61 protein-coding genes, 1 tRNA gene and 3 pseudogenes (1 of these 65 running past the window's edge) are annotated in these 57,671 nt (G+C 39.5%); 50 read left to right on the top strand and 15 right to left on the bottom strand.

The window, feature by feature from the left end; genetic code table 11:
* From B0184_RS10545 to B0184_RS05780, 18 genes are all read left to right on the top strand, one after another.
* Window positions 1–305: hypothetical protein (locus B0184_RS10545; protein ID WP_158077814.1), on the top strand; the 305-nt coding region annotated here is incomplete at its 5' end.
* Between the two features lie 8 nt (window positions 306–313).
* On the top strand, window positions 314–640 hold the full coding sequence (locus B0184_RS05705) for a hypothetical protein (protein WP_005708399.1): 327 nt from the start codon (window positions 314–316) through the stop codon (window positions 638–640).
* A gap of 2 nt (window positions 641–642) precedes the next feature.
* Window positions 643–1,038 (top strand): hypothetical protein, encoded by a 396-nt coding sequence (locus B0184_RS05710; RefSeq protein ID WP_039851220.1) that lies wholly within the window; start codon window positions 643–645, stop codon window positions 1,036–1,038.
* 17 nt (window positions 1,039–1,055) lie between these two features.
* A complete protein-coding gene (locus B0184_RS05715) occupies window positions 1,056–1,850 on the top strand; it encodes a hypothetical protein (protein WP_143413727.1) in 795 nt (264 codons plus the stop codon).
* 15 nt (window positions 1,851–1,865) lie between these two features.
* Window positions 1,866–2,486, top strand: a complete 621-nt coding sequence (locus B0184_RS05720; protein WP_005708401.1) for a DUF4376 domain-containing protein — start codon at window positions 1,866–1,868, stop codon at window positions 2,484–2,486.
* Window positions 2,479–2,940, top strand: a complete 462-nt coding sequence (locus B0184_RS05725; RefSeq protein ID WP_039851223.1) for a hypothetical protein — start codon at window positions 2,479–2,481, stop codon at window positions 2,938–2,940. The genes B0184_RS05720 and B0184_RS05725 overlap by 8 nt, the downstream gene beginning before the upstream one ends.
* A gap of 33 nt (window positions 2,941–2,973) precedes the next feature.
* Window positions 2,974–3,267, top strand: coding sequence for a hypothetical protein (locus tag B0184_RS05730; protein ID WP_078177647.1), 294 nt, complete (start codon window positions 2,974–2,976; stop codon window positions 3,265–3,267).
* A 79-nt stretch (window positions 3,268–3,346) separates the two neighbouring features.
* A complete protein-coding gene (locus B0184_RS05735) occupies window positions 3,347–6,292 on the top strand; it encodes a phage tail tape measure protein (protein WP_005709706.1) in 2,946 nt (981 codons plus the stop codon).
* Between the two features lie 45 nt (window positions 6,293–6,337).
* Complete coding sequence (locus B0184_RS05740) at window positions 6,338–6,670, top strand: hypothetical protein (protein ID WP_078177648.1); 333 nt, start codon at window positions 6,338–6,340, stop codon at window positions 6,668–6,670.
* Window positions 6,670–6,831, top strand: a complete 162-nt coding sequence (locus tag B0184_RS10550) for a hypothetical protein (RefSeq protein ID WP_005709049.1) — start codon at window positions 6,670–6,672, stop codon at window positions 6,829–6,831. The genes B0184_RS05740 and B0184_RS10550 overlap by 1 nt, the downstream gene beginning before the upstream one ends.
* Complete coding sequence (locus tag B0184_RS05745) at window positions 6,828–7,154, top strand: hypothetical protein (protein ID WP_078177649.1); 327 nt, start codon at window positions 6,828–6,830, stop codon at window positions 7,152–7,154. The genes B0184_RS10550 and B0184_RS05745 overlap by 4 nt, the downstream gene beginning before the upstream one ends.
* Complete coding sequence (locus B0184_RS05750) at window positions 7,154–7,813, top strand: hypothetical protein (protein ID WP_078177650.1); 660 nt, start codon at window positions 7,154–7,156, stop codon at window positions 7,811–7,813. The genes B0184_RS05745 and B0184_RS05750 overlap by 1 nt, the downstream gene beginning before the upstream one ends.
* A 287-nt stretch (window positions 7,814–8,100) precedes the next feature.
* On the top strand, window positions 8,101–9,318 hold the full coding sequence (locus tag B0184_RS05755) for a pyridoxal phosphate-dependent aminotransferase (RefSeq protein WP_005707952.1): 1,218 nt from the start codon (window positions 8,101–8,103) through the stop codon (window positions 9,316–9,318).
* A gap of 157 nt (window positions 9,319–9,475) precedes the next feature.
* Complete coding sequence (gene rarD / locus B0184_RS05760) at window positions 9,476–10,378, top strand: EamA family transporter RarD (protein WP_005707967.1); 903 nt, start codon at window positions 9,476–9,478, stop codon at window positions 10,376–10,378.
* Entirely contained in the window at window positions 10,378–11,250 is an 873-nt protein-coding gene (gene rarD / locus B0184_RS05765; RefSeq protein ID WP_005707946.1) for an EamA family transporter RarD, read from the top strand. The genes rarD (B0184_RS05760) and rarD (B0184_RS05765) overlap by 1 nt, the downstream gene beginning before the upstream one ends.
* Window positions 11,247–11,867 carry a LysE family translocator gene (locus tag B0184_RS05770; protein ID WP_005707969.1) on the top strand — a complete coding sequence of 207 codons (621 nt, stop codon included), beginning with the start codon at window positions 11,247–11,249 and terminating at the stop codon, window positions 11,865–11,867. Before rarD (B0184_RS05765) ends, B0184_RS05770 begins: the two co-directional genes overlap by 4 nt.
* Window positions 11,868–11,997: 130 nt before the next feature.
* On the top strand, window positions 11,998–12,702 hold the full coding sequence (locus B0184_RS05775) for a 3-deoxy-D-manno-octulosonic acid kinase (protein WP_005707949.1): 705 nt from the start codon (window positions 11,998–12,000) through the stop codon (window positions 12,700–12,702).
* A gap of 95 nt (window positions 12,703–12,797) precedes the next feature.
* On the top strand, window positions 12,798–13,007 hold the full coding sequence (locus B0184_RS05780; RefSeq protein WP_005707948.1) for a TOBE domain-containing protein: 210 nt from the start codon (window positions 12,798–12,800) through the stop codon (window positions 13,005–13,007).
* Between the two features lie 94 nt (window positions 13,008–13,101).
* On the opposite strand, the gene cysS is transcribed toward B0184_RS05780, so the two are convergent.
* The 4 genes from cysS to gpt all read right to left on the bottom strand — a co-directional run bounded on the left by cysS (window position 13,102) and on the right by gpt (window position 17,345).
* Window positions 13,102–14,481 (bottom strand): cysteine--tRNA ligase, encoded by a 1,380-nt coding sequence (gene cysS / locus B0184_RS05785; RefSeq protein ID WP_005707970.1) that lies wholly within the window; start codon window positions 14,479–14,481, stop codon window positions 13,102–13,104.
* A gap of 193 nt (window positions 14,482–14,674) precedes the next feature.
* Complete coding sequence (tdeA, locus tag B0184_RS05790) at window positions 14,675–16,063, bottom strand: toxin/drug exporter TdeA (RefSeq protein WP_005707959.1); 1,389 nt, start codon at window positions 16,061–16,063, stop codon at window positions 14,675–14,677.
* 103 nt (window positions 16,064–16,166) lie between these two features.
* Window positions 16,167–16,790 carry a guanylate kinase gene (gene gmk, locus B0184_RS05795; protein ID WP_005707956.1) on the bottom strand — a complete coding sequence of 208 codons (624 nt, stop codon included), beginning with the start codon at window positions 16,788–16,790 and terminating at the stop codon, window positions 16,167–16,169.
* Window positions 16,791–16,871: 81 nt separating this feature from the next.
* Window positions 16,872–17,345: a xanthine phosphoribosyltransferase gene (gene gpt, locus B0184_RS05800; protein WP_005707974.1), complete on the bottom strand. Its 474-nt coding sequence runs from the start codon at window positions 17,343–17,345 to the stop codon at window positions 16,872–16,874.
* 190 nt (window positions 17,346–17,535) lie between these two features.
* Between gpt and B0184_RS05805 the strand changes: the two genes are divergently transcribed.
* From B0184_RS05805 to B0184_RS05825, 5 genes are all read left to right on the top strand, one after another.
* Window positions 17,536–18,981 (top strand): aminoacyl-histidine dipeptidase, encoded by a 1,446-nt coding sequence (locus B0184_RS05805; RefSeq protein ID WP_005707966.1) that lies wholly within the window; start codon window positions 17,536–17,538, stop codon window positions 18,979–18,981.
* A gap of 103 nt (window positions 18,982–19,084) precedes the next feature.
* On the top strand, window positions 19,085–19,669 hold the full coding sequence (locus B0184_RS05810) for a LemA family protein (protein ID WP_005707963.1): 585 nt from the start codon (window positions 19,085–19,087) through the stop codon (window positions 19,667–19,669).
* 73 nt (window positions 19,670–19,742) lie between these two features.
* On the top strand, window positions 19,743–20,192 hold the full coding sequence (locus B0184_RS05815) for a TPM domain-containing protein (protein WP_005707965.1): 450 nt from the start codon (window positions 19,743–19,745) through the stop codon (window positions 20,190–20,192).
* On the top strand, window positions 20,189–20,992 hold the full coding sequence (locus tag B0184_RS05820) for a TPM domain-containing protein (protein ID WP_005707954.1): 804 nt from the start codon (window positions 20,189–20,191) through the stop codon (window positions 20,990–20,992). The genes B0184_RS05815 and B0184_RS05820 overlap by 4 nt, the downstream gene beginning before the upstream one ends.
* Before the next feature lie 62 nt (window positions 20,993–21,054).
* The gene (locus B0184_RS05825) at window positions 21,055–21,612 is read left to right on the top strand and encodes a YtfJ family protein (protein WP_005707962.1); all 558 of its coding nucleotides are present in this window, start codon (window positions 21,055–21,057) and stop codon (window positions 21,610–21,612) included.
* 63 nt (window positions 21,613–21,675) lie between these two features.
* Here B0184_RS05825 and B0184_RS05830 read toward each other — a convergent pair whose 3' ends face one another.
* Window positions 21,676–22,410 carry a UTRA domain-containing protein gene (locus B0184_RS05830; RefSeq protein ID WP_005707964.1) on the bottom strand — a complete coding sequence of 245 codons (735 nt, stop codon included), beginning with the start codon at window positions 22,408–22,410 and terminating at the stop codon, window positions 21,676–21,678.
* 206 nt (window positions 22,411–22,616) lie between these two features.
* On the opposite strand from B0184_RS05830, the gene glgP reads away from it, so the two are divergent.
* The 9 genes from glgP to B0184_RS05875 all read left to right on the top strand — a co-directional run bounded on the left by glgP (window position 22,617) and on the right by B0184_RS05875 (window position 31,786).
* Complete coding sequence (gene glgP / locus B0184_RS05835) at window positions 22,617–24,884, top strand: glycogen/starch/alpha-glucan family phosphorylase (RefSeq protein WP_005707951.1); 2,268 nt, start codon at window positions 22,617–22,619, stop codon at window positions 24,882–24,884.
* A gap of 6 nt (window positions 24,885–24,890) precedes the next feature.
* Complete coding sequence (locus B0184_RS05840; protein ID WP_005707971.1) at window positions 24,891–25,682, top strand: endonuclease/exonuclease/phosphatase family protein; 792 nt, start codon at window positions 24,891–24,893, stop codon at window positions 25,680–25,682.
* A gap of 9 nt (window positions 25,683–25,691) precedes the next feature.
* A complete protein-coding gene (locus tag B0184_RS05845) occupies window positions 25,692–27,356 on the top strand; it encodes a PTS transporter subunit IIBC (RefSeq protein ID WP_005707972.1) in 1,665 nt (554 codons plus the stop codon).
* A 194-nt stretch (window positions 27,357–27,550) separates the two neighbouring features.
* Window positions 27,551–28,831, top strand: a complete 1,281-nt coding sequence (waaA, locus tag B0184_RS05850) for a lipid IV(A) 3-deoxy-D-manno-octulosonic acid transferase (protein ID WP_005707950.1) — start codon at window positions 27,551–27,553, stop codon at window positions 28,829–28,831.
* A 2-nt stretch (window positions 28,832–28,833) separates the two neighbouring features.
* The gene (gene coaD / locus B0184_RS05855) at window positions 28,834–29,319 is read left to right on the top strand and encodes a pantetheine-phosphate adenylyltransferase (protein ID WP_005707947.1); all 486 of its coding nucleotides are present in this window, start codon (window positions 28,834–28,836) and stop codon (window positions 29,317–29,319) included.
* 2 nt (window positions 29,320–29,321) lie between these two features.
* Window positions 29,322–29,870 carry an oligoribonuclease gene (orn, locus tag B0184_RS05860; RefSeq protein WP_005707973.1) on the top strand — a complete coding sequence of 183 codons (549 nt, stop codon included), beginning with the start codon at window positions 29,322–29,324 and terminating at the stop codon, window positions 29,868–29,870.
* A gap of 114 nt (window positions 29,871–29,984) precedes the next feature.
* Window positions 29,985–30,060: transfer RNA gene (locus B0184_RS05865), tRNA-Gly, on the top strand.
* Between the two features lie 66 nt (window positions 30,061–30,126).
* Window positions 30,127–30,627 carry a tRNA (adenosine(37)-N6)-threonylcarbamoyltransferase complex ATPase subunit type 1 TsaE gene (tsaE, locus tag B0184_RS05870; RefSeq protein WP_005707955.1) on the top strand — a complete coding sequence of 167 codons (501 nt, stop codon included), beginning with the start codon at window positions 30,127–30,129 and terminating at the stop codon, window positions 30,625–30,627.
* 40 nt (window positions 30,628–30,667) lie between these two features.
* A complete protein-coding gene (locus B0184_RS05875; RefSeq protein WP_005707957.1) occupies window positions 30,668–31,786 on the top strand; it encodes an N-acetylmuramoyl-L-alanine amidase in 1,119 nt (372 codons plus the stop codon).
* 48 nt (window positions 31,787–31,834) lie between these two features.
* Here the strand turns inward: B0184_RS05875 and queA are convergent, their stop codons facing one another.
* The 3 genes from queA to B0184_RS05890 all read right to left on the bottom strand — a co-directional run bounded on the left by queA (window position 31,835) and on the right by B0184_RS05890 (window position 34,875).
* Window positions 31,835–32,920, bottom strand: coding sequence for a tRNA preQ1(34) S-adenosylmethionine ribosyltransferase-isomerase QueA (queA, locus tag B0184_RS05880; protein WP_005707958.1), 1,086 nt, complete (start codon window positions 32,918–32,920; stop codon window positions 31,835–31,837).
* A gap of 143 nt (window positions 32,921–33,063) precedes the next feature.
* A complete protein-coding gene (locus tag B0184_RS05885) occupies window positions 33,064–34,116 on the bottom strand; it encodes an AI-2E family transporter (RefSeq protein ID WP_005707961.1) in 1,053 nt (350 codons plus the stop codon).
* A gap of 3 nt (window positions 34,117–34,119) precedes the next feature.
* Window positions 34,120–34,875 carry a class I SAM-dependent methyltransferase gene (locus B0184_RS05890; protein WP_005707953.1) on the bottom strand — a complete coding sequence of 252 codons (756 nt, stop codon included), beginning with the start codon at window positions 34,873–34,875 and terminating at the stop codon, window positions 34,120–34,122.
* 577 nt (window positions 34,876–35,452) lie between these two features.
* Between B0184_RS05890 and B0184_RS05900 the strand changes: the two genes are divergently transcribed.
* From B0184_RS05900 to B0184_RS05920, 5 genes and pseudogenes are all read left to right on the top strand, one after another.
* A complete protein-coding gene (locus B0184_RS05900) occupies window positions 35,453–35,575 on the top strand; it encodes an integrase core domain-containing protein (RefSeq protein WP_244165761.1) in 123 nt (40 codons plus the stop codon).
* Between the two features lie 188 nt (window positions 35,576–35,763).
* Window positions 35,764–36,081, top strand: a complete 318-nt coding sequence (locus B0184_RS05905; RefSeq protein WP_005708695.1) for a hypothetical protein — start codon at window positions 35,764–35,766, stop codon at window positions 36,079–36,081.
* 13 nt (window positions 36,082–36,094) lie between these two features.
* Window positions 36,095–36,958 (top strand): hypothetical protein, encoded by an 864-nt coding sequence (locus B0184_RS10660; protein ID WP_005708798.1) that lies wholly within the window; start codon window positions 36,095–36,097, stop codon window positions 36,956–36,958.
* 654 nt (window positions 36,959–37,612) lie between these two features.
* Window positions 37,613–37,894: pseudogene (locus B0184_RS10820) on the top strand (hypothetical protein); the annotation flags it as partial.
* Between the two features lie 477 nt (window positions 37,895–38,371).
* Window positions 38,372–38,804 (top strand): annotated as a pseudogene (locus tag B0184_RS05920) (hypothetical protein); the annotation flags it as partial.
* Window positions 38,805–38,867: 63 nt separating this feature from the next.
* Here the strand turns inward: B0184_RS05920 and B0184_RS05925 are convergent.
* The 3 genes and pseudogenes from B0184_RS05925 to B0184_RS05935 all read right to left on the bottom strand — a co-directional run.
* A pseudogene (locus tag B0184_RS05925) lies at window positions 38,868–39,482 on the bottom strand (LpxL/LpxP family acyltransferase); the annotation flags it as partial.
* Between the two features lie 143 nt (window positions 39,483–39,625).
* Complete coding sequence (gene ilvN / locus B0184_RS05930; protein WP_005708858.1) at window positions 39,626–40,117, bottom strand: acetolactate synthase small subunit; 492 nt, start codon at window positions 40,115–40,117, stop codon at window positions 39,626–39,628.
* Complete coding sequence (locus B0184_RS05935; protein ID WP_005708749.1) at window positions 40,110–41,831, bottom strand: acetolactate synthase 3 large subunit; 1,722 nt, start codon at window positions 41,829–41,831, stop codon at window positions 40,110–40,112. Before B0184_RS05935 ends, ilvN begins: the two co-directional genes overlap by 8 nt.
* A gap of 393 nt (window positions 41,832–42,224) precedes the next feature.
* Here B0184_RS05935 and B0184_RS05940 point away from each other — a divergent pair, with 393 nt between their 5' ends.
* From B0184_RS05940 to B0184_RS05975, 8 genes are all read left to right on the top strand, one after another.
* Entirely contained in the window at window positions 42,225–44,129 is a 1,905-nt protein-coding gene (locus tag B0184_RS05940) for an FTR1 family iron permease (protein WP_005708765.1), read from the top strand.
* A 101-nt stretch (window positions 44,130–44,230) separates the two neighbouring features.
* Window positions 44,231–44,752 carry an iron transporter gene (locus B0184_RS05945; RefSeq protein WP_005708869.1) on the top strand — a complete coding sequence of 174 codons (522 nt, stop codon included), beginning with the start codon at window positions 44,231–44,233 and terminating at the stop codon, window positions 44,750–44,752.
* Between the two features lie 140 nt (window positions 44,753–44,892).
* Entirely contained in the window at window positions 44,893–46,305 is a 1,413-nt protein-coding gene (locus B0184_RS05950; RefSeq protein WP_005708745.1) for a Fe-S-containing protein, read from the top strand.
* Window positions 46,305–47,663, top strand: a complete 1,359-nt coding sequence (locus B0184_RS05955; RefSeq protein ID WP_005708757.1) for an ABC transporter permease — start codon at window positions 46,305–46,307, stop codon at window positions 47,661–47,663. Before B0184_RS05950 ends, B0184_RS05955 begins: the two co-directional genes overlap by 1 nt.
* A complete protein-coding gene (locus tag B0184_RS05960; RefSeq protein ID WP_005708705.1) occupies window positions 47,650–48,816 on the top strand; it encodes an ABC transporter permease in 1,167 nt (388 codons plus the stop codon). The genes B0184_RS05955 and B0184_RS05960 overlap by 14 nt, the downstream gene beginning before the upstream one ends.
* A gap of 85 nt (window positions 48,817–48,901) precedes the next feature.
* Window positions 48,902–49,567: an ABC transporter ATP-binding protein gene (locus B0184_RS05965; protein WP_005708736.1), complete on the top strand. Its 666-nt coding sequence runs from the start codon at window positions 48,902–48,904 to the stop codon at window positions 49,565–49,567.
* A gap of 1 nt (window position 49,568) precedes the next feature.
* Entirely contained in the window at window positions 49,569–50,045 is a 477-nt protein-coding gene (locus tag B0184_RS05970; RefSeq protein WP_005708876.1) for a TlpA family protein disulfide reductase, read from the top strand.
* A gap of 6 nt (window positions 50,046–50,051) precedes the next feature.
* Entirely contained in the window at window positions 50,052–50,360 is a 309-nt protein-coding gene (locus B0184_RS05975) for a c-type cytochrome (RefSeq protein WP_005708808.1), read from the top strand.
* Between the two features lie 15 nt (window positions 50,361–50,375).
* Here B0184_RS05975 and xthA read toward each other — a convergent pair whose 3' ends face one another.
* From xthA to yfbV, 4 genes are all read right to left on the bottom strand, one after another.
* Window positions 50,376–51,179, bottom strand: a complete 804-nt coding sequence (gene xthA, locus B0184_RS05980) for an exodeoxyribonuclease III (protein WP_005708903.1) — start codon at window positions 51,177–51,179, stop codon at window positions 50,376–50,378.
* A gap of 87 nt (window positions 51,180–51,266) precedes the next feature.
* The gene (locus tag B0184_RS05985) at window positions 51,267–52,640 is read right to left on the bottom strand and encodes a Na+/H+ antiporter family protein (protein ID WP_005708835.1); all 1,374 of its coding nucleotides are present in this window, start codon (window positions 52,638–52,640) and stop codon (window positions 51,267–51,269) included.
* Window positions 52,641–52,681: 41 nt separating this feature from the next.
* On the bottom strand, window positions 52,682–53,620 hold the full coding sequence (gene ttcA, locus B0184_RS05990; protein WP_005708910.1) for a tRNA 2-thiocytidine(32) synthetase TtcA: 939 nt from the start codon (window positions 53,618–53,620) through the stop codon (window positions 52,682–52,684).
* Window positions 53,621–53,696: 76 nt separating this feature from the next.
* The gene (gene yfbV / locus B0184_RS05995; RefSeq protein WP_005708743.1) at window positions 53,697–54,140 is read right to left on the bottom strand and encodes a terminus macrodomain insulation protein YfbV; all 444 of its coding nucleotides are present in this window, start codon (window positions 54,138–54,140) and stop codon (window positions 53,697–53,699) included.
* A gap of 124 nt (window positions 54,141–54,264) precedes the next feature.
* On the opposite strand from yfbV, the gene B0184_RS06000 reads away from it, so the two are divergent.
* The 5 genes from B0184_RS06000 to B0184_RS06020 all read left to right on the top strand — a co-directional run.
* A complete protein-coding gene (locus B0184_RS06000; protein WP_005708788.1) occupies window positions 54,265–54,975 on the top strand; it encodes a hypothetical protein in 711 nt (236 codons plus the stop codon).
* Window positions 54,976–54,988: 13 nt separating this feature from the next.
* Complete coding sequence (locus B0184_RS06005) at window positions 54,989–55,534, top strand: septation protein A (protein WP_005708711.1); 546 nt, start codon at window positions 54,989–54,991, stop codon at window positions 55,532–55,534.
* A gap of 3 nt (window positions 55,535–55,537) precedes the next feature.
* Window positions 55,538–56,005: an acyl-CoA thioester hydrolase YciA gene (gene yciA / locus B0184_RS06010; protein WP_005708829.1), complete on the top strand. Its 468-nt coding sequence runs from the start codon at window positions 55,538–55,540 to the stop codon at window positions 56,003–56,005.
* A gap of 26 nt (window positions 56,006–56,031) precedes the next feature.
* Window positions 56,032–56,313 (top strand): YciI family protein, encoded by a 282-nt coding sequence (locus tag B0184_RS06015; protein WP_005708877.1) that lies wholly within the window; start codon window positions 56,032–56,034, stop codon window positions 56,311–56,313.
* Window positions 56,314–56,435: 122 nt separating this feature from the next.
* Window positions 56,436–57,671 carry the 5' portion of a DNA internalization-related competence protein ComEC/Rec2 gene (locus B0184_RS06020; RefSeq protein WP_005708884.1) on the top strand. The gene runs 1,077 nt beyond the window's last position, so 1,236 of the gene's 2,313 nt are visible here — the first part of the coding sequence; it begins with the start codon at window positions 56,436–56,438; its stop codon lies beyond the right edge, outside the window.

The following is a 57,671-nucleotide window of genomic DNA, read 5'->3' on the forward strand; positions in this document are numbered from 1 at the left end:
GCAATGAGATTGTTGGTGGCACGATTGCGGGGAAACATATTGCAAGTAAGTCTATTACGGCGAAAGAGTTGAATGTGGAAAGCTTGTCGGCGATTAGTGCGGATTTAGGTGCTATCACTGGTGGCTCGCTTCAAATTGGTCGTTTAAACGGTAATTATGGCACGTTGTTCGAAGTGCAGTCTAATGGTGGTTTTAGACTGATTAGCCGAGATGCAAGTGGTGGTATTGAGTTATCCAGTGCTACAAGAGCGTTACACGTTTGGGATGGCGGAACAGAGGTTGTTAGAGTGGGTAAATTATCCTAAGGAGAGTTATGTATTACATCGATGAGCCTGTACCGATTGACAAATCGTTTACAGAAAAACCTATCTGCGCCTGGCATATTGCTGGGCGTTTGACTATTGATTACATCAATAAAAATACCACGATTGAGCTTGTAAGCTGGAAAGATAAACAAGCATTTTTAGCACGTGGAGAATCATTAGTAACCTTTTTGACTGTCAATGATTGCCCTAGATTTAGTGTTGATCCGAGTTTGTTTGCATTGCGAGCATTAACACAAGTTGAGGGCTCACCATTCTATCGTCAGCAAGTTAAATGTGATTATGATTTAGATCATATTTCGCAAGTGTGGAAATAAGTATGAGTAATTATGGACTGCGGATAAATAATAGCATATTAGATAGTTATTATTTAGAATTAGGTACTGCCCACATTATAGGGCATACCCATAGAATAAATATTCCACCTGAATATCAAATTCAATTAAATAAAGATTATATAGATCTGAATGAAAGTAAAAGATTAGAATTTGTTAGAAAGTATGGGAAAAATGCAATTTATTTAAATTATATACCATTCGTAAGAATAGAGCAGTTTCATTCAGATCATTTTTTATACCATTGCCCTAAAATTGAATGGTCTAGTTCACAAAATAAATATATTTTAGACCATATTCAATTTTCAGCAGATAGTTATTTTGATATTACTATTGGTTATGGTGTTATTATGGCAGATTTTCGGAGACTTTCTCAATGACAAATTATGGTATGTCAATGAATTATCAACATTATTCATTGCCTAATTTACAACGTAAAATGATAGCTTCGGAAATTCCTGTTAAATATTTAAGATATAAAAGATCTTATAAATGTACATTACATAGTGCTATTTTTGTAAAAAAGTTACCTGTCGACCAAAATTGTTTACTTTTTATAGAACCACAATCAAAATTTTTTCACCAAGAAATGGAAGATAATCAGCAAGATTTTCCATCAATATCGAATTTAATGATTTATCCTGATGAGAGTTTTGCTAGAAGTAGATATAAATCTAATCAAGGAAGATTTATACCAATGTCTCCTGATTGGGATTATGCAATAAATCCTAACTGTTATAATGGCGATAATCCGTTTTTTCACGTAGATTTTGGTTTTCATTTATTTGAATTTGTAGATAATACTTTAGATACAGCTAAATATGGTATTAAAGTTTTTAAAGAAGTATTGTTGAATAATAAAGTATATAAACCGTTAGAAAGTATAAAATGCGGAAATATGTTTGATAGGAGTTTTGAAAGACATAGTAATATTTATAAAGACAGACGTATTGCTTGTCTTATGCCACCTACAATATATTTTTATGATGAAAAAACAAGCAGATCTATTATAACGCCTTTAATCATTGATAATTTATCTGGAACTAAATTTAGAACAAATTTAGCAAATAGTTCAGAGAAAAACAACTTACACTATATCCCGTCTCATAGAAAAATACAAAGTGGCGAGATATATTTAGATATAATAGATGTGTCGCATTTACCATCTTTTAATGAAATTCCTAACTTATAAAATACGGAGAAACAAATGCAAGTATTTTTATTCGATCAACAACTAATTTCTGTAATTAACCGTAAAGAAGAAATTACAGAGGAAACTTGCCTTATTACAGATCAAGAGCGTGAAAAAATTGAACAGACGCTTTATGCGAAAGGTCATTTTTGGCGTATAGATAAATATACCGTGGGTTGTAGTGGCGTCAAACCAAGCGAAAATCACAAGTGGAATGACGAAAAACACGAATGGGAAATTGACAACGAGCTAATTCAACAAAATTTAGCTCAAAAACGCAATGCTTTATGGGAAATCATAAAAGAGAAACGTTTGCAAGCAACTCGTACAGGTGTAGAGGTCACTTTACCAAATGGTCAAGTTAGACATTTTCATACTGACCAAGTGGCACGCCAGGAATATGACGGTATGGGACTAACAATTGTATTAGGTACTTTTGAGCCGAGACAATGGAAAACAATCGAAAATGATTGGGTGCAATTTGATTTAGATACATTTAAAGCATTGGCACAAGCAATCAAGGGCAAAGTAGATCACGATTACCGAAACGCCGAAGTATTAAAAGCGCAAGTTGATAAATCAGATACGCCTGAAAATATCGACCTTAACCAAGGATGGAGTCAATCTTATGTCTAAAGTGGTGATTGCTTTTTATAAGCATAAACGAGAGCGGAATAGTGTTAAAAATACATTATTCCGCTTTTTTGATGATGCTATAAGATTTTTTACGCACGGGCCATATAGTCATTGTGAGATAGTAATATCTAACCCTCAGTCATCTAAGATTTACACTTGTTTTAGCGCAAGTAATCGAGATGGGGGAGTGCGTAAAAAAATAATGGAGCTACCTCCAGAGAGATGGGATTTGGTTGAACTAGAAATCTCACTAGAGGAAGTAATGGCATTTTTTGAAAAGACAAAAGGCTCGAAATATGACCTTATCGGTGCACTAGGTGTTGTCTTAAGAATTAAAGACAGTAAGACAAAATATTTTTGTTCGGAATGGTGTGCAGAATGCCTTGGAATAGATAAGCCTTACAGGTTTAGCCCAAATTCACTTTATAAACATTTAACCAATAGCCATGGATAACACCATGGCTTTTTTTAATAATAGGAGTCCTTTATGGCAACATTCAACAAAATCTTAAACCCAGTCTATTCAACCATCTCTGGTTTTACCATGAATTCAGACGGTTCAATGAACGTGACTTACGCTATCGGCACAGGCACGGAAGAGGCGGAACAAATCACTGAATTTCGACCGCTTGTAACGGAATACAAATACCTAGATAGCACACAAGCACACGCCATTATGTTCGCCCCGCTCACACAGGGTGATATTGGCAAATCGTTCCAAGATTTAATGCTCAACCGTATTTACAGCTATATGAAAGAGCAGGGAATGATTGAGGTGTAAGCCGAATAGATAAAACAAAACCCCGAAGTTTGCATCACTTCGGGGTTTTTATCAAAAAATCGCTGCTTAAGAGGTCAATATGGTTACAACAGCAACATTATCAGTAGAAGTAAATGCGAGAGGAGCACGCACCGCAAGTAATGATTTAAGCCTTCTTGCTCGCCAATCTAGCAAAGCGGAGCAAGCGGTCGATGCAGTGTCATCTCGACTAGATCGAATGACCAAATTATTAGCATTAGGCGGGCTAGCAAGTTTTGCTAAACATATCATCAATATGGCAGATACGATGCAATCACTTAACAGTCAGGTCAAACAAGTGACCAGTGGCATTGCAGAATATACTCACGCACAACGTGCTTTATTTGAAATCAGCCAAAACACGCATGCCAGTCTTGAAGCGACCACGCAAACGTTTGTCAGCACTAAACGAGCCTTAGCCGATTTAGGTGTGACCACCAATCAAACATTGAAATTCACCGAAACGCTGAATAAAGCAATGGCAGTGGGCGGTGTGAATGCCGAAAGTCAAAAATCAGCATTATTGCAACTTTCACAGGCATTAGGGTCTGGCGTGCTCCAAGGCGATGAGTTCCGTTCCATTGCTGAAAATGCCCCGATTATTTTAGATGTGGTGGCGGAATATATGGGCAAAACCCGTGCAGAAGTAAAGAAATTAGCTTCTGATGGGAAAATTACCTCTAAAGTTTTATTTGAAGCAATCAGCGGTGCAAGCGGTAAGATTTCCGCGAAGTTTGACGAAATGCCAATGACCTTCGGGCAAGCAATGCAGCAAATGGAAAATGCGTGGCTGAAATTTGTTGATGGCTTAAATAGCAGTGGGGTAATGAGTGCCTTAGCACAGTCAGTCAGTTTTCTGGCACAGCATTTTGATGTATTAGCAAAATCAATAGGTTATACGATAGTTGCTTATCTCTCTTGGGGTGCTACATCAAAATTAGCGAATATGACGCAAGGTATCAATGCTTTGGGGCTACTGAAAACAGGTTTTGTAGGATTAACTACTGCAATTCGTGGTGCAACGGTGGCAGTTCTTTCTAATCCTCTTGGTGCACTTACGGTTGTAATTACTGCTGCCGCTTTCGCTTTTGATGCCTTTTTATCAGATATGACCTTTGGGGCTTCTGAAATTGGTACCACGTGGGGTGATGTGGCAACAGGTGTTTGGCAAGATTTTACCTCATTGATGAGTAATGCGGCTAAAGCGGTTATTTCTTATTGGGACGATGCAACAAAACAAACTTCGGGCTTTTGGGAAAGTGCTCTTTCGGCTGTTATTAGTGCAGCTCATCTCATTGTAGAGGCTTGGCAACAAAGCACAAATGCAATAATTGGTTTATTTGTTGCTGGTTACAATGCCATTTCAATTATTTGGGGGGATTTACCGAATGCGTTCTCAGCAATTGGTAAATCTGCTATCAATTCGCTTATTTCAATTATCGAGCGTGGTTTAAATTATCTTGCTCAAGGATTATCGTCCTTTTTGTCGTTATTTAATTCTGCGTCTAATGCCGTCGGTTTAGGAGATTTATTCGATACTTCTGCAATGCAAGTAAAATTCCCTAAATTGGAATTAACAGAAGCTCAAAACCAAATTAAATCGGATCTTAGCCAAGCAATGAGCGATTCTTTCTCAAGAGATTATGTGGGAGAGACTATTCGTGGTGTAACAGGTTATCTGCAAAGTGCAGGCGATAGGGTCAGAAAAGAAAAACAGGAAAACGGCGATTACCAAGAAGGCGAATGGGCAGGATTAAAAAATACACCTTCATTAGATAAAAACGGCAAAGGCAACAAAAAAGCCAAAAAAGAGAAATCTTCCGAAGACTACCGCAATGAGTGGGATAAATACTACGACGATTTAGTCAATGCTAATGCCACCGCGTGGGAAAAAATCCAATACGCCCAAGATGTAGCAATGCGTGAGCTTGAAAAACACCTCTCTCACGGTGTGGTGACTCAAGAAGAAGCGGAAAAAGCCCGCACGCTGATTGGACAGCAATATGCTAAACAACGCTCAGAGTTAGTGGGGCAATATGCTCCCGAAATTGCTTATCAAAATAAACTCAAAGAGCAGTTGCAAGATATACAACAATTGGAAAAAGGTGGTGCATTAACCACCGAACAAGCTGCACGGGCACGCCAAAATTTAGGTGCAAAATACTCACCTTTAATTGCTGCAATGGAAGGGTATCGTCAGAAATTAGCTGAAATTGAGGCATTAGAAAAAGCACACATACTTACCACTGAGCAGGCAAATATCGCCCGAACCGATGCCGAATATGAAAAATGGAAAGGTACAGCCGATAAAGCCGACCCAATGAATGGGATTCGTCAAGGTTGGGAAGAATGGGCAAAAACGGCAGGTAATACGATGGAACAAGTAGCGAACATTACCACACAAGCCCTAGACGGAATGGCAGATCAACTCACCAATTTTGTGATGACAGGTAAAGCCGATTTCCGCAGCTTCACCGTTTCTATTTTGTCGGATATTTCCAAGATGATTATTAAGATGATGATCTTAAATGCAGTAAAAGCGGCATTCGGAGGCTTTTCTGGAGGTGGTTTAGTAGGTAGTACAGAAGTTAATGGTAACGCTACTTATGGCATGGGTACGTGGGCAACAGGCGGCTACACAGGCAACGGTAGCAAATATGAACCTGCAGGTATCGTCCACAAAGGCGAATATGTGATTACCAAAGAAGCCACTGCACGGCTTGGACGCGGATTTCTCGACCAACTTAACTACGGTGGTTCAACAGGCTACGCAACGGGGGGATTGGTTGGTGGCTCAAGCACTGTGCCAACATTACCGAATAACGCTCAAGCAAGCCAAAATAACACCATCACTATAACTGTAAACGTTGATCATAATGGCAACACTCACAGCCAAACCGAAGGGCAAACCTCTGAAAAAGAGGCAAAACAGCTTGGTAAAACGATTGAAGCAAAAGTATTGGAGGTGTTAGTTAAACAAAAACGAAATGGTAATTTATTAGCGTAATTTGACCGCTTGTAGCAATGCAAGCGGTTTTCTTTTGGAGAAAAAATGGAAAACGTTAATTTAGAAATGATACGCGGCGATGATGATGGCTGGACGTTTGAAGTCCTCGAAGAATCGCCAACGCTTGAGCTAACACAATGTCGCTTTGACTTACATATCAAACCCGGCAAAGGTGGCATTATCAAACTCTCAAGCGAAACAGGCGAAATTACGACCGAAGGCAACTTGATTCACGTAGTCATCACACACAGCAAAACCGAAAACGAGACTTGGGAACAAGCACAATGGGATTTGCAATGTATCGACCCAAACCAAAAAGTCACAACCCTCGTGGGGGGTGATTTCACGTTAATTCCCGATATTACGAGGAACGAATAATGCAAAAAATCGCTATCCGCATTCGTGATAAACCCCAAATTCACGTACGACTTTGGACTAAAAAGCCAATTAAAATCAAAGTAGCAAAATTGGCAATTGCACAGCCAGTTATCCCTCCTTTATCCGATTTAATTCTCAACTACAAAATAGGACGACTATGACAACACAAACTATTCAACAATTATTGACCGAATTTGCGACTTACTTAGGCGAGCAAGATAAAGCGATTTTGGCTCAAATTGATACTAAGGTCACCCAACTTAAAAATGACCTATTAGGCGGTGAGGTATCCGCCGATTTAGATACATTCCGTGAGCTAGCAGAAGAGTTACGCAAACTCAAAGCAAGTGGAAGCAGTGCCCCTGAGGCATTAACCACTAAACTGACAGAATTTAAACAGAGTTTAGATGGAGTGATTGAGCAAATTAACGCCTTAAAAGCAATGGACTTAAAGGCAGCTTATCAACGTGGGAAAAATAGCTAATGGACCTTTTACAACAACTCCCCGATGTCATAGAACAAATCGGGCGAGATATTAAAGCCATAACCGTTGTGCTTGGTGTAGGTCGACCTGACAAACCTACTACAACGAATGGCAAAATAACAGGCGATGAACCCAATGGGACTATCTATGAGTCGTCAGATGGCGGTCTAGTAGGTGCATGGAAATGGCAAAAACGGAATGGGAAATGGGTGGTTACCGATGGTGATACAGGTTTAGTTAATGCTGTAACAAAAAACCTAAAGCCTGGAGCTTATATTAAATTCCGCAGGCAAGGCAACTTTGTGACTTGTCACATGGGGGGGCTGTCTTGGGGGCTGTTTGGTTATTTAGGCAAAACAGAAAAAGGGTATCTACCAAGACAGCCAGGAAGGGTTGAAGTTATTGGTACAAGTGGGATTCCTCTTGGCTTTAGAGCTGATGAATCTTGTGGATTTAGCTTGTTTGATGATGACACAAATAGGGCTGTTGCTGGAGTCTATGTAGGTGGTGTAGGTGATTCCAATTTTATGAGATTCACCCCTTACCATATAGACCCTAAAATAAAAGGCAATGAGGCAATTCCTGATATTGGGCCAAAAAATCTAAGACCGCCAGCGATGGTATGGCCAACGTCTGACCCTTGGCCTGATAGGGTTTAAGATAACTTTATATATCTAAATTTAAACGCCAACCGCTCGCATTCTAAGTGGTTATTTTAGGGCAACCAGCACAAAAGCACACTGGTTAAAGTGAATAAAGATGAAGTGGTTAAAAAATGAGTTTCGGAAAAAATGGGAGGGTTTCGGAAATGAGATAAATTTGAGGTGTGTAAGTGTTTGATTTTATAAGTAAATTTAGAGCAAATATAATTATTCTTTATTTTCCTTAAAAATCAGAGTAAAGTTCAAAAATCCGTTTTAAATCTAAACACAACACAGGAAGCATTATGGAACGTTTTCCAAAATCAGATAAATTAGCACAGGTTCGCTACGATATTCGCGGTCCGATTCACAAAGAGGCTCTTCGCTTAGAGGAAGAGGGCAATAAAATTCTCAAACTCAACATCGGCAATCCTGCCCCATTTGGGTTTGAAGCCCCTGATGAGATTTTAGTGGACGTTATTCGTAACCTGCCAACTGCGCAAGGTTATTGTGATTCCAAAGGCTTGTATTCTGCACGTAAAGCGATAGTGCAGTATTACCAATCAAAAGGTATGCGTGGAATGGACGTGAATGATGTATATATCGGTAATGGCGTATCAGAACTGATTACGATGTCAATGCAAGCGCTCTTGAATGAAGGCGATGAGATCCTCATTCCAATGCCTGATTATCCACTTTGGACTGCGGCAGCAACGCTAGCAGGAGGGAAAGCGGTGCATTACCTTTGCGATGAAGAGAATGAGTGGTTCCCTGATATTGAAGATATCAAAGCAAAAATCAGCCCACACACCAAAGGGATTTTGATCATCAATCCAAACAACCCGACGGGGGCGGTGTATAGCCGTGCAATTTTATTAGAAATTGCTGAACTGGCTCGCCAATACGGGTTGATTATTTTTGCTGATGAAATCTACGAAAAAATCTTATATGATGGTGCAGTTCATCACCACATTGCTGCTCTTGCACCTGATGTATTGACAGTCACTTACAACGGTTTATCCAAAGCTTATCGCGTGGCAGGTTTCCGCCAAGGTTGGATGGTATTGAACGGTCCAAAAAACCAAGCGAAAGGCTTTATTGAAGGCTTGGATATGTTGGCTTCAATGCGTTTGTGTGCAAATACACCAATGCAACATGCGATCCAAACGGCACTGGGCGGCTACCAAAGTATCAATGAATTTATCCTCCCTGGTGGACGTTTGCTCGAACAACGCAACAAAGCGTGGGAGTTATTGATACAAATTCCAGGCATTACCTGTGTGAAGCCAAAAGGTGCGATGTATATGTTCCCGAAAATCGACACCGAGATGTATGGCATTAAAGACGATGCGAAATTTATCTACGATTTGCTTCAAGCAGAAAAAGTGTTGCTAGTGCAAGGTTCTGGCTTTAACTGGCATAAACCAGACCACTTCCGCGTGGTAACATTGCCTTATGTCCATCAGCTTGAAGAAGCGATTGGCAGATTGGCGAAGTTTTTGAAAACGTATAAGCAAGACTAACATTTTGTAACACAATGGTGTTGCGATTGATATAGGGGTAAATTACCTTTTCCCTTAAAGTTAATATTTTGGGGCGAATTTAATTCGCCCCTATACAAATGTAGCAAATTTGCTCTAAATTAATAAACTCCTCTCTATTTTTCATTTTCAATTCTTTATGTTAAAAGGCGTACTCTTTTCTTTAACAGCCTCTTTTTTATTTGGCTGTTTATATTATTTAGCCATTCACTTAAGACCTCTTGTAGGAGAAAGCGTGTTCGGTATTCGTATGGTTTTGACGCTGCCTTGCTTATTTTTGGCGTTATTGTTATTTAAGAAATGGAACGAGTTTAGCTTATTTCTACAACGATTAAAACGTGAGCCAAAATTATTTCTGGTGATTTTCATCACTTCTGTGATTGTCGGTGGGCAAATGTGGCTATTTTTATGGGCGCCGAATAGCGGGAAAGCGATTGAAGTTTCCATGGGCTATTTATTAATGCCTATTGTTATGGTCGCTTTTGGCAAAATCGTTTATAAAGAACCGCTTTCAAGAAATAAATGGCTGGCAATTATTTTTGCCTTTATTGGCGTGGTGAGTAACATTATTTTGGCAGGAAAACTCTCTTTAGAAAGCGTGTTTGTTTGTACGGGTTATCCGATTTATTTTTATTTACGCCGAAAATTTGGCTTAAGTCATTTACACAGTTTTATATTTGAAATTGCATTTTTAATTCCTGTGGCAATTTATTTTATTTCTAAAATTGATATGCAAGCAGTTCAACAGGTGAATCCACATATTTATATTTTTATTGCTTTATTAGGCATTATTAGTGGGGCAGCTTTAATTTCTTACACGTTGGCAAGCACTATTTTATCTTTTAATTTATTAGGCTTATTAGGTTATGTTGAACCGTGCGTGATGTTACTTATCTCATTTTTAATTGGTGAAAAATTAAATCCAGATGCTTATATTTTAATGTCTTGCTTATTAATCGCGATTTTATTATTGATATTAGATGGTATTCAGGCTGTTCGGCGTAGTCATCGGAAATATAAAGCGCAAATAAAGGTAAAATAATGTTAAAAGGTGTCTTTTTTTGTATCACAGCTAATTTTTTATTTGGCTTGGGGTATTATTTCGCTATTTTATTGCGCCCATTAAGTGGCGAAAGTATGTTTGGTTTTCGAATTATTGTATTGATTCCATTTATTTTACTAGCGATTTTATTATTTAAACAGACACCAAAATTTACACAGCTTTGGCAAAAAATAAAGAAAAATCCACCGCTTATCTTTATTTTATTATTGCTTGCACTAAATACAGGCGTGCAACTTTGGCTTTTTATGTGGGCTCCCAATAATGGTCAGGCAATTCCCGTATCTATTGGCTATTTATTGTTACCTATCGTTGCTGTTGCGTTAGGTAAAATCGTATTTAAAGAACATTTTACCTTATTGAAATGGCTTTCTTTAATCTTTGCGATTATTGGTGTGGGTACAAATCTTATTTTAACGGGGGCTTTTTCTTGGGGAACATTGGTCTCAGGCATTGGCTATCCACTTTATATTACATTACGTCGCTATTTTGATATTAATAATCTTGCTACATTTTTTATTGAGTTATTATTAGTCACTCCCTTTGCATTATATTTTATTTCTCAAACAGAGATGCAGCCAATCTTAATAGAAAATCATTATCTTTATGCGATTCTTGCTCTGTTTGGGTTGGTAAATGGTATTGCATTTATTGCTTATATCGCTTCTAGTAATTTATTGCCTGTAAATGTGTTAGGGCTATTAGGCTATATGGAACCTTTAGTGATGCTTGCCATTTCATTTATTATTGGCGAAAGTTTAGATTCGAAATCTTATATATTGATGATATGTTTAGCTCTTGCGATCACATTATTAACTATTGATAATTTCAGACAGGGAAGATTAAAACGATGAATGACATTGTAAATTATTGGGGATTTTTAACCGCTTGTATTTTATTAAATCTTACCCCTGGCTCAGATACTATTTATATTATTACCCGCACCATTGCGGAAGGCAAAAAATCGGGCATTGTTTCCGCTCTCGGCATTCAAACGGGAATGCTATTTCACGTGTTAGCGGTTTCCTTAGGTTTAGCGGGTGTTGTTGCTCACTCCACAAAGTTATTTGCCATTCTAAAATATGCTGGTGCAGTTTATTTGCTTTACTTAGGCATCAAAATGTGGTGTGAACCTTTGGTCATTGATAATCCAAATTTAGAGAAATTACCACTCTATAAAATTTATCGTCAAGGGGTGATTACTAACGTATTAAATCCTAAAGTAGTGTTATTCTTCTTGGCATTATTGCCACAATTTGTTACCTCAAACTTAGAAAATACCTTTTTACCGTTTTTATTACTGGGCTTAACTTTGCTCGGCACAAGTACCGTTTGGTGCATCATATTAGTGATAGCAGCCTCCCCATTGGGTTGTTTATTAAGAAATAATCAAACAATTGGTAGCTGGTTAAATAAAATTTGTGGCACCATTTTTGTTGGGTTATCAATGAAGATTGGACTTGAAAAGTAAGATAACAAAAAATGTATATAGTAGGTTTTTAAGGTTTATTATTTATTTTCAACTTCTGATATATTTAGGAAGTTTTCTTTGACATTAAAAAATAAATCTAAGAAATTAATTTTAGGATTCGTATTCTCGTATGTTTTACTATCATTTTAACGCAAATCTTGTACCTCAAAATCAACAAATATTGCTCGAAAAAATGTTTACTTGCAAAAATTTTAAAAAATCAGACCGCTTGCTTGGTTTTGCAAAAGGGCGAGGCATTACATGGTTTTTAAATACGCAAGCGGAATTAGGGGTAAACAGTGTCTTACGTCATTATCGAAGAGGGGGCTTATTTGGCAAGGTTATCAAAGATAGCTATCTTTTTCGTGGTATTGAACATACTCGGGCTTTTCAAGAATTTAGTTTGCTAGAAAAAATGTGCGCTTGGCGTTTGCCCGTTCCTCGTCCAATTGCCATTCAAATTGAGAAACGATTTTGCTGTTATCGTGCTGATATTATAATTGAAAAAGTGGAGAACACTCGAGACTTAAGTCAGATCTTGCAAAGTAGAATACTGACTGATGAACAATATCAGCAAATAGGAAAACTGATTCGTCAGCTGCATAATCATCAAGTTCACCATACTGATCTTAATATTCATAATATTTTGCAAGATACAAGCGGTCAATTTTGGCTTATTGATTTCGATAAGTGTTATATTCAGCCAGGTAATGGTTGGAAGCAAGGTAATTTAGACCGATTGTTAAGATCGTTTCATAAAGAACAAAATCGACTAAATATTCATTTTAGTGAGCAAAATTGGCAAGCGCTTATAAATGGGTACCAAAATAAATAACCTTAAAAGATTATACGAGTGGTGTTTTTTTGTGCTACTATGGGATTCTACCGTGTTGGTAGATTCTTTTAATCTTTTTCAAATAAGGATATTTAATGAAAATTAGTGCAAGAAATCAATTAAAAGGTAAAATCGTTTCAATCGAAACTGGTTCTGTAAATGCAATTGTACATATTGATATTGGTGGCGGTAATGTAATTACTTCAACCATTTCTATCTCAGCAGTTAAAGAATTGGGGTTAGAAGTAGGTAAGGATGCGTATGCAATCATTAAAGCAACTTCAGTAATGATTGGCGTGGAATAGTCCCATCTAAAAAGAAAACCTCGCAAACTATATAGTTTGCGAGGTTTTAGTAGGCATAATAGATAAAATAAAAAATTTTGTTTAGTATGACATTTTAGGACTTACGCCAAGTTGTGCCATTCGGCGTATCTTCAAGCACGATATTCATTGCTTTTAACTTATCACGTACCTCATCCGCTACAGCCCAATTTTTTGCTGCTTTTGCTTCATTGCGTTGTTTGATTAATGCCTCAATTTCAGCCGCTTCATCATCATTCGCATCGCCTTTTAAGAAAGTTTCTGGATCTTGCTCTAATAAACCAAGCACGCCTGCCAACTCTTTTAAGCAAACTGCTAAACCATTTGCTGTTTCGGCATCTTCTGTTTTAAGTTTATTCACTTCACGAGCGATTTCGAATAAAACGGCTAATGCACCTGGTGTGTTGAAATCATCATCCATTGCGGTTTTGAACGCTTCCACATATTGCTCTCCGCCCTTTGCAGGAACAGTTAGATCGCACCCACGCAATGCGGTGTATAAACGTTCTAGTGCTGAACGTGCTAAATTTAAGTTATCAATGCTGTAGTCAAGCAAGCTACGATAATGTGCTGTTAAGAAGAAATAACGTAAGCTTTCAGCGTCATATAAATCCAACATATAACGAATGCTAAAGAAGTTACCGAGCGATTTTGACATTTTCTCTTTATCAATCGTCAGCATTCCTGTATGGAGCCAATAATTTACATAATTACCGTGATTTGCACAGCAAGATTGGGCGATTTCGTTTTCGTGGTGTGGGAACATTAAATCTGAACCGCCGCCATGAATATCAAAATGTTCGCCAAGCTCTTTGCTATTCATTGCAGAACATTCAATATGCCAACCTGGACGACCATTTCCCCAAGGGCTTTCCCAGCTTGGTTCGTTTTCTTTCGACATTTTCCATAGCACGAAATCCATTGGGTTTTTCTTTACCGATTTGATTTCAACACGCGCACCCGCTTGTAGCTGATCTAAATTTTGACGAGAAAGAGCCCCATATTTCGGGAAAGATTCCACATCAAACATTACATCGCCATCTGCAGCAACATAAGCGTGTCCGTTGGCAATAAGCTTTTCAACCATTGCAATAATTTCAGAAATATGATGGGTTGCACGCGGTTCAACATCTGGGCGAAGAATATTTAACGCATCAAAATCTTTGTGCATTTCAGCAATCATGCGATCAACAAGCTGATCGCAAGTTTCATTATTTTCAATCGCACGTTTGATAATTTTATCATCCACATCGGTAATGTTTCGCACATAGCACAAGTTATAGCCAGAGTAGCGAAGGTAGCGTGCGATCACATCAAAAGAAACGAAAGTACGACCGTGCCCAAAATGACAAAGATCGTAAACCGTTACGCCACAGACATACATCCCAACTTGGTTGGGGTTAATCGGTTTAAATTCTTCTTTTTCACGTTTTAGCGTATTGTAAATTTTGAGCATAAGATCCTCGTTGATGAAATAAAGAAAGGATTGCAAACGGTTTGATAAAATCAACCGCTTGTAAATGAGAAGAAGTGTAGCAAATAAGCGGTAAAAATAAGAGGATTTTTTACAAATTTATTAGCATTTCATTCTTTTGAAAACGAAAAAGGTGTGCAAACTATTATTTATGCACACCTCTTATTCATTTTTATTAGCGACTATATTTTCCCGCCATCGCTTGATAGACTAAATTTTCATTCGTTAAAATCGTATATTTTTGATTTAACAAAGAAATTTGTGAACTCAGCTCGGTATTCATCGCACTAATCCAATCGCGGAATTCTGCTACACCTTGGTTGTAACGGTTTTGGTAGTAAGTGCTGATCTTACGATTTTTCTCGTAAGTTTGCTCTAATAAATCGAAACTACTACGTGACTGGTTGTAAGTGTAGTAATAGCTGTCAATTTCGTTTAATGCAGTAGTAATCGTTTGTTCGTAGTTCATACGAGCGGTAGTGTAATCTGCTTCAGAGATTTTCACGTTATTTTTCACACGATTCCAATCTAAGAATGGCAGATCAAATGAGAACATACCATTTGCAATTGGGTTATCTGCCACATTTGATGCTGAACGTGCACTACCCGAGATTGCTCCACCTAAGGTTAAAGTTGGGAACCAGCTTTTTTCGGTTGCTGTTAAGGTTTTAAACGCACTTTGTAAACGATTTAAACGCATCGCCACATCTGGACGGTTTGCAATGGCGGAAACGGGTACATTAGTATCCACGCCTTGTAATTTCACGTTAAGAATGTTTGGATAACGAGATGGAAGCGGTTGATTTGGCTGAAGATTTAGCAAATTACGCATCGTTTGTTCAGCGGTTTTTAAACTTGTTGCTAAGCCAACCACGCTATTACGAGCACTTAGGGTCGCTTGTTGAGCCTGCTCTACCGCTAATGGGTCGATTGCACCCACTTTCAATTTATTGTTTAAGATATTGCTGATTTGCTCATAGTTTTTGATGGTGCGGTTTGTTACCGCAATCGCATCTTTGAAGTAAGCAATTTGGTAATAAGTTGCCACCACAGAGTTAATCAATGAAAGGCGAGCCGCTTTTAAGTCTTCTTGTGTCGCTTTATGTTCCCACTCTGCCGCACTTGCACTGTCTGCTAAACGACGCCATAAGTCGATAGTGTAACTTAAGTTAAAGCTTGCGGTATTATTTACCGTTGAAGTGCCAACAGAATTGGTATTGTTACTTGATCCAACACCTTTTGATGCCGATGATGAAGCTGAACCGCTAAAGGTTGGTACAAGGTTTGCTCCCACTAAATTTGCATTATAAAGGGCACGATTTACTGCAATGGCACTTTTTGCAAGATCTACGTTATTTTTAATCGCTTGTTCCACTAATTCATTCAGTTGTGGATCGTTATAACCGTGCCACCATTGTTCATCAACAGAGAATTGTTTAGTAATATCTTGGTAATTTTGATAGGTTTGTTTTGCTTGGTCTAAGCTGCCATCGTTGCTCATATTTGAGCATGCAGATAATGCTAAACCGAGCGCGACGGCAAAAGTTAATTTGGATAATTTCATTCGGTTTCCTTAATTGTAGAATGGGCTTTAGCCCATTAAATAGAGCAATTGAGTAAATGATGGGCTAAAGCCCATCCTACAGATCGTATATGCTATACAATGATTACTTCGCCAAAAGCTGCTCAATCAACGCTTTATGACGAATTTCTTGAGAGGCTAATTTCAAGCGTTCGGCAGTTAAAATTGCTTTAAGTTCCGCCAAAGCCTGCTGGAAATCATCATTTACAATCACGTAATCAAACTCGTTATAATGGCTAATTTCTGATTCCGCTTCCGCCATACGTTTTGCAATGGTTTCTTCTGAATCTTGACCACGCCCCACTAAACGATTTTTTAACTCTTCACGTGAAGGTGGCAGAATGAAGATCGTTTTCACATTTGACACTTTTTGGCGAATTTGTCTTGCACCTTGCCAGTCAATGTCTAAGAACACATCCACACCTTGTTCAAGTGATTTTTCAATCATTGGCAAAGATGTGCCGTAATAGTTGCCGAATACCTCTGCCCATTCAAGGAAATGATCTTTCTCAATCAATGCCTCAAACTCAGCGTGAGTAGTGAAATAATAATGCACGCCATCTTCTTCCGCTGGGCGAGGATTACGGGTGGTGTGAGAAATCGATAAACGTACTTCGTTGCGAGGTAAATCAGCAAGTAACGCATTGATTAGAGAGGACTTTCCTGCACCGCTTGGGGCAGATAAAATATATAAATTACCTAAACTCATAACAACCTCAAGAGGAAATCAGATAAAGGGAGTAAAAAGAGAAAATGGGGAACGAATCCACTTCATTACCCATTTTGATGATTATTTTTTCGCAAGAGGTGGAACGAACTGAATGCCTAAATCCCAAGGCTGTTCAATCCAAGTTTCTTGAGGAATATCAATAACATAATCGTCTACTAACGGTGCACCTGCTGGTTTTGCGAACACAGTCACAAATTTCGCTTTTGGATACATTCTGCGAATTTCGCGAGCGGTGTTACCCGTATCAACTAAGTCATCCACAACGATGAAACCTTCGCCATCCACTTGTGCTGCGTGTAATACTTTTAACGCACCTTGGTTATCGTGATCGTAGCTTGCAATACATACAGTTTCAACGTGTCGAATGCCTAATTCACGTGCCAGCACTGCCGCTGGGAATAAACCGCCACGGCTTACGGCAATAATGCCTTTCCATTGTGAAGCAGGTAATAAACGCTCTGCCAATTTGCGTGCGTGCATATGGAACATATCCCACGTCACAACATATTTTTCATTTGTGTATTTTTCGCTCATAACTAGATCCCAAAATATAAAAAATCGACGAATTGAGGTTTCGCCGAATAAAAAAATTGCGTTATTCTAACCTAAAAATGACATTCGTGCTATTATTTCCCGCATATTCTTTCTCGCTTTTGAATATAAATATTTTACAAGCGGTAGAGTTTTCTCGATATTCAACAGAAATAAACAAATGAGGTGTTATATGTCTGAAATTGCTTCTTTAAATCCACAAGCACTTTGGCAATGGTTCGATAAAATTTGTGCTATTCCCCACCCTTCTTATCACGAAGAGCAAATCGCTAATTTCATTGTAGATTGGGCAAAATCTCAATCCCTTTTCGTTGAACGTGATGATGCAGGTAATATTTTAATTCGTAAACCTGCCACACAAGGTATGGAAAACCGCCAAACTCTCGCCCTGCAAGCACATTTAGATATGGTGCCACAAGCCAACGCAAGCACGGTGCACGATTTTTTGAAAGATCCGATCCAACCTTACCAAGATGGCGAATGGGTCAAAGCTAAAGGCACAACCCTTGGTGCGGATAATGGCATCGGTTTAGCCTCTTGCCTTGCCGTGCTTTCCTCAACCAATTTAGCTCACCCAGAAATCGAAGTGCTTCTCACAATGAGCGAAGAAGTAGGAATGGAAGGAGCATTAGGCTTGCGTCCAAACTGGCTAAAATCTAACATAATGATCAACACAGATACCGAAGATAACGGCGAAATTTATATCGGTTGTGCGGGTGGTGAAAATGTAGAAATTCACTTGCCTATTGAGTTTGAAAAAGCAGAAAGTCAAGCAGTGCAAATCACGCTGAAAGGCTTACGCGGTGGGCACTCTGGCTGCGATATTCACACCAACAGAGTGAATGCCATTAAGCTATTAACGCGTATTCTTTTAGATCTTTATCAAGCAGAAGTCTTCCAACTGGTAAATATTGCGGGCGGTTCGGTACGCAATGCGATTCCACGAGAAGCTCACGCTACCCTTTTGGTAAAAGATGTAGCAAAAATTACCGCTTGCATTGAGCAACTACAAGCACAATTCCAAGCAGAATATTACTTAGCAGAACCGAATTTAACACTGGTTGCGGAAGCTACAAATTCAGCCGAAAAAGCCTTTACTGCAAAAGCAACCCAAACCGCATTGCAGTTCTTAACGCTGTTGCCAAACGGCGTGATCCGCAATAGTGATACGGTAAAAAACGTGGTAGAAACCTCACTCAGCATTGGCGTGCTTTCACTTCAAAATGAGCAATTAGTAGGCACGATTTTATCTCGCTCATTAGTTGAACACGGCAAAGAAGAAGTGCGTTGTCGCTTAAATGCCTTAGCACAATTAACAGGAGCAACGGTCGAATATTCGGGCAACTATCCTGGTTGGGAACCTGCACCAAATTCTGAAATTACGTCTCTCACGAAAAAAATCTATGACGAAGTGTTAGGATTCGAAGCTCAAATCAAAGTCATTCACGCAGGCTTAGAGTGTGGCTTAATCAAAGAGGTATATCCAAACATGGATTTAGTCTCTATCGGCCCAACCATCCGCAATGCTCATTCGCCAGACGAAAAAGTACATATTCCAGCGGTACAAATTTATTGGGAATTGCTCACCAAATTATTGGCGAATGCACCGCAAAAATAAGACAAAAAATCACCGCTTGTAAAGCTAGGTAATTTTTGTTGTCTTTTGGGGATTGTGCTATACAATCCCCATGTTCTTAACCAACTTTTACAAGGATAACTCAATGAAGAAAATTTTATGGATCGTACTCATCGCAATCGTAGGTTTAGGCGGCTACTCTCTGACTAAATATAATGACTTAATGCGTGCCGAAGAAGATATTAACTCTGTTTGGGGTAACGTAGAATCTGCTTACCAACGCCGTGCGGATCTCATTCCAAACTTAGTCAATGCAGTAAAAGGACAAGCGAATTTTGAGAAAGAGACGCTAACCGCGGTAATGGATGCTCGCTCAAAAGCAACAGCGGTAACGATTAATCCAAACACTGCAACCGAAGATGAAATGGCAAAATTCCAAGCCGCTCAACAAGATGTAAACTCATCACTTTCACGTTTATTGGTGACGGTTGAGAAATACCCAGAATTGAAAGCTCACGAAGGTTTCTTAAACTTACAAGCTCAGCTTGAAGGCACAGAAAACCGCATCAATACTGAACGTAATAACTTCAATACGGCAGTGAAAGAATACAACAAACAAGTACGTGAAATGCCAACCAAAATTGCAGCAATGATTATGGGCTTTAAAGCCAAACCACAATTTAAAGCCGAAGCGGGTGCAGAAAAAGCACCTGTGGTGAATTTTAATTAGTTTCCATTAGCGTAGGGCGTGTGCAACACGCCCTTACAAAAACGAATGATTGCTACAATACAAGGATTTTGCCATGCCCTCAATTCCTTTCTTCTCCAAAAAACTGCCCATTAGTACCAAACAAATCGAACAAGCTATTGCCCATTTAGAAACACAGACCTCCGCTGAATTACGTGTAGTAGTTGAGAGTAAAAACACGAGCAAATTCGATGCGATTGCTCGTGCCGAACAGCTTTTTGATGAGCTAAATATGCGAGAAACGCAAGATCATAATGGTGTGCTAATCTACCTTGCTTTTAAACCACATCATTTAGCGGTGATTGGCGATCAAGGTATTGACGAAAAAGTGGGGAAAGAGTTTTGGCAAGCGGTTTATGAAGCAATGAAAAAACAACTTCAATTAGGCAATTACACCCAAGCAATTTGCGATGGCATTGCTCAAATTGAAGAACAACTCGCCCGTTATTTCCCCTATCAAGCCAATGATGTGAATGAACTCCCAAATGAGGTGGTGATTAAATGATTAGCAAATTTTCTCAACATTTCTACCGCTTGTTTGGGCTATTTTTATTGTTCTTTAGCTTAAACAGCTGGGCGGTTGATTATCCTAAAGCACCTGATCCGTTCTATTATGTGAACGATTACACCAATACACTCAGCCAGCAAGAATGGCGAACGCTGGAAAATGCGTTAATTGAAAACCGCAGCAAAACCAGCTCGCAAATTATTGTAGCGATTATTCCTACCACGCAAGGCGAAGAGATTGCGCAATATGCAACCAATTTATTCAACAAATGGGGCATTGGTCGAACCAAACATAATGAGAATAATGGTGTATTATTGCTCGTTGCCAAAAATGACCGCAAACTCTTTATTGCAACGGGACGAGGCATTGAAGGGGCGCTGCCTGATGCAACGGCTTCAACCATTATCCGCCATAATATCACGCCTTATTTCAAGCAAGAACGCTATGCGGAAGGCATTGCTAGCGGCTTATCGGCAATTATGGCAGCCATCAACGGCGAATATGCTGCTTACGACAGCTATGGCGAAGAACAACAACCATTTGATGACATTGACGGACTACTCTTTTTCTTAGGAATGGGATTGGTCATCTTCGTGATTTTCTATCCTCGTGGCAACAGCCGTTATGTTAGCCCAAGCACACTAGACCAACTCGGACGTGAAATGATGCGTGCATCTCGCAGCAATAATGGATTTGGCGGCGGATTCAGTGGTAGCTTTGGTAGCGGAAGCCGTGGTAGCGGTGACAGCTTTGGTGGCGGGTCTTCTGGCGGCGGCGGTGCTGGCGGAAGCTGGTAAATTCTCCTCTTCTTCCTCAAAGGAAGAGAGTAATAATACATTTTAACAACGAAGGAATTAATATGAAAAAATCCCTTTTCACACTTTTAACAAGTGCAATCTTATTAGATAATACTGCTTTAGCACACAATCTCAAATTAGAACAACCTTTACCGCAAGTAAGCGTTTCAGATGAAGGTGAAATCGTATTGAAAGGCAAAGAAGTCGCATTTCAACCGTGGAAATCGACCACTTTAAATGGCAAAGTTCGCATTGTGCACCACTTAGCAGGCAGAAGAGCAGCCAAAGAGAAAAACCAAGCAGTCATTGATGCAATTAAAGCAGCTCACTTTAACCCAACCCAATATCAAACCACGACGATTATCAATGCTGATGATGCTATTGTAGGCACGGGTTTATTTGTTAAAAGCAGTGCAGAAAATGGCAAAAAAGAGAACCCTCATAGCCAAGTGGTGTTAGACGATAAAAGCTCAGTTAAAAACGAATGGGGTTTAAAGGGCAAAGAGAGTGCGGTTATTGTGTTGGATAAATCGGGTAAGGTGAAGTTTGTGAAAGAAGGTAAACTTTCGAATGAGGAAATTCAAACTGTGATTGGTTTAGTCAAAAATTTAGTGCAATAATTTTAAATATATTATCAAATGCCAATTGAATTTAATTTTTCAATTGGCATTTTTATTACTAGATTATATTTTTGATTTTATAAGATACACCGAACGCTTCGCCGTTGAAGCAAAGGTGATTTTATCTGGGCGATAGCTGATACAGCCGTATTGGAATGGACGACCATCGGCAAGATAAGTTGTGCTGGTTACGCTGACCACCATCTCATATTCGCCTAAATCCATTTTCTCTTTTTCTTCATCGTTAGCATAACGGAAACTAATTTCCCGCTGAGAATAGCTAATTTTCAAGCCGAGTTCATTTTCTAAATAGCGGTAGATAGACTGTTCAGCTATTTCACGGCTAATAAAAGGCACAATGCGTCGATCAAAATAAGAGATCTCATATTCCACGGCTTCGCCATCAATTTCACGGAGGCGACTTATACGGTAAAAGTCAATTTGATCATTTACGTTAAAGATCTGCATAAGTGTCTCTTCACCTTGAACAATATAGAGGCTCGAAAGTGTTGTTTTTACTTGATGGACAGACTTATTGTTAAGCTCGCTCATTGTTTTAAGTTCAGAGAGCGGTTGCAATTTTAATAAATCACGTTCTAAAACAATGGAATTTCTGCCTTGTTGTTTCTGAATATAACCATCCATTTCAAGTAAAGACAAGGCTTTGCGAATGGTATCCTTAGAAAAACCATAGCTTTGCATCAGCTCGTATTCACTTGGTAATTCTTGATTAGGTGCTAGAACCCCTTGACTGATTTTAGTTTTGATTTCATTGTAAACTTGCTTATATTTACTCATTTTTATCCGTTCTTTTATTCTTATTTTATCCATTATTCCTTTAGATGCCCTATAGCATATCATAAAACCGGATAAGTTATACGTAAAAGTGTGATCTATATCACAGTTTTACGTAAAAAAACTAAACTTTTACGTAAAAGTTATTGCTTAAGACTCGAGTTGGAGTAAAATGCATCAAAATTCTTAATTTTAAAAGGAACAGCACAATGACTCAATTTAGTACTTTCGTACAAACTGCCACTCATAAAACATTAGAACAACTTAGTGATCGTGAAATTTACGTTCAATTATTAAATTACGTCAAAGAAATTTCTGCGGATAAGCCAAAAAATACCTCAAAACGCAAGGTTTACTACATTTCAGCGGAGTTTTTAATTGGTAAATTATTATCAAATAACTTAATTAACCTTGGAATTTATCAAGAGATCAAAGCCGAATTAGCTAAAGCGGGGAAATCATTAAGCCATATTGAAGATATTGAACCCGAGCCGTCTTTAGGAAACGGTGGTTTAGGTCGCTTGGCATCTTGCTTTATTGATTCGATGTCTACTCTAGGTTTGAACGCAGAAGGCGTGGGCTTAAATTATCACTGCGGTTTATTTAAACAAGTATTTAAAAAGAATGAACAGCACGCAGAGCCAAATAATTGGATTGAAGAGAATTCTTGGTTAATTCCAACAGAAATCAGCTATGAAGTGCCGTTTAAACACTTTACTTTAACCTCTAAATTAGATCGTGTAGATATTTTAGGCTATAAAAAAGAGAGCAAAAACTATCTGAATTTATTCGATATTCAAGCCTTAAATTATAACCTTATTGAAAATGGCATTGAATTTGATAAAACTAAAATTAAAGAAAACTTAACGTTATTCCTTTACCCAGATGATTCTGATAAAAACGGTGAATTATTACGCATTTATCAGCAATACTTTATGGTATCTAATGCGGCGCAATTATTAATTGATGAAGCGATTGAACGTGGCAGTAATTTACACGATTTAGCAGATTATGCTTATGTGCAAATTAATGATACTCACCCTTCCATGGTGATTCCTGAATTAATTCGTTTATTAACCAAAAAGCATCATTTGAAATTTGATGAAGCGGTGGAAATTGTCCGTAATATGGTGGGTTATACCAACCACACAATTCTTGCAGAAGCCTTAGAAAAATGGCCGTTAGCTTATTTAAATGAAGTCGTACCGCACCTTGTGGTGATTATTAAAAAATTAGATCAATTAGTACGCAAAGCATATAAAGACCCTGCAGTGCAAATTATTGATGAGCACAAACGAGTTCATATGGCACATATGGATATTCACTTCTCTAATTCGGTAAATGGCGTAGCAGCATTGCATACAGAAATTTTAAAAAATTCAGAATTAAAAGCATTCTATGCGATTTATCCTGAAAAATTCAATAATAAAACTAACGGGATTACATTCCGTCGTTGGTTAGAATTTTCAAACCAAGAATTAGCCGCTTATATTAAAGTATTAATTGGCGAAGGTTATTTGCACGATGCCACAGAATTAGAAAAATTATTAGCGTTTAAAGATGATAAAGCCGTGCATCAAAAATTAGCAGAAATCAAATTCAATAATAAACTCGCATTGAAAAAATACCTGAAAGAAAATAAAGGCATTGAATTAGACGAACATTCTATTATTGATACGCAAATTAAACGCTTCCACGAATATAAACGTCAGCAAATGAATGCACTTTATGTGATTCATAAATATCTTGAAATTAAAGCGGGTAAATTACCAAAACGTAAAATCACAGTGATTTTTGGCGGTAAAGCGGCACCTGCCTATATTATTGCTCAAGATATTATTCACTTAATTCTTTGCTTATCAGAATTGATTAATAACGATCCTGAGGTAAATCAATATTTAAACGTGTTCCTAGTGGAAAACTATAACGTGAGCGTGGCAGAAAAATTAATTCCTGCAACCGATATCTCAGAGCAAATTTCCCTTGCTTCCAAAGAAGCTTCTGGCACGGGCAATATGAAATTTATGCTAAACGGTGCATTAACCCTTGGCACAATGGACGGGGCAAACGTGGAAATCGCGGAATTAGCGGGGGCGGAAAACATTTACACCTTCGGTAAAGATTCAGAAAGCATCATCAAGCTTTATGAAACTGCAGGCTATATATCAAAAGATTACTACGAAGCGGACAAAAACATTCAACAAGCGGTCGATTTTATTCTGAATCCTGCAATTGTGAAATTGGGCAACGAAACGCGCTTAACTCGCCTTTACAACGAATTGTTGAATAAAGACTGGTTTATGACCTTAATCGACTTCAATGCTTATGTGAAAGCGAAAGAGCAAATTCTTGCTGATTATGAAGACCAAGATAGCTGGAATGAAAAAGTAGTACAAAACATTGCCAAGGCGGGTTTTTTCTCATCTGACCGCACCATTGCGCAATACAACGCCGACATTTGGCATTGTGAAGGCTAGGAATGTATGAAATTACTGACCCTGAACGTACACGCTTGGTTAGAAGATAACCAAGCGGAAAAAATCGACATTCTTGCCGATACCATTGTGGAAAAAGGCTACGATGTAATTGCATTGCAGGAGGTAAATCAATTGATGGCATCTCCTGCCATTTCGCGGGAATTGAAAGCGGATAACTACGGTGTCATTTTACTCAATAAAATCAACCAAAGTGCGGTGCAAAAATACTCCCTTTTTTGGAGCAATTCACACATTGGTTACGACAAATATGACGAAGGTATCGCCTTTTTAACCCGCTTGCCGGTGTGCGAAGTTGATCCGTTTTATTGCAGCCAACATCAACGTCTTGATTCCATTCTTTCCCGCAAAATTCTCGGCTTAACCGTGGAATATCAAGGCAAGCGGATTGATTGCTACTCTTGCCACATCAATTTGCCGAACTGCGAAGGTGAAAATCAGCTCGATAACATTCGTAACATTGTCGAACGTAGCCAAAGCAGCAATCTCAAAATTTTGATGGGCGATTTCAACACCGATGCGATAGGCGATTTGCAATCTTATCAACAAATTCAATCGCTTGGTTTGCTTGATACCTTTGAGCTCGCAGAACAAAAAGACAGTGGCGTGACGGTGGAAAAAGCAATTGACGGTTGGCAAGGGCATAGCGAAGAGAAGCGATTAGATTACATTTTTTTAAATCAAGCCCAAAAGGTTTTGTCCAGTCAGGTGATTTTTAACGGTAAAAATAAACCGATTGTATCCGACCATTTTGGTGTAGAAGTTGAGCTTTTATTGTAGGAGATCTAAATGAAAAAGTTGCTCAGTTTTGAATTTTGGCAAAAATTCGGCAAGTGCTTAATGGTGGTAATTGCCGTTATGCCTGCCGCAGGTTTAATGGTCAGTATCGGTAACTCATTACCGTTAATTAGCGATGCCCATTGGCTCGCGATGGTGGGGAACATTATCGCCCAAATCGGTTGGGGGATTATTGGTAACCTTCACTTGCTCTTTGCGCTAGCCATTGGTGGTAGCTGGGCGAATGAACGTGCAGGCGGTGCATTCGCGGCTGGTTTGGCATTTATCCTGATTAACTTAATCACAGGGAATTTCTTCGGTGTGAAATTGGAAATGTTAAGCGATTCAACTGCACACGTTAGCACCATATTCGCAGGCGAGATTCCAGTTACACACTATTTCGTGAATATTCTCGGACAACCAGCCTTAAATATGGGGGTGTTCGTCGGGATTATTGCGGGTTTTGTGGGGGCAACCACGTTCAACAGCTACTACAACTTCCGTAAATTGCCTGAAGTGCTTACTTTCTTCAACGGTAAACGTTTCGTGCCTTTCGTAGTGATTTTCCGCTCTGTGATTGTGGCGATTTTCTTAGCCTTATTTTGGCCAATCGTACAAACAGGGATCAACCATTTCGGCGAATGGATTGCCAATTCACAAAGCTCTGCACCAATTCTTGCACCATTTGTGTACGGTACCTTAGAGCGTCTCTTATTGCCATTCGGCTTGCACCATATGCTTACCATTCCAATGAACTACACTTCATTAGGTGGCACTTATGAATTCTTAACCGGTGCACAAGCGGGCAAACAAGTATTCGGTCAAGACCCATTATGGCTCGCATGGATTTCTGACCTCATCAACTTAAAAGATTCAGGTAATCTTGTGCAATACAACGAATTACTTAATAATGTGACTCCTGCTCGCTTTAAAGTGGGGCAAATGATCGGCTCAAGCGGTATCTTAATGGGCTTAACCCTTGCGATGTACATCAACGTGGATGCCGACAAGAAAAAAGTTTACAAAGGGATCTTCCTTTCTTCTGCCCTTGCGGTGTTCTTAACAGGTGTAACCGAGCCAATCGAATATATGTTTATGTTCGTAGCACTTCCGCTTTACCTTGTGTATGCTGTAATACAAGGTGCAGCGTTCGCGATGGCAGATATTGTGGACTTACGCGTGCATTCATTCGGTAACATCGAGTTCTTAACCCGTACGCCAATGGCAATTAAAGCGGGCATCGGAATGGATTTAGTGAACTTCATCTGGGTTTCAATCTTATTCGCTGTGGTGATGTTCTTTATCGCCAATGTTATGATTAAGAAATTTAACCTTGCCACCGCAGGTCGTAACGGCAACTATGATGCAAAAACCTCAGATGAAGCGCCATCAGACGATAAAAAAGTGGCAAACGCCAGTGAACAAGTGGTGAAAATCATCAACTTACTGGGCGGCAAAGATAACATCTCGAATGTCGATGCTTGTATGACCCGTTTACGCATCACGGTTTATAACCCAGAATTAGTGGGCAAAGAAGCGGAATGGAAACAAGTAGGAGCAATGGGCTTTATTGCCAAAGGCACAGGTATCCAAGCTATCTACGGACCAAAAGCTGATGTATTGAAATCGGATATTCAAGATTTGCTTTCATCTGGGGTTGAGATTCCAAAAATCTAAATAAAAAAACAAGCGGTCAAAAATGTTGACCGCTTTGCAAAATCAAAGGCTAAGTTCTTTACGAGCTTAGCCTTTTCTCTTTTCTTTATTTCTTTTCTTCAGCCTTTCCCTCAGCCTTTCAGATTTTATGCTAGAATAACAACCAATTTTTGTAAAACGTTCAGCAAAATTAACCGCTTGGAGAGACTTTATCAATGCTTCGTTTTTGTTATACCTTATTGAGCTATTGTATTCAGCCGCTAATTTTGCTTTTTATGTGGAAGAAAGGCTTAAAACAGTCTGATTATCGCAAACGTTTGTGTGAACGTTATGGGGTTTATTCTAATTTAACGAGGCCTACGCCAAACGGCATTATTGTGCATGCTGCGTCTGTGGGCGAGGTTATTGCGGCAACGCCGTTAATTAAAGCGATTCAAGCACGTTATCCCGAATTACCGATTACGGTGACTACCGTGACGCCAACAGGTTCGGCACGTGTAAAAGGCGCATTTGGCGAGAGCGTGTCGCACTTTTATCTGCCTTACGATCTGCCTGATGCGATTGATCGCTTTATTGATTTTGTGCAACCTAAATTGATGATTGTGATTGAAACCGAACTCTGGCCGAATCTGATTGCACATTTTCATCAGCGGAACATTCCCTTTATTGTCGCCAATGCTCGACTTTCTCCGCGCTCGGCTAAACGTTATGGTTGGATTAAACGGGCGTTAAAAGGTACGTGGCAACGCATCAATATGATTTTAGCTCAAGATAAAGTCAGCGAACAACGCTACTTGGATTTAGGTTATCCGCACGAAAAATTAGTAAACACGGGGAATTTAAAATTTGACCTTGAGATTACCGAACAGCTAAGAAAAAAAGTATTTGAAACGGTAGAGGTATTAAATATTAGTCAGCGTTTAGTGTGGATTGCGGGGAGCACGCACGAGGGCGAAGAAAAAATGATTTTAAACGCGCATCAAGCGCTACTTAAAAAGCATTCAGACTTGCTATTGATTTTAGTGCCTCGCCATCCTGAACGTTTTAATACGGTGGAAGAGCTTATTCAAAAATCGGGCTTATCTTATCGAAAACGCTCCCAATTTGCAATGCTTGAACAGACAACGCAAGTGTTACTTGGAGACACGATGGGCGAGATGATGGTGCTTTATGGTTTGGCGGAAATTGCATTTGTTGGCGGAAGTTTAGTCAAACACGGGGGGCACAACCCACTTGAACCGATTGCGTTTGAACTTCCTGTTATTTCTGGTGTACATACTTATAATTTCCCAGAAATTTTTGCGAAGCTACGTTCTGTTCACGGTGTCGTTGAAGTAGAAAGTTCAGAAGAAGCACTTGCACAAGCGGTTGCATTTTTACTTGAAAATACGAATGCTCGAGAAAAAATTGCTCGTTATGGCTTTGAAGTATTAAAAGAAAACCAAGGAGCATTAGCTCGCCATTTGCATTTATTAGCGCCTTATTTAGAAAAATAAAGATGAAAAATATTGTAATTTACGCAGGAACATTCGACCCGATTACTAATGGGCATTTAGATATTATCCGCCGTGCCGCGAGCTTGTTCGATAAAGTCATTGTGGCAGTGGCGAAAAATTCTAGCAAACAGCCAATGTTTTCACTTGAAGAACGCACAGCGTTAGTTGAGCAAAGTTGCCAAGTGTTAGCTAATGTACAAGCGGTCAGTTTTTCTGGATTGCTTGCAGATTTTGCTAAACAACACCAAGCAACCGCCTTAGTGCGCGGTATTCGCGGTAGCGATGATTTGGAATATGAAATTCAGCTTGCTCAATTAAATGATAAATTAGCTCACGGACTAGAAACGATTTTCTTGCCTCCTTCGGTGGAATGGCGTTATCTCTCTTCAACCATGGTGAGAGAAATTCATAAACATCATGGTGACATTCAGCCTTTTGTGCCCGGTTGTGTGATGGATTTATTAAAAAATAGAACAGAAAAGGAATAAAAATGAGCCAAGATAAACAAAATTTAATCTGGATTGACCTTGAAATGACAGGCTTAGATCCTGAAAAAGAACGTATTATTGAAATTGCGACCATTGTGACCGATAAAGATCTCAATATTTTAGCGGAAGGTCCTGTTCTTGCAGTGAAACAATCTGATGAACTACTTGGTAAAATGAGCGATTGGTGTGTGAAAACGCATACCGAAAATGGCTTAATTAAACGAGTGAAAGCGAGTAAGCTGACGGAGCGTGCTGCGGAGCTTCAAACGATAGATTTTCTAAAAAAATGGGTGCCAAAAGGTGCTTCGCCAATCTGTGGTAACAGCATTGCGCAAGACAAACGTTTTTTATACAAATATATGCCCGATTTAGCGGATTATTTTCATTACCGCCATTTAGATGTGAGTACGCTAAAAGAGTTAGTTCGCCGTTGGAAACCTGAAATTTTAGAACAGTTTAAAAAACAAAATACCCATTTAGCTTTAGATGATATTAAAGAGTCGATTAACGAACTAAAATTTTATCGCGAGCATTTTATCAAACTTGATTAAATTTCTTTTGAATTGATATATTTTTCTTCATTTGCGACATTTTTTAAAAATTTTGCTTGTGAGGTACTGAGAAATTTGTATAATGTCCCCATTCAATTCTGAATGACCTCAAATGCGGGAATAGCTCAGTTGGTAGAGCACGACCTTGCCAAGGTCGGGGTCGCGAGTTCGAGCCTCGTTTCCCGCTCCATTTTTTCTTCAAATTTCTTCATATCAATTTACTTTTAGTTTTTATTTTAAATAAACTATTTTTGCTATGACAGAACCTAATGCTTTTTATCTTCCTTACGAAGAAGCCTTATTACAATTCGGGCAACAATTTGCTACTGCAATTCAAGATTACTTAACGCAACATATAGGTGAAGGCGTAGTGATTTATTTGAATGGCGATTTAGGTGCTGGGAAAACCACGCTGACTCGCAGTATCGTTCGTCAGTTTGGTCATCAAGGTAACGTGAAAAGCCCAACTTATACCTTAGTGGAAGAGTATCAACTTTCGCCTATTTCTGTGTATCACTTTGATTTATATCGCTTAGCCGATCCCGAAGAGCTAGAGTTTATGGGCATTCGAGACTATTTCCGACCGCAAACATTGTGTTTGCTAGAATGGGCATCAAAAGGCGAAGGGATGATTCCAGAGGCAGATATTCTGGTGCAAATTGATTATGCTGAAGAGGGCAGAAATCTGCACTTATATCCAAAATCTGAAAAAGGCATCCAAATCACCTCATTTTTGCACAAAATCACAGAAATTTAACCGCTTGTAATTTGTAATATTTGTAAAATAAAGGAATGATATGAATAAGTTTATCCGTTGCTTAACAATCGCATTATTCGGTCTGTTAAGTGTAAATAGTTATGCGAAGACAGTTGTGGCAATTGATGCTGGACACGGCGGGAAAGATCCCGGCGCCATTGGTAAAAAGCTTGGTATTAAAGAGAAAAATGTTACTCTTGCGATCGCCAAAGACTTAAAAGCTTTGCTTGATGCTGACCCGAATTTCAAAGCGGTTATGACACGTAAAACCGATACTTTTGTACAATTACCTGAGCGAACAGAAATTGCCCGTAAAAATCGTGCAAATTATCTGGTTTCAATTCATGCCGACTCCTCGCCTCGCTCTGATGATATGAAAGGCGCTTCCGTTTGGGTGCTTTCTAACCGTCGAGCTAACGATGAAATGGGTTTATGGTTAGAAGAGAGTGAAAAAAAGTCAGAACTGTTGGGTGGTGCAGGACGAATTTTGGCACACAATAACGAACGTTATTTGAACCAAACAGTGCTAGATTTGCAATTTTCACACGCACAACGCACGGGATACGCATTAGGTTCAAATGTGATTGGGAAAATGGCAATAATTACCTCATTAGCAAAATCGCAACCACAACACGCAAGTTTAAGCGTGCTCCGTTCGCCAGATATTACATCAGTGCTAGTTGAAACGGGCTTTTTATCTAACGCCGTTGAAGAACAAAAGCTCTCAACAGCGACTTATCGCAAACAGATTGCAAAAGCAATTTATGATGGATTAGTCTCTTACCGCAAGCAAAATGGAAGGCTTTCTGATAATAAAACCATTGCTGAAAAAGAGCCTAAAGAAAAAGCATCTAAAGAAGAGAAAAAAGTAGACAATGAAACAGATGCTAAGCAAGCGATCAGAAATAACGAAAAATCAGCAAAAAGTACTGAGACTAAAGTAGATAACCTTAAAGGAAAAGAAAAAACAAACGAGAGCAAAAAAGAAGATTCCTCACGTAAAATCCAAAAATCAAATAATGGTTATCACGTCGTTCAACAAGATGAAACGCTCTATTCTATTGCTCGAACTTACAACACAACGCCAGAAAAACTTAGCAAATTGAACGACATTAAAAATAATAAGATTGTTGTAGGTAAAAAATTAAAAGTAGAGTAGGGATAATTAGGCATATAGGATAAATTTCTTATATGCCAGCTTTGAATCCTATGGCACATCCTTCAATGCATTCGGATTTTTCTCAATAAACATGGCATCGCCATAGCTAAAGAAACGATATTTTTCTGCTACTGCGTGAGCATAGGCGTTCATTGTGGTGCGATAGCCAGCGAATGCAGAAACTAACATAATGAGCGTAGATTCTGGCAAATGGAAGTTGGTTACTAACGCATCGGCAACTTTGAATGTTTTACCTGGGTAGATAAAAATCGAAGTGTCTGAAAAGAATGGTTCGATTAAATGTTCAGGATTTTTGACCGCTTGTGCTGCACTTTCAATGGAGCGTACGGAGGTTGTGCCCACGGCGATAACACGTTTGCCATTCGCTTTAGTTTGTAAGATTTGATCGACGACATCTTGCGACACTTCCGCATATTCTGCGTGCATTTTATGATCTAAAATATTTTCCACACGAACAGGTTGGAACGTCCCCGCTCCAACGTGAAGCGTGACAAAAGCGGTATTTACGCCTTTCTCTTTTAATTTCGCTAATAAATTTTGGTCGAAATGTAATCCCGCAGTTGGTGCTGCTACCGCACCTAATACTTTGCTATAAACAGTTTGGTAACGCTCTTGGTCAGCATCTTCATCTGGTCGGTCGATATATGGTGGCAAAGGCATATGTCCTGCTTGTTGTAGCAAGTTAAAAAGCGATTCTTCGCCTTCAAATTGTAATTCAAAGAGAGTGTCGTGACGCTCGGTCATTGTTGCCGTTAAGCCATTACCTTCACCTAGTTTATCTTCACCAAACACTAATACCGTGCCTTCTTTTGGTGCTTTAGACGCCCGCACGTGAGCTAAACAGCGATGTTCATCTAATACGCGCTCAAGTAAAGCCTCAACCTTTCCACCACTTAATTTTCGACCGTAAAGACGAGCAGGGATTACACGAGTATTGTTAAAAACAAGCAAATCACCTTCGTTTAAATGTTCGAGCAAATCGGTGAAGTGTTGATCAGCAAATTCGCCCGTATTGCCGTTTAAATAGAGTAGTCGACTGGCGGTACGCTCTTTGGTTGGGTAGCGAGCGATGAGCTCAGAGGGTAAATCGAACTGGAAATCGGAAACTAACATATTGTCCTTCTTTAGTAAAAATAAGGGAAATTAGACCGCTTAATTTGATTGCAAGGGAAGAGTGGATTCCTCCGCTTATCAAATAAAACAGGACAGGAATAAACCCTGCCCCTACGTTAAATAAAACGTATTTGGTCTAAAAATTAACTTTCTTCTCTAGAAGCAAACGCATTAAATACGGCTTTGACTAAGGTTGCTAATGGAATTGCAAAAAACACGCCCCAGAACCCCCATAATCCGCCAAAAATAAGGACGGCAATAATGATGGTTAATGGGTGTAAATTCACTGCCTCAGAGAATAAAAATGGAACGACTAAATTACCGTCTAATAATTGGCTAATGACAAATGCCAAAATTAAGTAGTAGAACTCAGGTGATAAACCGAACTGCATCAGAGCAATCAAGGCAATTGGAATCGTCGCAAGTACCGCACCAATGTAAGGCACTAGCACGGAAAGTCCAACGATGACTGAGAGCAAGAGCGGATAGCGTAAATCAAAGAAGATCAAAATGATATAAGTAATCACGCCAACAATCGCGATTTCTAAACATTTTCCGCGAATATAATTCGCGATTTGCTCTTGCATTTCCACCCAAACACGGGTTGCCAAACGGCGGTTTTTCGGCAATAAATTTGCAAGCGAATTTAAAAAGAGGGATTTATCTTTCAGCAAGAAAAACACCATTAACGGCACGAGAAATGCATAAATGCCTAAGCCAACCAAGTTAATCAGCGAGTTCACTGAAATGGAAAGCAACGATTCGCCGTAGCCCAAAATTTTTGCTCTCACCGAGCTAACCACGCTATCCAACATAGAATAATCAATCAGCTCAGGGTAGTGTTCTGGCAAGGTTTGCACCCATTCGCTCAAGAGGTTGAGCATATTGGGTAAATCGCGAATAAAATTGACTGCTTGATTCCATAAACTTGGCAGCATAACCACCAATAAAAATGAAACAAGCGAGAGCGCCGAACCAAGTACAATAACGACACTTAATGTTCTTGGCATAAAGCGCTCAAGCAAGCGGATTGGCACTTCTAGCAAATAAGCCAGAACAATCGCAATCAGCAAAGGCATAATGAGATTGCTGAAAAAATAGATGATCCCAAAGCCAATCAGCAAAATCCCTGCAAGTGCGGCAATTTGAGGATCATTAAATTTTTGGCGATACCATGTTTGTATTTGTTCTAACATAGGCTATTTTTGGCTACATACCGCAATGAATCCCATTTTTTTCTCTGGGTCATTAAAAGTTTTGAACATCTTAGTAAAGGTTTCGCGGTTTTCTGGTTTAAGTGCATTGCTGATAATTTTCATTGCACCAAGCACGCCTTCATCGGTAATCAACCCTTTTGGTGAAAGCAGAGACATTTCGCCCGAGTAAGTATCTACATTACGGAAACCACAACGGTGGAAAAGCTCTTTCCAGCCCTCTTTTTTTAGTGGTGTGACGGTAATGTGAATTGCATCACGCAGATCAGCGATTACGCTTTCTGCATCATCAGTATTTAGCATCACATCGTGGGTGAGCAATAAACCATTTGGTTTAAGCACACGGAGATATTCGCGAATTGCTTTTTCTTTCGCTTCAATCGGCAACATTGTCAGCATTGCTTCGTTGATTACAATATCAAAGCTGTTATCTTCAAAGGGAAGTTTGGTGGCATTCGCACGTTGTACTTGCACCAATTCTTCCACACTATTTTCTTTGATGTTTGCACGTGCTTTTTCTAAGGCTTCTTCGTCTAAGTCAATGCCCGTAATATGGCAACCATACTCTTTGGCAAGCTGAATTGCGGTTGTGCCCATATTACATGCCACTTCGAGTACTTTTTTCTCTTTGTTGAAATCGCCATTTGCGATAAGCCAATCAGTTGCGACTTTACCGCCTGGACGTAAACGGGTTTTGCCTAAGCGAGCAAGGAAATTGTGTCCTACTTCTTCTTTTTTCATAAATACCTCGAGCTTTGCCAATGTGTAAAATTTGATAGAAAAACGACCGCTTAAAACGATGTAATCCAGTCGGGATTATACAAAAAAATTTAGGGTTCTTATAGTGTAAAGATTGGAATTAGCAAAAATCATTTCGCATTTTCCTCTCACCCCTTGTGGGAGAGACAAGCGATGGATTCGTTCAGAATCCGAAGCCAGAGAGAGGGGATGAATACGAAGGTTAATAGTGATTTTACAAAAAAGCGGTCGATTTTGACCGCTTCCTGATCTGTACCCCAAAATCTGGACTCTTACTTTGAGATGCAGATTATGTTCTATTCTTATCAATTTCGTTTGAAAAAGAATTTCAGGTTGGGCAAGAAAAGCTTTATTTTTCACCGTTGATGGACTTGGCTAACCGAGAAATTATTGCCTATAACTTTGCAACATGCCCGAAGTTTTCATTGGTAAAAAAGATGTTAGAACAAGGGCTTAGTAGGATTAAACCGGCAGAAGCCCGATTATTCATAGCGACCAAGGCATATTGTATGGCACGGCGGAATGGGGAAAGATGTTGGAAGGTAAAGCTGTTCAAAGTATGAGACGCCGAGGAAATTGCTACGATAATGCGGTGATTGAAAGTTTTTTTGCAATATTAAAATCAGAGTGTTTTTACTCACGGAGCTATCATTCAATCGCTGAATTACAGGCTGAAATTTAAGAATATATAGGTAGAACTCGTTGAGTTAGTCGCATAATAGAGCAATTAACCCAAGGTATGATTGACTTTGTAACTCATTGTTTTAAAGTTATTTTATCCAAAGAAGTATACTTCTTTTAGTTGGTATTGACATACCAACTAAACAAACACTGATAAAAATATTTTTAATAATGGTATTGGAGAAGATTATGCCAAAAATTGAATTATCAAGTAAATGGTCTTGTGATGGACGTGAGTTAAAACCTAAATTAGGAGCAACTTCACAAAATACTTGGATATATGATGGTCGTTATCTAAAACCTAAATTTTCTGCAACATCAAAAAATACTTGGGTATATGACGGACGTGAATTAAAACCTCAGTTCTCAGCTAATTCACAAAATAGTTGGGTAATTGAAGGGAATAAAATTAAACCTCAATTTAGTTCAAATTCGACTAATACTTATGAGTTTAACGGGCACTCAATTTTAGTTGCTTTTGGTCAAGTTGTTTTAAAACTTTGGTAAGAGAGAGGTTGTTATGTCTAAAAAAATCAGAAGTTGTGCAATTTATAAAGATTTAATTATCGAATCTGCTGAAGATTATGCCGTTACTATCAGATGCCGTGACAGAAAAACACGAAACATGTTAAGAGAAATTTCTGAAGATCTTGGTTTTGAATATTCTGATGAGTGGAATACTCGTTATTTTGGTCATAGATTAATTAATTTCATCAACGGAATTGATACCCGTAAAGAAACGACAAAATTAGCAGAGGATAAATTCCCAGAAGGACTTATCAATGATACAGATACTACTGGGAATATTTCTAATGAAGATTGGGAGTGGTGGTGCAGTTTATCTTATGTAATGAAGTGTGTTCTATTATGGAATCTTAAAGATAAATTCCTTGAAGCTGATCGTAACTTAATTCCTGAATTGGATACTGAAAATAGAGATATTTCTATTTCAGTTGATCTTAACGATAGAAATACAGCTATTAGCTACTATGTAGGTAAATATTTAACTGGTCAGTATGATTCAGAACGAAAATATAATCAAGGAACGCTTACTTCTCTTATTATTCCGCAGGTTTATGATGTAGAAGATGATTTCGACAAGTTATCACATATTAAGCAATTGTCATCATTGTCACTTAGAGATAAAGGTATAATGGTTCAAGGATATGTAACATCAATGATTGCGAGCATTCCTCAATTAGAAGAATTAGATCTTTCTGGTAATGATCTATTTTTATATTCATTAGAATCACTTAATGATATTAAAAACCTTAAAAAACTCTATTTAGAGAAAGTGAAAATTGCATTCACAGAGGATTACCTCAGTTCAGATGAACTAAATGTGGTTAAGGAATTGCTGCCAAATTGCGAGATTATTGCATAGTAAAGTATTATTACGTGGCATATGAATTTTATGAAACTATATAAAATAGTAAATTAAATATTTATGCTGCATGTTTGTGTAGTTAATTATAGCCTATATAAACTTTAAATATTAATTATATATAGGCTATTTTTTTGTCTAATAAATTGGAGTTGGTTTATGATTAAAAATATTAGAAATTTTGCAGTTTATAATGAGTTACGTATAGAATTAGGCGACAAAGATGTTAAAGTAATATATCGTGATACGGTTAAAATATTACGCGAAATTCTTGATAGATTGGGTATTGTCTATGGGAAAATGGAAAGTCCTCAATGTTTGAGTTACCGACTTATTTCCCATATAAATGGAAACTCTAATTTTTCAAAGGGCGCTGATGGCTATGCTGAGTATGATGAGTTTTTAATTGAAAAAGTCAGTGGACATGTAACGGTGATGCATCGTAATCTCAAGTCTATATTAGACGAAATAGCAAAATCAGTTGGTTTTGAATTCGAAAATGAGAAAAACAGCAATGATTTTAACGAAGCTCTAATAAACTTTATTAATGCTCAAAAAATTGGAAAGATAAGCCAAATGTCAGAAGATGAGATTGCTGACAATGAGTTTATTTCTGATGCAGATTGGGATTGGTGGTGCCATTTATCTGATACAATGAAGTATATATTAATACATGATCTTCCTAATCAAGAAGAGGAGATTGGCATCATAGAGTTTTACGATGAAAATGATTTTGATACAGAAGCAGATATATATGATCGAGATACTTTTGGAATCTTATTAGGAGAATATGTAACAGGATTATATTTGTTAGATGATACTTTTATAGAGCCAGTGCTTGATAATATAAATATCCCTAACAATGTTTATGAGATTGATGATTTGGAGCCTTTAGTCTATTTAAATAATTATATTTTATCTATCTCATTTAGAGATTGGAACGGCATGATTAACCAGGTTATGTTTAATTCAATTGTTAAATTTAATAAGTTAGAAAGTTTAGATCTTTCCTATAATCGAATAAATATTGATGAGTTGTATAAACTAACTAAATTAAACCATTTGAAACAGCTTTATCTAAGACGAGTGATGGAGTTTACTGATGAACTTATTAATTTTAATGAGAGTGAGCTTTCTAACTTAAAGGAAAAGTTACCTCATTGCGAAATTCTGATGTAAAAATTTTAAGTGTCACTAATTAGATAGTGTTTGATATTTATTTTATAAATTGGAGAAAATGTGGAAAAGTCTTTACCTCCTAAACCAAGTATTTCAGAAGTTAATAAATATCTAAATGAATGGAAAAATCTTGAAGGTTATACTTCACAAGAAGAGGCATTAAATAAACTTTTTCTAGAATTATTACCTGGAAATTCTGAAATAGCTGATATTTTATTAAAGGCATCATGTTTAAATGATTTTTATAGCACAAGAATATTTGATATTTATCCTGTGGCAAAACATATTTTAAGTGTTAAAGAGCTAGATAAACGTTTAAAGGCTGGTGATATCAAATTAGTTTGTGAATTAGGAAACGTAAAGATTGGTGATAACAAGAGGTATTTTTATTCTTTTGCGACTAAATATTGTAGTCATCATAATCCAATTTATTTTCCAATTTATGATAGCTATGTGGAGAAAGTTCTCGTTTATTTTAATAAAGTAGATAAATTTTCATCTTTTAGAACAAAAGATTTAAAAGATTACAGAAAATTTAAAGGGATTTTATTAGATTTTCAAAGATATTATAAATTAGAGAGATTCTATTTAAAAGAGATTGACCAGATATCTCTGGTTATTAGGTAAGGAGTTTTTTCTAAAAAATAATAACCTATTCTTAATATAAAATAAAAGGCTAGATTCTTTATAGTATCTAGCCTTTTCAGATTTTTTTAGTAGACCATCTTTTTTACAAATATAAACTCGGCTCATATTCAGTTGGACGGGTTTTAAATCGGCGGTGTAACCACATGTATTGTTCCACACCTTTTAAGATTTCTTTTTCCACGACTTTATTCATTCGTGCAGCAATCGCGGTTTCATCTGAAAGATCAGAAAAATCCACTGGTGGAGAAATACTGACCGTATAGCCTAAGCCGTCTTTATTACGCAATGGGGCAAAAGGCACAACTTTGCAATTTGGTGCGGATTTAAGCAGATAATAACTCCCTGTCGTGGTTGCCACTTCTTGTACAGCAAAGAAAGGCACGAATACGACATTTTTTCTGTCGTAGTCATGATCAGGGGCATACCAAATGGTTTCACCTTTGCGTAAAGCTTTGAACATTCCACGTAGATCTTTTCGGTTCAGCATATATTTATTTGAACGTAAGCGATCTTTAATTTGTAACCAATCGAGTACTGGATTGTCATTTGGACGATAAACACCTATTCCAGGATGATGTAAGCCCACAATAGGCGCGCCTAACTCAAGAGTGAGGAAATGAACACCCACAAAGATAATGCCGTCTTGAGCATTTTCTTTTAAATAATTTAAGCCTTCAACTTTTGACCATTTTTTAATACAACCAAAAAACGAATTAAACTTGCTTTCAAAGGATTGAGCCCAGTGCAATACCGAGCTTAATATTTAAGTTAACTAACCTGTCCCCCCTTTTGGGGGGCAGAACATCCTCCTCTCCTGCTAGGGATAAGGGTAAATTAACATTACAAACAATTATTCTCACCGCGAGAGAGGCTAATAATCCCTGAACGCACGATTTCAATAATAGTTGTTTCTGCTTTTACCGCTTCAATAAAGGCGTTAAGTTTTTCGCTCGTGCCTGTTAATTGGATGGTATAAAGTTTTGGAGCGATGTCCACGATTTGACCACGGAAAATATCAGTCATTCGTTTTAATTCATCGCGAACAGAGCCTGTTGCACGCACTTTTAATAGCAACACTTCACGTTCTACGTGTTCGCACGCACTGAGGTTCATCACTTTAAACACATCGATAAGTTTGTGCAGTTGTTTTTCGATCTGCTCTAAAATTTTCTCGTCACCGTTTGCTACAATAGTCATACGCGACAGACTTTCATCGTCAGTTGGTGCAACGGTTAAACTTTCGATATTAAAGCCACGTTGCGAGAAAAGGGCAACCACGCGAGATAAAGCACCTGATTCATTTTCAAGTAAGACTGATAATGTTCTACGCATCTGTACGCTCCGTTTTGCTTAAAATCATTTCATTCATTGCGCCGCCACGAATTTGCATTGGGTAAACGTGTTCGGTTTCATCTACACGCACATCAATAAAGACTAATTTATCTTTAATTGCAAAGGCTTGTGCGAGTTTTTCTTCTAATTCACTTGGGTGATCGATGGTAATGCCCACGTGTCCGTAAGCTTCCGCCAATTTAGCGAAATCTGGCAATGAGTTCATATACACTTGTGAGTGACGACCTTGATAAATAATATCTTGCCACTGCTTTACCATCCCCAAGAAGCGATTGTTGAGGCTTACGATAACTACTGGCGTATCATACTGTTTTGCCGTGGAGAGCTCTTGAATGTTCATTTGGATTGAGCCATCGCCCGTAACACAAACTACTGTTGCTTCAGGGTGTGCAAATTTCACGCCAATAGCAGCAGGCAAACCAAAACCCATTGTGCCCGCACCACCTGAGTTGATCCAACGGCGTGGCTTATCAAAGCCGTAATGGAGAGCTGCAAACATTTGGTGCTGACCTACATCGGATGCCACATAAGCATCACCATTGGTTAGTTTATGGATTAAGCGGATCACTTGTTGCGGTTTAATCACCTCTGAACTCTCTTCAAATTTCAAGCAATCTTTTGCTTTCCATTCGTCGATTTGTTTCCACCAAGCGGTCAAATCTGCCTGATTTTTTGCCAAATTCTCATCTTCAAGCAAGCTTAAAAATTCATCTAACACATTCTTCGCTGAGCCTACGATTGGAATGTAAGCCTGAACGGTTTTTGAAATGGAAGCTGGGTCAATATCTACGTGAATCACTTTCGCATTCGGGCAATATTTCGCCAAGTTTGCGGTGGTACGGTCATCAAAACGTACGCCGAGACCCAAAATCAAATCGCTTTCGTGCATCGCATTGTTTGCTTCATAAGTACCGTGCATTCCAAGCATACCAAGAAATTGGCGGTCTGAACTTGGATAAGCGCCTAAGCCCATCAATGAACTGGCTACAGGCAAGTTGAGTTTCTTCGCAAAATCAACAAGCTCGTTGCTACATTCTGCTGAAATCACGCCACCGCCCACGTAAAGTACAGGTTTTTTTGCCACCATCAAGGCTTTTAATGCACGTTTGATTTGCCCTTTGTGTCCTTGCACCGTCGGGTTGTAAGAACGCAATGCCATTTCTTTCGGGTATTCATAAGCAAATTTATTGGCTGGGTTTACCATATCTTTAGGAATATCGATCACCACAGGACCAGGGCGACCCGTTGAAGCAATATAGAATGCTTTTTTGATCGTTTCAGGAATTTCTTGAGGATCTTTAATCATAAAGCTATGTTTAACCACAGGGCGAGAAATGCCTATCATATCGCACTCTTGGAACGCATCTGAACCGATTAACGAAGAAGGCACTTGACCTGTGATAATCACAAGCGGCACAGAATCCGTATAAGCAGTCAAAATCCCTGTAATCGCATTGGTTGCACCAGGGCCTGAAGTCACCAACACACAACCCACTTTACCCGTTGAGCGAGCATAACCATCTGCCATATGCACCGCACCTTGTTCGTGACGCACTAACACGTGGTTAAGGCTGGATTGATGAATTGCATCATAAATATCTAACACGGATCCTCCTGGATAGCCGAAAACGTATTCCACGCCTTCATCTAACAAGGATTGCACCACCATTTCTGCACCAGAAAGTTTTTTCATTAAATCCTCCAACTTCTTATAGTATTGTGAACGTTATTCACAACTCAAATATACGATGAAATTGGCAACATTGTGCAAGAGTTTCTCGCGTTTGTCTAGCAGTCAAGTTTTACTAAAAACAGCATAAAATTTTTAAAATTGGCTAAGTTTGGATTTTTATAAGAATAATTTTGAAATTAATCGCTTGCTTAGCATATCCATCCAGATTTTATAAAATATAAAGCGTTAAATTTTTTTATGATGAATGAAAGGGAAAATAAAGAATTGTGAAAGGGGAGTATGTTTTGATGAGATAGAGTAAATTTTCATAAAATACCTTTAATCTCCCCTTGCTCTTTCCTAAGAGAAGAGGATAATAGCCAACTAAGAATTAGTTTTATTTGGAAGTGATCTATGCATCATTTTATTCGCTACATTATTTTTTCTCTCATTTTGGGATTATCTCAACCTCTTTTCGCCCAAGACAACTACCAACAATGGGTATCCGACATCACTAATCGTCTCAACAATACCGAGCAACTGCTCAAAGAGAACAAAATTGAAGATGCCAAAACCGAAGTGCAAATGGCGTATTTTGAGGTATTTGAAAATTTAGAAGGTCCGATTCGCATTAACTTTTCGGCTCAAAAAAGTTACCAAATGGAAGCCACTTTTGGTGAAATTCGCAAAATGATTGGCGAAGGCAAACCGATGAGCGAAATTCAAGCAAAGCTCGAAGGGCTAAAAAAGGAATTGCAGGAAGTGTTGCCTTCTTTGATTGAAGGACACCAACTCAACGCCGATGGGCAGCACGGGGTTTACGATAACGCAGAAATCAAACCTTACTGGCAACAAAGCTTCAAAACTATTGATAATTTAGTTGCTCAAGCTATCACTTACTACGAAAACGGTGATTTTGCCAACGCGAAAAAATCCTTCCAACAAGCGCAATACGACGGCTACAAAAATTCTGAAATGGAAATGTCGGTGCGAACCAACCGTTCATCTGAAATTTCATCTGCCATCAATCAACAGTTCTACAATTTGATCCGTCTAAGCGAACAGTCTGGTCAAATGACGGAAATCGCCTACCAAAGCACGCAACTGTTGCAAGACATTGAAGAACAGTTGCCAAATTTACCCACCACACGTGAAGAGCAAAACGTGCAAGCGGTGCAATCTGGTACGCAGACTGTAAATGACGCAGCCGATCAAGACTGGGCGAAAGTCAGCGCAGAAATTAATCAACGCATTCAACAAGCTATTGATTTATACAATCAAGGCGATGCGAAAAAAGCGATGCTTTTCGTTCAAGATACCTATTTTGACGTGTTCGAAAATTCGGGAATGGAAAACAAAGTTGGCTCGCGTGATAGCAATTTCAAAGCCGAACTCGAAAGCTATTTTACCCGCTTAGTCAGCCTAATGAAAGCAGGGCAAGGCGATAAATTGCAAGATCAAGCGGTCGGTTTAAGCCAAAATCTTGCAAAAGCCGTTGATATGCTGCAAGGTGGCGAACAAAGCGACTGGTCAATGTTCCTTTATAGCCTACTCATTATTTTACGTGAAGGCTTGGAAGCCTTGCTTATCGTGGCAGCAATCGTGGCTTATATGGTGAAAAACAATCATCACGACAAATTGCCTGTCATTCGCCAATCGGTTTACGTGGCGTTGTCTGCCAGCGTGGTGACTGCGTTTATCTTCCAACTGATTTTTGAAAATTCAGGGCAAAACCGCGAGTTGCTTGAAGGTTTCACGATGATCATCGCCGTGTTTATGCTGTTTAGTATGAGCTACTGGCTACTCTCCAAAGTGGAAGCTCAAAACTGGAAACGCTACCTTGAAGGGAAACTTTCTACAGCACTCACCGCAGGTTCGCTATTTGGCTTATGGCTTACCAGCTTCCTTGCCGTCTATCGCGAAGGGGCGGAAACCGTATTGTTCTACTATGCCTTAGTGGGTGATGCGAAAAGCTCGGCCAGTTTATTTTATCTTTTCGCAGGCTTCATCACAGGGGCGGTTCTACTCGCGATTTGCTACTTCATTATGCGTTATGGCGTGGTAAAATTGCCGCTCAAACCGTTCTTTATGTTCACAGGTTCGTTTATGTATTTAATGGCGTTTGTATTTGCAGGTAAATCCGTGCTTGAGCTTATTGAAGGAAAATTATTTGAACCAACATTAGTCAACGGCGTGCCAGAAATTTCGTGGCTTGGTATTTACCCTTACGTCGAAACCCTTGTACCACAAGTGATTTTAATCATCGCCGCAATTTTTGCGTTGTTTGTGATGAAATATCAAAGCAAAAAAGCTGCATAACGTAGGGTGGGCATTTCTGCCCACCATTAACACCGTGTTGATTTTTATCGGTGGGCAAGAATGCTCACCCTACATTTAAAACCACTCTCAGGAGAGAAACTATGAAAAAAGTACTTTTTGCTACAACATTACTGGCTGGAATGTTTGCTGCTTCATCTGCGAACGCTTTCCAAGAATATCCAATAGGTGAAGCTGTGACGATGAACGAACTCGAAATCGCTGCAGTTTACTTAAAACCAATCGATATGGAACCACGTGGAATGGGTTTACCAGCAGCGAAATCTGACATTCACTTAGAAGCCGACATCCACGCTGTAAAAGGTAATAAAAACGGTTTCGGCGAAGGCGAATGGATGCCATACTTAACTATCAACTATACTTTAGTGAACGCTGACACAGGTGCGAAACAAGAGGGTACCTTTATGCCGATGGTAGCAGGCGATGGCCCACACTATGGCGCGAACGTGAAAATGATGGGCGTGGGTAACTACAAATTAACTTACCACATCGACCCACCATCAAAAGCAGGTATGCACCGCCACACCGATGAAGAAACTGGCGTAGGTCGCTGGTGGAAACCGTTTGATGTGAGTTATGAGTTTAAATTTACAGGTTTGAAATAACCTTTAGACCGTGGGTAAGTATACCCACGGTTAAGCATAGTTATTCCCCTTTGGGAAACCAGCAATATCTACCCCAAAGGGGTAGAATTATGCTTAACCTAGGGTAACTTGTTACCCTAGGCGTTTACAAACAGTATTCTATGACCTACTTCTTCATCTTCCTACTCCAATCCTTATTGCCAATTTCGCTTTTACTCGGGGCTTCGTGGGCAATCAAAAAAGGCACGATGTTCCCTAAAACACTGATCTGGCTCAGTCTATTCGGCTTGGCTTGTGGCGTTATCTTGCGGTTAAATCTGCCGAACGGACAAGTGCAGAACCTGATTCTTACCCTTGGTTTTTTAATCGCATTTTTTCTTTTTGCGATCTGCCAATGGCTTCTATCTGCAAAACTTGCGGGCTTTTGGCAATTTGCGTTAATGCTCATCGCAGGCGCAACGTGGGCGAAAGATCCAAATATCACCGCACTTAGTAACACCGATGTCATTAACACCGATTTTATTTTGAACCTAAGTGCGGTCATTTCTGGGATGATTTTCTGCTTTGCAGCTTCGGCTTGGCTTTATTTTTTACTTAAACAGCAACAAAAAACACAAGGCAAATCCACCGTACTTTTAGCCTTGATCTTTTTGCTTTTTATCGCCTTAATTCTACCGCTTGTGGCTGAATTATTACTCACGCTGATGAAACTACAGCTTATCGAACTCACCAAACTACGACTCAGTTTTGTCGCAAAATCGGGCGAAATCACCGTATGGCTGAATACGATTTGTGTGGTTTTAATGGCGATAATTTTGGCTATCTTTACTATTCAAACCCATGTTAAACGCCTAAAACACACCAATACAGAAATCGATCCAATTGAAAAACGAAAAAAACTCGCCTTGGTGCAGATTTCCAAACGCTTAATCGGCTGGGGCGTTTTCGGGCTTTTATTGGTAGGCGTAAGTCAGCTCTATTGGGAAAAAGTAGCATCACAACCACCGCAGCTTTCCGAAGCTATGCCTGTGCAGCTTAACGAAAAAGATGAAGTGCATTTAGCCCTTGAACCGCTCAAAGATGGTAAGTTGCACCGTTTCGTATGGATTGCAGATGACGGCAAAGCGGTGCGATTTTTCATCATCAACCGTCAACCCAATAAAGTGAGTATGGCGGCGGTGTTTGATGCCTGCCTACTCTGTGGCGACCAAGGTTACGTGATGCAAGGCAACCAAGTGGTGTGCGTGGGCTGTGGCGTGCATATGTTTATTCCGTCCATCGGCAAACCGGGTGGCTGCAACCCTGTGCCGATTGAAGATTGGCAGCAAACCGACAGCGAAATCATTATTTCTCGCAAAAGTTTGGAAGATGGCTTGAATTTGTTCAGCACCATCGTGGAAATTGATGTGCAAGATCCGATTAGTGGCACGAAACTCAAAAATACTAAAACGGAGTTCAAATATAGCCACGAAGGGCACACTTATTTCTTCGAGAACGAAAAAAATCTCGATCAATTCCGTGACGACCCTGAAAAATATCTTGGCGGCAAAGAGAACGAGAATAAGGGGGAATAATGCTGGCGAGAATGTTATTTCAATCTTGGCGGTTCGGCTTAAAACGCAAATTGCTTGCCATTATCACGATTTTCTTAGCAGCAGGCTTGGTCTCTGCGCTCCTTGCAGTTTCAATTGATATTGGCGACAAAATGGCGAAAGAGCTGAAATCTTACGGGGCGAATATTTTAGTCGAGCCTGCCAGCAATGCAGCTTTACCTGATGAATTGAGCCACAGTAGTTCACTTTCCAGCCAAGATTTTCTGGATGAAAAAGAACTGCCGAATATCAAAGATATTTTCTGGCGAAACAATATTGTTGGCTTCGCTCCGTTGCTTTCTGCCAATGTGCAAGCGGTTAGATTCACGGACTATTCTGCAAATTCACCTAAAAAATCGACCGCTCTTTTAGAGAAAACTATTAACGTGTTGGGTACGTTTTTCGATCACCAAATCGCCATTCCCGATGAAGATGATTACCATACAGGGCAGCGCATTATCAGCCCATTCTGGAAAGTGAATGGCGAATGGGTGGATGACTTCAGGGGTGAGTTTGGCGAGTTCATCCCTGCCTTGGCAGGTGAACAACTTGCTAAGGCGAACGGCTGGCAAATTGGCGATAAATTAACGCTCAGTTACACCAATGAAAATAATGAAACGCAGAAAAGATCTGTGGAAATCAAAGGAATGTTAAGCACAGGCGGCTCGGAAGATAATCAACTCGTGATGCCATTAAACCCTGTACAAACCTTGCTCGGTTTAGAAGGCAAAGTGCAATCCGTTCGTGTTTCTGCGCTCACCGTGCCTGAAAACGATCTTTCTCGTAAAGCACGTGTTAATACGGATGCCTTAGATGCGGAAGAATATGACCGCTGGTATTGCACGGCTTATGTGTCGTCCATTTCGCACCAGTTGGAAGAAGCGATTTCAGGGGCAATTGTCCGCCCGATTTGGCAAGTTGCGGCATCTGAAGGCGTAGTGATTGGCAAAATCCAACTCTTGCTTGCGGTGGTGACTGTGGCTGCGTTAATCGCCGCAGCAATGGGGATCGCATCGTTGATGAGTGCAGGCATTATCGAGCGTTCTAAAGAGATTGGCTTGATGAAAGCACTTGGTGCTTATCAGTGGCAAATCACGCTGCTGTTTTATTGCGAAGCGGTGCTCAGTGCGTTGGTTGGTGGCGTGCTTGGCTGTATTGCTGGCTGGGGCTTGGCGAAATTTATCGGTGCAGCATTGTTCGGTGCACCACTGGATTTCGCTTGGATTGTTGTACCTTGCGTGTTGGTGCTTTCAATGTTGATTGCCGTGATTGGCACCTGGTTTCCTGCTCATAAAATCGCAAAACTTTACCCTGTGGAGGTGCTCTATGGTAGAGCATAAAAAAGCAGACAATAAAGTAGCAAATAGCAGTATGTTTTGGCGATTGATTTTCCGTGCTCTACGCCTTCGATTGCAACGCGTGTTGATTATTTTTACCGCACTCACCGTGGGGGCGAGCATCGTGACGGCGATGGCAGCAGTTTACTTCGACATCAACACCAAAATGAGCCAAGAACTCCGGACCTTCGGGGCTAATTTCTATATTGGTTCAGCCAACGGCGGAATGATCAACGAAACTGAACTCAACGCCATTTTGCAAAATGCACCAAACGACTTAGTGACCGCATCCAGCCCTTATCTTTACGGCGTGGCACGCAGTGATTTGGAAAAAATTGTACTGATGGGCGTGAATTTCGATGCGATGCGAACCCTTGCCCCTTATTGGCAAATCACAGGCTCGGCAATCAACGTGAACTTTGATGACCGCAATGCAATGATCGGCAAAACCCTTGCCGAACGGTTGCATTTAAAAGTGGGCGATAGCATTCGGCTTTCCAAAAATGCCGTCGAAAAACACAGCTTTACCATCAAAGCTATTGTGGAAGCGGGCGATGTTACCGACAATATGTTGCTAGTCAATCTCGCCTTTGTCCAAAATTGGCTGGAAAAAGAAGGCTTGGCGAATAATGCGTTGCTGAACGTGAAAAATGAGCAAGGAGCAAACCAAGCGGAGCAATTCGCCGAACAAATTATGCAACAAAACCCCGATTTAACCGCTCGCCCAATCCGTAAAGTCTCCGCTTCCGAAGGGCAGATTTTGGATAAAATCAAAGGCTTGATGGGCTTGATTTCGCTGGTTATTTTGGTGCTTGCTACCCTTTGCGTTAATACCACGCTGATTGCAATTGTGGGCGAACGTGCCAAAGAGTTCGCGCTTCAAAAAGCCTTGGGGGCGAAAAAATCGGACATTATCCACCAAATTAGCACCGAGATTTTCATCATTGCAAGCGGTGCGATTATTACTGGGCTTTGCTTAGGCTATCTGATTGCTCAAGTGCTAGGCTTAATGGTGTTTAAATCCTACATTGATATGCGCTTGCCTGTGCTACCGATTACGATTGTATTGTCGTTATTGGTAGCTTTCGTGGCGGTGATTATCCCAACGCGCAGAGCGTTGAATATTAATGTGGCGAATGTTTTAAAAGGTGAGTAGGGGGAAATGGAACATTTCACGCATGTATTCGTTTTATGCATGCGTGGATTTTCAATCCACATACCTTACTAGCAAGAGAAAAAATATGAGTGAATTTGTAATCGAAACCCAACATTTATACAAACGCTTCGGGCAGGTAACCGCCCTTGAAGACATCAACATCCAAATCAAACAAGGCGAATTTGTCGCCATTATGGGCGCATCTGGCTCAGGCAAAACGACGCTAATGAACATTCTCACTGGCTTAGACACCGCAAGCGAAGGCAAGGTGATTTTAGACGGTGTCGATGCTGCTCAACTGGACGAAGTCGGCCGCCAACGTTTCCGCGCGGAAAAAATCGGTTTGGTGTTCCAACAATTCCACTTAATTCCCTACTTAACTGCACTCGAAAATGTGATGCTTGCCCAACATTATCATAGCGTGATTGATGAGGAAGCCGCCAAAGCTGTGCTCGAACAAGTCGGCTTAGGACATCGCATCGATCACCGACCAAGCCAACTTTCAGGCGGTGAACAACAACGGGTTTGCATCGCTCGTGCCTTGGTTAATCAACCGCCTGTGATTTTCGCGGATGAACCGACTGGAAATTTGGATGAAAAAAACGAAACATTGGTGCTCGATCTGCTTACAGAACTTAACAAGCAAGGGCGCACTATTGTGATGGTGACGCATAATCCAGAACTCGGCAAACTCACCGACCGCACCATTTATCTGCAACACGGCAGATTTTTAAAAGAAGAGAGAAATTAAAATGATGACAAAAACCTTATTCAAACTGAGTTTACTTGCGGTTGTTTTTGGTATTACCGCTTGCAAAGAAGAAAGTGCGGTAATTGGTCAAGCTGCCCCTGAGATTGCGGCTTATGATTTGCAAGGCAACTCTGTAAAATTAGAGGATTGGCAAGGCACCCGCTTACTCACTTTTTGGTCGGAAACCTGTGGGCATTGCATTATGGAGCTAAAAATGTTCGAGAAAATGGCTGATGCTCATCCAAACAGAGTGCAACTGATTGCAATCAACGTCGATGGCGAAAAAGCAGATACGCAAGCGGTCGTAAATAAACAAAAACTTGCATTGCCTGTCGTGAAAGATCAGCTGAAAATCACAGCCGAACGCTATCACCTTGTTGGCACACCGACCACTTATGTTATTGATGCAAAAGGCAATATTACCGCTAAATATGAAGGTAAGATTCCCGATGCGGATTTGGAGAAGTTATTTAAATGATAGTGTATGAAATACGCTAAATGGATGTTGGCTATTTTGCTTGGCAATTTGAGTTTTTCTGCTTGGGCTGATATGGATATAACTCCAGAGGAAAAACTCTACCGCCGTTCTTGTGCCACTTGCCACGGTAGAACCGCAGAAAAACCAGCGATGAGGAAATCTAAAATCATTAATCAAATGAGCCAAGAAGAGATTTTAAATGCTTTAATGGATCGTAAAAACGGCAAAGTTAATGGCGGTGGTAACACCGCCAAACAGAAATTGAGCGATGAAGACGTTAAGATTTTAGCGGCGTATTTAGCTAAAAAGTCTTAATCATTCATTTAATGATTATTTAAACACCGCCCAAACAGGAGAATGATCAGAAGGTTTTTCCATCGCGCGGATTTCCAAATCAATGCCTGTTTCTACACAGCGTTCCGCCAATGGTTTTGAGGCAAGCACTAAGTCAATGCGTAAACCGCGGTTGTCATCAAAGCCTTTTGAACGGTAATCAAACCACGAGAATTTATCATCGGCTTCTGGGTGTATTGCTCGGAATGTATCAACTAATCCGTAGCTTTGCAAACGCCCTAACCATTCGCGTTCTTCGGGTAGAAATGAGCATTTTCCATCACGTAACCAACGTTTACGGTTTGGTTCACCAATGCCAATATCTAAATCAGTTGGACTAATATTCATATCGCCCATAATCACGATTGGATTTTCAGGTTTCAATTCTGTTTCTAAATAATTTTGGAGATCTGCGTAGAATTTTTCTTTTGCTGGGAATTTAGTTTCATGCTTGCGGTTCTCGCCTTGAGGGAAATAGCCGTTTAATACCGTAAGCACGCCAAATTCAGTCTCAATATCCGCCATAATCATTCGTTTTTGTGCATCTTCGCTATCAGTTGGAAAACCTTTACGCACCGCAAGCGGTTGTTTTTTGGTTAAAAGTGCCACGCCGTAGTGTCCTTTTTGCCCATGGTGGAAAACGTGGTAGCCTAAGTGATTGACTAAGTCATAAGGGAAATCTTCGTCTGAAACTTTGATTTCTTGTAAGCCAATAATATCAGGTTGGTGTTTTTCGATAATAGCTTCAAGTTGATGCGGTCTAGCACGTAAGCCATTGATATTAAAAGAGATAAATTTCATAAATAGCCTTTTTGGAATATTTTTATATATTGAACGAAATAAAAGGGCGTGTGCAACACGCCCCAGTAAATGATTGCATTATAATAATTACAACGTCATTGCTGCAATCCAACCAAACACTAACAATGGAATGTTAAAGTGTAAGAAAGTTGGTACAACCGAATCCCAAATGTGGTCGTGTTTGCCATCAGCATTTAAGCCTGATGTTGGGCCAAGAGTGGAATCTGATGCGGGTGAACCTGCATCGCCAAGTGCGGCGGCTACGCCCACGATAGACATCGTTGCAAGCGGTGAAAAACCGAAAGCCACACACAAAGGCACATAGATAGAGGTAATAATTGGTACGGTTGAGAAAGAAGAACCGATGCCCATAGTGATAAACAAACCAACAACCAACATTAAGAATGCGGCTAAACCTTTGCTATCAATTGAACCACGTAAACCCTCGACCAATTCGGCAACACCAGCTGTTGAATTCACCACGCTTGCATAGCCAGATGCGGCAATCATCACAAAGCCAATCATTGCCATTAAGCGTAAGCCATCTTGGAAGATATCATTGGATTGTTTAAGTCTAAATACGCCACCTAAAGCAAAAATCACTAAACCAACTAAACCGCCAATAATGGTCGAATTTGTGGCTAATTGTGTCGAACAGGTTGCTATAATAGCAAAAATGCTTAACCAGATGTGGAATGGTTTTACGTGTGCGACACGCTCTGCAATATCATCCGCATTTTTTTCTTGCACTTCGACATAAGTACGTGGTTTACGATAAGAGACCAAGAAGGCAAAGAACAAGCCTAAAATCATCCCCAATACAGGCACGAACATTGCTTTAGTCATATCCGAAGTCGTTGCGACTAAACCAAATTGCGAGCCTACATTATTGATATTTTTCACCAAAATGCTTTCTATAAAGATCTGCCCGAAACCTGCTGGAATCAACATATAAGTTGCGGTTAAACCGAAAGTTAATCCACAAGCTACCGCACGGCGGTCGATTTTAAGCTGGTTCATCACACCTAAAAGTGGCGGCACCACAATCGGGATAAACGCAATATGGATTGGAATTAAGTTTTGAGATGAAATCGCAAAAGCGGTTAATACAAACAAAATGATGTATTTAAACCAAAATACGGAGCGACCAGATGGGCGTTTGCCAAAATGCGAAATCACTTTGTAAGCCAATAAATCGGTTACGCCTGATTTAGATAAAGCAACCGCAAACGCACCGAGTACGGCATAATTCATTGCGGTTTCTGCACCACCCCCTAAACCACCCGTAAAGCTACCGATGGTCTTCTCTAATGCTTGGAAAAGCGTGGCATTTTTGACACCATAATTGCCGATAACCCCGCAAACCAAGGCTGCAATAATAAGTGAAATGACCACGTTAATTCGCATCAAACTTAATGCGAGTAATACAATGATCGAAATCACGACTTCGTTAGAAAACATGAAGCCTCCTTTTCGTAAATGTTTGCAAATTATGTTAAAGATTAAACCGCTTTAAATTGGATCAATCCTTCCTGTGCAAATTCGTGCTCGTCTTCATCAATTCCTACACCAACAGGAATTACAGGCATCTCTTCCTTATCAAAGGCAAGGTCGCCTTCTACACCTTCGATCACTTGCCCGTGTTTGATATTTTTGAAATCAAATAAATTCGGATCGCAAAGGTGCGATGGCGTGACATTTTGCAAGGCACTGAACATCGTTTCAATTCGTCCCGGGTATTGGCGATCCCACATTTGCAACATCTCTTTAATCACTTGGCGTTGTAGGTTAGGTTGCGAGCCGCATAAGTTACACGGAATAATAGGGAACTGTTTCGCTTCCGCGTATTTTTCGATGTCCTTCTCTTTGCAGTAAGCTAACGGACGAATCACAATTTGCTTGCCATCATCACTAATTAGCTTTGGCGGCATCGACTTTAATTTACCACCATAAAACATATTTAGGAAGAGGGTTTCGAGCATATCATCGCGGTGATGCCCTAATGCAATTTTGGTCGCTCCAAGTTCAGTTGCAGTGCGATATAAAATCCCACGACGCAAACGCGAGCAGAGCGAGCATGTGGTTTTGCCCTCTGGAATTTTTTCTTTTACGATGCCGTAAGTATTTTCTTCCACGATTTTATATTCCACACCGATGCTTTCTAGGTATTCAGGCAAAATATGTTCTGGGAAACCAGGTTGTTTTTGGTCTAAATTTACCGCCACCACATCAAAATGGATTGGGGCGTTGAGTTTCAAATTAAGTAGAATATCCAAGAGAGTATAGCTGTCTTTTCCACCAGAAAGGCAGACCATTACTTTATCGCCCTCTTCAATCATATTGAAATCGGCAATGGCATTACCTACATTGCGGCGTAAACGTTTTTGCAGTTTGTTAAGGTTGTAGGTTTGTTTTTTTTCTTTGTCGGTTTGTGTTGTCATAAAAATTATTCTGTCAAAATAAAGAAAACGGCACAAGCCAAGAAATTGGCTAGTGCCATCCAAAAAATTGGGGGAATTATAACTCATCAAAGTATTTATTGCCCCACGTTTTTTCCGCAAGTTGCAATAAATTTGCAAAATCCTGATAGCTCGGCACCGATTGCACGGGGCAAGCGGTTAATTTTACCTTTTCATTTACTAATTTCTGACGCAGCTCTTCATACCAGTCCATTAAATGCAAAGGAAGTGGTGATTTTGACCGCTTGCCGAGAAAATATAAACCTTGATAGGGAATACTTACCGCAAAAAGGGCGGTAATTACCGAATTTGCCAAAATTGATTGGCTAGGGTCTGTAAAAAAGTATTGCCACAAAATTGTAAAGCAAGCAAAAGCGGGCATCCATTTGCCTGAAAATTTAATAAGCTGAATAAGGCGATAATCTATCATAAACACGTTTAATTTCTTTTGTTGAGGATAGGTGTTTAGATAGCGTTGTCCTGATTGGAATGTTTCGAGCATAGTTTAAAATTATAAAAAGTGGAGATAAAAATAGCCTAAGGTAAAACTTAATGCACTTCAAGCGATCTATTGATATACTTATGAGCTATTTTTTACTTTTTATTAACGAAAAACAAGGATTTTTATGCCGATTAATTTTCCGCAATTATTACAAGATAGTTGGAATTTTATCCGAAATCGTAGTCAGTTTTCGCTAACAGCTATGGGATTATTGCTTGCTATTCAATTACTGGCAACCTTTGTGCTTTCTAATTTTATAGTTTCAGTTTCAGCTGTTTCATTGCTTCCCTCTCTCTTAATTGGTATTGGAAATATTTTTATTTCTGTGCTTTTAGTGCTGAATATTAATGATATTAATGCGGGCACATTCCAATCTTTTTTCCAAAATACTAGCAAAGCCTTGGCAAAACTGCTCCCTGCGATTTCGCTTTACATCATTATGGTGTTGCCTCTTTCTTTCGGTATGTCGTCGATTTTATTTAGTAATATTTCAGGCCGTGAAGCAAGCATTTTTAGTTTACCTCTACTTGCTATTGGGATTTTTGTATTTGTACGCTTAAATCTCTCTACTTATGTCTTTCTTGTGGAAAATTATCGTGTTGGGCAAGCGGTTAAATTTATGTGGCAACTTGCAAAAGGTAAAATGGCTGTACTTTTTGCTTATACCTTATTAGCAAACCTGTTACCCATTTTAATTACTGCTCTAGTTGGGCGCTTAGGTGATAATGTCGTGATTATGGTGCTATCTTTCGTGATCTCTGCTTTTTTATCACTCTTTACCACCATTTTCGGCTTCCGTTTTTATCAAACCATTCGCCCTAAAAAGTTAAGTTAATTAAGGATCAATGATGAAACAATTGCTTGAATTTATTCCTCTTATTCTCTTCTTTGTGGTGTACAAATTTTTTGGCACACAAGAAGCTGCGATTACGTTGGTCATCGCAACGCTTGTGCAACTAATTGCCCTAAAAATGCTCTATGGCAAAATTGAAAAAATGCAGCTTTTTATGGCTGTCTTTGTCGTTGTTTTCGGTGGGCTAACCGCTTATTTTAACGACGATGCCTTTTTAAAATGGAAAGTCACTCTCTTAAATGGATTATTCGCATTAGTACTGTTAATTAGCCAATTTGTATTGAAAAATCCGATTATCAAACATCTATTGGGTAAAGAAATTTGCTTACCAGAAAACGTGTGGGCAAAACTCAATACGGGTTGGGCGATCTTCTTTATTATTTGTATGCTTCTTAACCTCTATGTAAGCCATTTTATGTCGAATGATGCGTGGTATACCTTCAAAGTCTTCGGCTTAACAGGCTTAAGTCTAGTAGCAACGATTTTAACGGGTGTGGTGGTTTACCCCTATTTACAAGAAAACCAACAGAACAAGGAATAACAAATGAAAAACGAACCTTACACAAAAAATCCTGATGGTAAGCTGATTTTACGCACACTGGCAATGCCATCAGACACCAACGCCAACGGTGATATTTTCGGTGGTTGGATTATGTCTCAAATGGATTTAGGCGGTGCGATTTTAGCTAAAGAATTGGCAAAAGGTCGAGTGGTGACGGTTACCGTAGATAAAATGATTTTCCACCTTCCTATTTCTGTCGGTGATGTTGTTTGCTGTTATGGCACATTAGTACGTTTAGGTCGCACTTCAATGCAAGTAAAAGTGGATGTGTTTATCAAACAAGTGTATGAAGGCACACGTGAACGCTTTAAAGTAACCGAAGCCTTATTCACTTATGTGGCAATTGATAAAGAGGGGAAACCTCGCCCAATTCCACGTGAAAATAACCCGGAATTAGACGAAGCATTGGCACTGTTAGAAACAAGTCAAGCCGAAGAAAAAACAGAATAAACATTTATTAACAGAAGGAAATAACGATGTATTACGTAATTTTTGCCCAAGACAACCCAAATATGTTGGAAAAACGCCTTGAAGTTCGCCCAGCTCATCTTGCACGACTTGAAAAATTGCAAGTTGAAGGCAGACTCTTAACCGCAGGCCCTAACCCGACGGAAGATGGCTCAAGTGTGACTGGCTCAACTGTAATTGCAGAATTTGATTCGCTGGGAGATGCTCAAGTTTGGGCTTCTGAAGATCCTTATGTAGAAGCTGGCATTTACGGTGATGTGATTATTAAGCCGTTTAAGAAAGTATTCTAGTTTTGCATAATCCGCATATTCAATATGCGGATTTTATTTTTTCGATCGCGCTCGAAAATTTAAAAGAAAATTCTGCACACTTTTCTATTTCTCGGCATACTGTCTAGCAAAAACAGATTGCTATGACACTTGACCGCTTTTTCATTCTTCTTTGCCTCTCTTTCCTGCCCATTTTATGGCTGCCGCAACAGGCTTTGTTGTTTGTGATGTTGTTCGCCACACTCTTAATGCTTTACTTTGGTTTTAAACGCCAAATTTTTCCGTTTATGTTGGGCTTGGCAATGTTGTTAAGTTACGGGCAAGTTTTAAATATTGCAAATCAAGCAGAGAATTTCACCGCTTATAAAAGCTCACAACCGATTGAAATTGTTAAAATTTTAAAGCAACAAGATTATGAGACCGCAATTGGCAGGCTTACAAGCGGTCAAAATATCTATCTTAATTGGCAAGCGAAAACGCCTTTACAACTCAATGCTGTCTATCAAGCAGAGTTTAATCTTCGACCCATTTCTGGACGAAGTAATATCGGCAATTTTGACCGTCAGCGTTGGTATTTTGCTAATCATATTGATGGGCTTGCAACCATTAGAAAAGCAGAATTGATTGATCAAACAAATTTGCCTTTTCGAACCCGATGGCTTAACCGAACTTATGAGCAAACACAATCCTTAGCAACACAAGGATTGTTACTTGCCCTTGCTTTCGGTGAACGTGCTTGGTTGAAATCAGAACATTGGCAAATTTTCCAACAAACCACCACTGCACATTTGATTGCCATTTCAGGGCTGCATATTGCTCTTGCCTTTGGTTTCGGCTTCTGGTTTGCCAAGCTAGGGCAATGGCTTATGCTCCGTACAAAATGTCGCTATGATTTTGTGCAACAAATCAGCTTTTCTTATCTGCCTCCTCGCTTAATGGGCTTTGTTTTTGCGTTGAGTTACAGCTATTTGGCGGGGTTTGCCATTCCAACCGTTCGAGCGATTTTTGCGATTAGTTTGGTCTTGCTTTGCCAATTCGCACGCAGGCATTACACGCCCAGCCAATTTTGGTGGCGAATTGTTGCGATCTTGCTGATTTTAGACCCGATTACTATGCTATCTGACAGCTTTTGGCTTTCTATTTTAGCCGTAGCAGGCCTGATTTTGTGGTATCGCTATTTCCCGCTAAAGCAGTTTGGGTGGCTTATTCCGCATTGGCTAAACCGTCCCTTTTTCAAGCCTATTTTATCGTTATTGCATCTACAAACGGGCACCTTTTTCCTTTTCTCGCCTGTGCAATTTTTCTTTTTTGAAGGCTATTCGCCGCTCGGCTTTGTAGCCAATTTATTGATTGTTCCATTTTACAGCCTTGTGCTTGTA

Source organism: Haemophilus paraphrohaemolyticus (genome assembly GCF_002015045.1).
GTDB lineage: Bacteria > Pseudomonadota > Gammaproteobacteria > Enterobacterales > Pasteurellaceae > Haemophilus_A > Haemophilus_A paraphrohaemolyticus.

Bases quoted from the DNA above. Each gene is read 5' to 3' on its own strand.
- B0184_RS05755 (WP_005707952.1), top strand. From the start codon at position 8,101: ATGGAACGTTTTCCAAAATCAGATAAATTAGCACAGGTTCGCTACGAT.
- yfbV (WP_005708743.1), bottom strand. From the start codon at position 54,140: ATGCTCGAAACATTCCAATCAGGACAACGCTATCTAAACACCTATCCT.
- B0184_RS05810 (WP_005707963.1), top strand. From the start codon at position 19,085: ATGAAGAAAATTTTATGGATCGTACTCATCGCAATCGTAGGTTTAGGC.
- B0184_RS05875 (WP_005707957.1), top strand. From the start codon at position 30,668: ATGAATAAGTTTATCCGTTGCTTAACAATCGCATTATTCGGTCTGTTA.
- tsaE (WP_005707955.1), top strand. From the start codon at position 30,127: ATGACAGAACCTAATGCTTTTTATCTTCCTTACGAAGAAGCCTTATTA.
- B0184_RS05970 (WP_005708876.1), top strand. From the start codon at position 49,569: ATGATGACAAAAACCTTATTCAAACTGAGTTTACTTGCGGTTGTTTTT.
- queA (WP_005707958.1), bottom strand. From the start codon at position 32,920: ATGTTAGTTTCCGATTTCCAGTTCGATTTACCCTCTGAGCTCATCGCT.
- ttcA (WP_005708910.1), bottom strand. From the start codon at position 53,620: ATGACAACACAAACCGACAAAGAAAAAAAACAAACCTACAACCTTAAC.
- B0184_RS05740 (WP_078177648.1), top strand. From the start codon at position 6,338: ATGGAAAACGTTAATTTAGAAATGATACGCGGCGATGATGATGGCTGG.
- B0184_RS06000 (WP_005708788.1), top strand. From the start codon at position 54,265: ATGCCGATTAATTTTCCGCAATTATTACAAGATAGTTGGAATTTTATC.
- B0184_RS05975 (WP_005708808.1), top strand. From the start codon at position 50,052: ATGAAATACGCTAAATGGATGTTGGCTATTTTGCTTGGCAATTTGAGT.
- gmk (WP_005707956.1), bottom strand. From the start codon at position 16,790: ATGAGTTTAGGTAATTTATATATTTTATCTGCCCCAAGCGGTGCAGGA.
- rarD (WP_005707946.1), top strand. From the start codon at position 10,378: ATGTTAAAAGGTGTCTTTTTTTGTATCACAGCTAATTTTTTATTTGGC.
- B0184_RS05775 (WP_005707949.1), top strand. From the start codon at position 11,998: ATGTTTTACTATCATTTTAACGCAAATCTTGTACCTCAAAATCAACAA.
- B0184_RS05750 (WP_078177650.1), top strand. From the start codon at position 7,154: ATGGACCTTTTACAACAACTCCCCGATGTCATAGAACAAATCGGGCGA.
- B0184_RS05720 (WP_005708401.1), top strand. From the start codon at position 1,866: ATGCAAGTATTTTTATTCGATCAACAACTAATTTCTGTAATTAACCGT.
- waaA (WP_005707950.1), top strand. From the start codon at position 27,551: ATGCTTCGTTTTTGTTATACCTTATTGAGCTATTGTATTCAGCCGCTA.
- B0184_RS05955 (WP_005708757.1), top strand. From the start codon at position 46,305: ATGCTGGCGAGAATGTTATTTCAATCTTGGCGGTTCGGCTTAAAACGC.
- ilvN (WP_005708858.1), bottom strand. From the start codon at position 40,117: ATGCGTAGAACATTATCAGTCTTACTTGAAAATGAATCAGGTGCTTTA.
- glgP (WP_005707951.1), top strand. From the start codon at position 22,617: ATGACTCAATTTAGTACTTTCGTACAAACTGCCACTCATAAAACATTA.
- B0184_RS05840 (WP_005707971.1), top strand. From the start codon at position 24,891: ATGAAATTACTGACCCTGAACGTACACGCTTGGTTAGAAGATAACCAA.
- B0184_RS05705 (WP_005708399.1), top strand. From the start codon at position 314: ATGTATTACATCGATGAGCCTGTACCGATTGACAAATCGTTTACAGAA.
- B0184_RS06015 (WP_005708877.1), top strand. From the start codon at position 56,032: ATGTATTACGTAATTTTTGCCCAAGACAACCCAAATATGTTGGAAAAA.
- B0184_RS05745 (WP_078177649.1), top strand. From the start codon at position 6,828: ATGACAACACAAACTATTCAACAATTATTGACCGAATTTGCGACTTAC.
- B0184_RS05730 (WP_078177647.1), top strand. From the start codon at position 2,974: ATGGCAACATTCAACAAAATCTTAAACCCAGTCTATTCAACCATCTCT.
- B0184_RS05815 (WP_005707965.1), top strand. From the start codon at position 19,743: ATGCCCTCAATTCCTTTCTTCTCCAAAAAACTGCCCATTAGTACCAAA.
- orn (WP_005707973.1), top strand. From the start codon at position 29,322: ATGAGCCAAGATAAACAAAATTTAATCTGGATTGACCTTGAAATGACA.
- B0184_RS05885 (WP_005707961.1), bottom strand. From the start codon at position 34,116: ATGTTAGAACAAATACAAACATGGTATCGCCAAAAATTTAATGATCCT.
- B0184_RS05965 (WP_005708736.1), top strand. From the start codon at position 48,902: ATGAGTGAATTTGTAATCGAAACCCAACATTTATACAAACGCTTCGGG.
- B0184_RS05905 (WP_005708695.1), top strand. From the start codon at position 35,764: ATGCCAAAAATTGAATTATCAAGTAAATGGTCTTGTGATGGACGTGAG.
- B0184_RS06005 (WP_005708711.1), top strand. From the start codon at position 54,989: ATGAAACAATTGCTTGAATTTATTCCTCTTATTCTCTTCTTTGTGGTG.
- B0184_RS05710 (WP_039851220.1), top strand. From the start codon at position 643: ATGAGTAATTATGGACTGCGGATAAATAATAGCATATTAGATAGTTAT.
- yciA (WP_005708829.1), top strand. From the start codon at position 55,538: ATGAAAAACGAACCTTACACAAAAAATCCTGATGGTAAGCTGATTTTA.
- xthA (WP_005708903.1), bottom strand. From the start codon at position 51,179: ATGAAATTTATCTCTTTTAATATCAATGGCTTACGTGCTAGACCGCAT.
- B0184_RS05780 (WP_005707948.1), top strand. From the start codon at position 12,798: ATGAAAATTAGTGCAAGAAATCAATTAAAAGGTAAAATCGTTTCAATC.
- B0184_RS05935 (WP_005708749.1), bottom strand. From the start codon at position 41,831: ATGAAAAAACTTTCTGGTGCAGAAATGGTGGTGCAATCCTTGTTAGAT.
- B0184_RS05830 (WP_005707964.1), bottom strand. From the start codon at position 22,410: ATGAGTAAATATAAGCAAGTTTACAATGAAATCAAAACTAAAATCAGT.
- cysS (WP_005707970.1), bottom strand. From the start codon at position 14,481: ATGCTCAAAATTTACAATACGCTAAAACGTGAAAAAGAAGAATTTAAA.
- gpt (WP_005707974.1), bottom strand. From the start codon at position 17,345: ATGAGCGAAAAATACACAAATGAAAAATATGTTGTGACGTGGGATATG.
- tdeA (WP_005707959.1), bottom strand. From the start codon at position 16,063: ATGAAATTATCCAAATTAACTTTTGCCGTCGCGCTCGGTTTAGCATTA.
- B0184_RS05715 (WP_143413727.1), top strand. From the start codon at position 1,056: ATGAATTATCAACATTATTCATTGCCTAATTTACAACGTAAAATGATA.
- rarD (WP_005707967.1), top strand. From the start codon at position 9,476: ATGTTAAAAGGCGTACTCTTTTCTTTAACAGCCTCTTTTTTATTTGGC.
- B0184_RS05945 (WP_005708869.1), top strand. From the start codon at position 44,231: ATGAAAAAAGTACTTTTTGCTACAACATTACTGGCTGGAATGTTTGCT.
- B0184_RS05770 (WP_005707969.1), top strand. From the start codon at position 11,247: ATGAATGACATTGTAAATTATTGGGGATTTTTAACCGCTTGTATTTTA.
- B0184_RS10550 (WP_005709049.1), top strand. From the start codon at position 6,670: ATGCAAAAAATCGCTATCCGCATTCGTGATAAACCCCAAATTCACGTA.
- B0184_RS05805 (WP_005707966.1), top strand. From the start codon at position 17,536: ATGTCTGAAATTGCTTCTTTAAATCCACAAGCACTTTGGCAATGGTTC.
- B0184_RS05890 (WP_005707953.1), bottom strand. From the start codon at position 34,875: ATGAAAAAAGAAGAAGTAGGACACAATTTCCTTGCTCGCTTAGGCAAA.
- B0184_RS05985 (WP_005708835.1), bottom strand. From the start codon at position 52,640: ATGTTTTCTAACGAAGTCGTGATTTCGATCATTGTATTACTCGCATTA.
- coaD (WP_005707947.1), top strand. From the start codon at position 28,834: ATGAAAAATATTGTAATTTACGCAGGAACATTCGACCCGATTACTAAT.
- B0184_RS05950 (WP_005708745.1), top strand. From the start codon at position 44,893: ATGACCTACTTCTTCATCTTCCTACTCCAATCCTTATTGCCAATTTCG.
- B0184_RS05825 (WP_005707962.1), top strand. From the start codon at position 21,055: ATGAAAAAATCCCTTTTCACACTTTTAACAAGTGCAATCTTATTAGAT.
- B0184_RS05820 (WP_005707954.1), top strand. From the start codon at position 20,189: ATGATTAGCAAATTTTCTCAACATTTCTACCGCTTGTTTGGGCTATTT.
- B0184_RS05940 (WP_005708765.1), top strand. From the start codon at position 42,225: ATGCATCATTTTATTCGCTACATTATTTTTTCTCTCATTTTGGGATTA.
- B0184_RS05960 (WP_005708705.1), top strand. From the start codon at position 47,650: ATGGTAGAGCATAAAAAAGCAGACAATAAAGTAGCAAATAGCAGTATG.
- B0184_RS05845 (WP_005707972.1), top strand. From the start codon at position 25,692: ATGAAAAAGTTGCTCAGTTTTGAATTTTGGCAAAAATTCGGCAAGTGC.
- B0184_RS05900 (WP_244165761.1), top strand. From the start codon at position 35,453: ATGAGACGCCGAGGAAATTGCTACGATAATGCGGTGATTGAAAGTTTT.
- B0184_RS10660 (WP_005708798.1), top strand. From the start codon at position 36,095: ATGTCTAAAAAAATCAGAAGTTGTGCAATTTATAAAGATTTAATTATC.
- B0184_RS05735 (WP_005709706.1), top strand. From the start codon at position 3,347: ATGGTTACAACAGCAACATTATCAGTAGAAGTAAATGCGAGAGGAGCA.
- B0184_RS05725 (WP_039851223.1), top strand. From the start codon at position 2,479: ATGTCTAAAGTGGTGATTGCTTTTTATAAGCATAAACGAGAGCGGAAT.